52 protein-coding genes and 3 tRNA genes (2 of these 55 cut by a window edge) are annotated in these 57,671 nt (G+C 46.7%); 17 read left to right on the top strand and 38 right to left on the bottom strand.

From position 1 onward, the window contains the following. From J3A84_RS08410 to J3A84_RS08385, 6 genes are all read left to right on the top strand, one after another. Positions 1-288 carry the 3' portion of an ABC transporter ATP-binding protein gene (locus J3A84_RS08410; RefSeq protein ID WP_207599564.1) on the top strand. It extends 396 nt beyond the left edge of the window, so 288 of the gene's 684 nt are visible here — the last part of the coding sequence; the start codon falls outside the window, past its left edge; its stop codon occupies positions 286-288. An 18-nt stretch (positions 289-306) separates the two neighbouring features. Further along, positions 307-1,689: a deoxyribodipyrimidine photo-lyase gene (locus tag J3A84_RS08405; RefSeq protein WP_207599563.1), complete on the top strand. Its 1,383-nt coding sequence runs from the start codon at positions 307-309 to the stop codon at positions 1,687-1,689. Beyond that, positions 1,682-2,374 carry a hypothetical protein gene (locus tag J3A84_RS08400; protein ID WP_207599562.1) on the top strand — a complete coding sequence of 231 codons (693 nt, stop codon included), beginning with the start codon at positions 1,682-1,684 and terminating at the stop codon, positions 2,372-2,374. The genes J3A84_RS08405 and J3A84_RS08400 overlap by 8 nt, the downstream gene beginning before the upstream one ends. A 90-nt stretch (positions 2,375-2,464) precedes the next feature. After that, positions 2,465-2,869, top strand: a complete 405-nt coding sequence (locus J3A84_RS08395; RefSeq protein ID WP_207599561.1) for a DUF2177 family protein — start codon at positions 2,465-2,467, stop codon at positions 2,867-2,869. Between the two features lie 21 nt (positions 2,870-2,890). Beyond that, positions 2,891-4,687 (top strand): DAK2 domain-containing protein, encoded by a 1,797-nt coding sequence (locus tag J3A84_RS08390; protein ID WP_207599560.1) that lies wholly within the window; start codon positions 2,891-2,893, stop codon positions 4,685-4,687. A 209-nt stretch (positions 4,688-4,896) separates the two neighbouring features. Next, positions 4,897-5,547 (top strand): TraX family protein, encoded by a 651-nt coding sequence (locus tag J3A84_RS08385; RefSeq protein WP_207599559.1) that lies wholly within the window; start codon positions 4,897-4,899, stop codon positions 5,545-5,547. Between the two features lie 113 nt (positions 5,548-5,660). Here J3A84_RS08385 and J3A84_RS08380 read toward each other — a convergent pair whose 3' ends face one another. From J3A84_RS08380 to J3A84_RS08335, 10 genes are all read right to left on the bottom strand, one after another. Continuing rightward, positions 5,661-6,257: a TetR/AcrR family transcriptional regulator gene (locus J3A84_RS08380; protein WP_342590949.1), complete on the bottom strand. Its 597-nt coding sequence runs from the start codon at positions 6,255-6,257 to the stop codon at positions 5,661-5,663. A 129-nt stretch (positions 6,258-6,386) separates the two neighbouring features. Beyond that, complete coding sequence (locus J3A84_RS08375) at positions 6,387-7,205, bottom strand: alpha/beta fold hydrolase (protein ID WP_207599558.1); 819 nt, start codon at positions 7,203-7,205, stop codon at positions 6,387-6,389. A 10-nt stretch (positions 7,206-7,215) separates the two neighbouring features. Further along, positions 7,216-8,529 (bottom strand): acetyl-CoA hydrolase/transferase family protein, encoded by a 1,314-nt coding sequence (locus tag J3A84_RS08370; RefSeq protein WP_207599557.1) that lies wholly within the window; start codon positions 8,527-8,529, stop codon positions 7,216-7,218. 191 nt (positions 8,530-8,720) lie between these two features. Then, complete coding sequence (locus J3A84_RS08365; protein WP_207599556.1) at positions 8,721-9,989, bottom strand: ABC transporter substrate-binding protein; 1,269 nt, start codon at positions 9,987-9,989, stop codon at positions 8,721-8,723. Positions 9,990-10,103: 114 nt separating this feature from the next. Further along, the gene (locus tag J3A84_RS08360) at positions 10,104-10,829 is read right to left on the bottom strand and encodes an ABC transporter ATP-binding protein (protein WP_207599555.1); all 726 of its coding nucleotides are present in this window, start codon (positions 10,827-10,829) and stop codon (positions 10,104-10,106) included. Between the two features lies 1 nt (position 10,830). Beyond that, positions 10,831-11,622, bottom strand: coding sequence for an ABC transporter ATP-binding protein (locus J3A84_RS08355; RefSeq protein WP_207599554.1), 792 nt, complete (start codon positions 11,620-11,622; stop codon positions 10,831-10,833). After that, positions 11,615-12,631, bottom strand: a complete 1,017-nt coding sequence (locus J3A84_RS08350; protein WP_207599553.1) for a branched-chain amino acid ABC transporter permease — start codon at positions 12,629-12,631, stop codon at positions 11,615-11,617. The genes J3A84_RS08355 and J3A84_RS08350 overlap by 8 nt, the downstream gene beginning before the upstream one ends. 1 nt (position 12,632) lies before the next feature. Beyond that, a complete protein-coding gene (locus J3A84_RS08345) occupies positions 12,633-13,508 on the bottom strand; it encodes a branched-chain amino acid ABC transporter permease (protein ID WP_207599552.1) in 876 nt (291 codons plus the stop codon). Further along, a complete protein-coding gene (locus J3A84_RS08340) occupies positions 13,509-14,528 on the bottom strand; it encodes a 3-oxoacyl-ACP synthase (protein ID WP_207599551.1) in 1,020 nt (339 codons plus the stop codon). A gap of 11 nt (positions 14,529-14,539) precedes the next feature. Beyond that, positions 14,540-15,259: a beta-ketoacyl-ACP reductase gene (locus tag J3A84_RS08335; protein WP_207599550.1), complete on the bottom strand. Its 720-nt coding sequence runs from the start codon at positions 15,257-15,259 to the stop codon at positions 14,540-14,542. 817 nt (positions 15,260-16,076) lie between these two features. On the opposite strand from J3A84_RS08335, the gene J3A84_RS08330 reads away from it, so the two are divergent. From J3A84_RS08330 to J3A84_RS08305, 6 genes are all read left to right on the top strand, one after another. Next, positions 16,077-16,493: a MaoC family dehydratase gene (locus J3A84_RS08330; RefSeq protein ID WP_207599549.1), complete on the top strand. Its 417-nt coding sequence runs from the start codon at positions 16,077-16,079 to the stop codon at positions 16,491-16,493. 9 nt (positions 16,494-16,502) lie between these two features. Beyond that, entirely contained in the window at positions 16,503-17,642 is a 1,140-nt protein-coding gene (locus tag J3A84_RS08325) for an acyl-CoA dehydrogenase (protein ID WP_207599548.1), read from the top strand. A gap of 13 nt (positions 17,643-17,655) precedes the next feature. Then, positions 17,656-18,462, top strand: coding sequence for an electron transfer flavoprotein subunit beta/FixA family protein (locus tag J3A84_RS08320; protein ID WP_207599547.1), 807 nt, complete (start codon positions 17,656-17,658; stop codon positions 18,460-18,462). Then, positions 18,455-19,480, top strand: a complete 1,026-nt coding sequence (locus J3A84_RS08315) for an electron transfer flavoprotein subunit alpha/FixB family protein (protein ID WP_207599546.1) — start codon at positions 18,455-18,457, stop codon at positions 19,478-19,480. The genes J3A84_RS08320 and J3A84_RS08315 overlap by 8 nt, the downstream gene beginning before the upstream one ends. Positions 19,481-19,599: 119 nt before the next feature. Continuing rightward, complete coding sequence (locus tag J3A84_RS08310; protein ID WP_207599545.1) at positions 19,600-20,646, top strand: alpha/beta hydrolase; 1,047 nt, start codon at positions 19,600-19,602, stop codon at positions 20,644-20,646. A 97-nt stretch (positions 20,647-20,743) separates the two neighbouring features. After that, positions 20,744-20,962 (top strand): hypothetical protein, encoded by a 219-nt coding sequence (locus J3A84_RS08305; RefSeq protein ID WP_207599544.1) that lies wholly within the window; start codon positions 20,744-20,746, stop codon positions 20,960-20,962. A 202-nt stretch (positions 20,963-21,164) separates the two neighbouring features. Here J3A84_RS08305 and J3A84_RS08300 read toward each other — a convergent pair whose 3' ends face one another. From J3A84_RS08300 to yabN, 18 genes are all read right to left on the bottom strand, one after another. Further along, positions 21,165-22,118, bottom strand: coding sequence for a Spy0128 family protein (locus J3A84_RS08300; RefSeq protein WP_207599543.1), 954 nt, complete (start codon positions 22,116-22,118; stop codon positions 21,165-21,167). Between the two features lie 10 nt (positions 22,119-22,128). Continuing rightward, a complete protein-coding gene (gene srtB / locus J3A84_RS08295; protein ID WP_207599542.1) occupies positions 22,129-22,902 on the bottom strand; it encodes a class B sortase in 774 nt (257 codons plus the stop codon). Between the two features lie 100 nt (positions 22,903-23,002). Beyond that, positions 23,003-24,019 (bottom strand): DUF7601 domain-containing protein, encoded by a 1,017-nt coding sequence (locus tag J3A84_RS08290; protein ID WP_207599541.1) that lies wholly within the window; start codon positions 24,017-24,019, stop codon positions 23,003-23,005. Beyond that, a complete protein-coding gene (lepB, locus tag J3A84_RS08285) occupies positions 24,020-24,568 on the bottom strand; it encodes a signal peptidase I (RefSeq protein ID WP_207599540.1) in 549 nt (182 codons plus the stop codon). Further along, positions 24,561-24,893 (bottom strand): hypothetical protein, encoded by a 333-nt coding sequence (locus tag J3A84_RS08280; RefSeq protein WP_207599539.1) that lies wholly within the window; start codon positions 24,891-24,893, stop codon positions 24,561-24,563. Before J3A84_RS08280 ends, lepB begins: the two co-directional genes overlap by 8 nt. A gap of 14 nt (positions 24,894-24,907) precedes the next feature. Further along, positions 24,908-26,977 carry a Cna B-type domain-containing protein gene (locus tag J3A84_RS08275; protein WP_207599538.1) on the bottom strand — a complete coding sequence of 690 codons (2,070 nt, stop codon included), beginning with the start codon at positions 26,975-26,977 and terminating at the stop codon, positions 24,908-24,910. 559 nt (positions 26,978-27,536) lie between these two features. After that, positions 27,537-28,031: a GNAT family N-acetyltransferase gene (locus J3A84_RS08270; RefSeq protein WP_207599537.1), complete on the bottom strand. Its 495-nt coding sequence runs from the start codon at positions 28,029-28,031 to the stop codon at positions 27,537-27,539. Between the two features lie 99 nt (positions 28,032-28,130). Next, positions 28,131-29,576: a potassium transporter TrkG gene (locus J3A84_RS08265; protein ID WP_207599536.1), complete on the bottom strand. Its 1,446-nt coding sequence runs from the start codon at positions 29,574-29,576 to the stop codon at positions 28,131-28,133. Next, positions 29,527-30,933 (bottom strand): Trk system potassium transporter TrkA, encoded by a 1,407-nt coding sequence (trkA, locus tag J3A84_RS08260; protein ID WP_207599535.1) that lies wholly within the window; start codon positions 30,931-30,933, stop codon positions 29,527-29,529. Before trkA ends, J3A84_RS08265 begins: the two co-directional genes overlap by 50 nt. Before the next feature lie 113 nt (positions 30,934-31,046). Next, complete coding sequence (locus J3A84_RS08255; RefSeq protein ID WP_207599534.1) at positions 31,047-31,517, bottom strand: GyrI-like domain-containing protein; 471 nt, start codon at positions 31,515-31,517, stop codon at positions 31,047-31,049. A gap of 150 nt (positions 31,518-31,667) precedes the next feature. Further along, positions 31,668-31,743, bottom strand: a tRNA-Met gene (locus tag J3A84_RS08250). Between the two features lie 16 nt (positions 31,744-31,759). Next, positions 31,760-31,846: transfer RNA gene (locus J3A84_RS08245), tRNA-Leu, on the bottom strand. A 14-nt stretch (positions 31,847-31,860) separates the two neighbouring features. After that, positions 31,861-31,937 (bottom strand) — tRNA-Met (locus J3A84_RS08240). 141 nt (positions 31,938-32,078) lie between these two features. Then, positions 32,079-32,486 carry a S1 domain-containing RNA-binding protein gene (locus J3A84_RS08235; RefSeq protein ID WP_207599533.1) on the bottom strand — a complete coding sequence of 136 codons (408 nt, stop codon included), beginning with the start codon at positions 32,484-32,486 and terminating at the stop codon, positions 32,079-32,081. A 55-nt stretch (positions 32,487-32,541) separates the two neighbouring features. Continuing rightward, positions 32,542-32,817: an FtsB family cell division protein gene (locus J3A84_RS08230; protein ID WP_207599532.1), complete on the bottom strand. Its 276-nt coding sequence runs from the start codon at positions 32,815-32,817 to the stop codon at positions 32,542-32,544. A 26-nt stretch (positions 32,818-32,843) separates the two neighbouring features. Next, entirely contained in the window at positions 32,844-33,116 is a 273-nt protein-coding gene (locus tag J3A84_RS08225) for an RNA-binding S4 domain-containing protein (protein ID WP_207599531.1), read from the bottom strand. 201 nt (positions 33,117-33,317) lie between these two features. Beyond that, positions 33,318-33,632 (bottom strand): HU family DNA-binding protein, encoded by a 315-nt coding sequence (locus J3A84_RS08220; RefSeq protein ID WP_207599530.1) that lies wholly within the window; start codon positions 33,630-33,632, stop codon positions 33,318-33,320. 91 nt (positions 33,633-33,723) lie between these two features. Beyond that, complete coding sequence (yabN, locus tag J3A84_RS08215; protein ID WP_207599529.1) at positions 33,724-35,169, bottom strand: bifunctional methyltransferase/pyrophosphohydrolase YabN; 1,446 nt, start codon at positions 35,167-35,169, stop codon at positions 33,724-33,726. Positions 35,170-35,993: 824 nt separating this feature from the next. Between yabN and J3A84_RS08210 the strand changes: the two genes are divergently transcribed. Then, positions 35,994-40,571, top strand: a complete 4,578-nt coding sequence (locus tag J3A84_RS08210; protein WP_207599528.1) for a Cna B-type domain-containing protein — start codon at positions 35,994-35,996, stop codon at positions 40,569-40,571. Positions 40,572-40,718: 147 nt separating this feature from the next. Here the strand turns inward: J3A84_RS08210 and J3A84_RS08205 are convergent, their stop codons facing one another. The 6 genes from J3A84_RS08205 to J3A84_RS08180 all read right to left on the bottom strand — a co-directional run bounded on the left by J3A84_RS08205 (position 40,719) and on the right by J3A84_RS08180 (position 49,486). Beyond that, positions 40,719-41,738, bottom strand: coding sequence for a peptidyl-prolyl cis-trans isomerase (locus J3A84_RS08205; protein WP_207599527.1), 1,020 nt, complete (start codon positions 41,736-41,738; stop codon positions 40,719-40,721). A gap of 97 nt (positions 41,739-41,835) precedes the next feature. After that, positions 41,836-45,372, bottom strand: coding sequence for a transcription-repair coupling factor (mfd, locus tag J3A84_RS08200; RefSeq protein WP_207599526.1), 3,537 nt, complete (start codon positions 45,370-45,372; stop codon positions 41,836-41,838). Positions 45,373-45,381: 9 nt separating this feature from the next. Then, entirely contained in the window at positions 45,382-45,948 is a 567-nt protein-coding gene (gene pth / locus J3A84_RS08195; protein WP_207599525.1) for an aminoacyl-tRNA hydrolase, read from the bottom strand. 205 nt (positions 45,949-46,153) lie between these two features. After that, positions 46,154-47,365: a S1C family serine protease gene (locus J3A84_RS08190; protein ID WP_207599524.1), complete on the bottom strand. Its 1,212-nt coding sequence runs from the start codon at positions 47,363-47,365 to the stop codon at positions 46,154-46,156. A 9-nt stretch (positions 47,366-47,374) separates the two neighbouring features. After that, the gene (locus tag J3A84_RS08185) at positions 47,375-48,784 is read right to left on the bottom strand and encodes a sensor histidine kinase (RefSeq protein ID WP_207599523.1); all 1,410 of its coding nucleotides are present in this window, start codon (positions 48,782-48,784) and stop codon (positions 47,375-47,377) included. A gap of 15 nt (positions 48,785-48,799) precedes the next feature. Continuing rightward, entirely contained in the window at positions 48,800-49,486 is a 687-nt protein-coding gene (locus J3A84_RS08180; RefSeq protein ID WP_207599522.1) for a response regulator transcription factor, read from the bottom strand. A gap of 339 nt (positions 49,487-49,825) precedes the next feature. On the opposite strand from J3A84_RS08180, the gene J3A84_RS08175 reads away from it, so the two are divergent. Genes J3A84_RS08175 through J3A84_RS08165 form a run of 3 tightly spaced genes read left to right on the top strand, consistent with a single transcriptional unit; the run spans position 49,826 to position 53,056 of the window. Next, positions 49,826-50,758, top strand: coding sequence for an ABC transporter ATP-binding protein (locus tag J3A84_RS08175; RefSeq protein WP_207599521.1), 933 nt, complete (start codon positions 49,826-49,828; stop codon positions 50,756-50,758). 11 nt (positions 50,759-50,769) lie between these two features. Then, positions 50,770-51,906, top strand: a complete 1,137-nt coding sequence (locus J3A84_RS08170) for an ABC transporter permease (RefSeq protein WP_207599520.1) — start codon at positions 50,770-50,772, stop codon at positions 51,904-51,906. Continuing rightward, positions 51,893-53,056 (top strand): ABC transporter permease, encoded by a 1,164-nt coding sequence (locus J3A84_RS08165; RefSeq protein WP_207599519.1) that lies wholly within the window; start codon positions 51,893-51,895, stop codon positions 53,054-53,056. The genes J3A84_RS08170 and J3A84_RS08165 overlap by 14 nt, the downstream gene beginning before the upstream one ends. 115 nt (positions 53,057-53,171) lie before the next feature. Here J3A84_RS08165 and J3A84_RS08160 read toward each other — a convergent pair whose 3' ends face one another. The 3 genes from J3A84_RS08160 to spoVG form a co-directional block, all read right to left on the bottom strand. Then, a complete protein-coding gene (locus tag J3A84_RS08160; protein ID WP_207599518.1) occupies positions 53,172-54,128 on the bottom strand; it encodes a ribose-phosphate diphosphokinase in 957 nt (318 codons plus the stop codon). A 12-nt stretch (positions 54,129-54,140) separates the two neighbouring features. Further along, entirely contained in the window at positions 54,141-55,514 is a 1,374-nt protein-coding gene (glmU, locus tag J3A84_RS08155; protein WP_207599517.1) for a bifunctional UDP-N-acetylglucosamine diphosphorylase/glucosamine-1-phosphate N-acetyltransferase GlmU, read from the bottom strand. 269 nt (positions 55,515-55,783) lie between these two features. Then, complete coding sequence (spoVG, locus tag J3A84_RS08150) at positions 55,784-56,083, bottom strand: septation regulator SpoVG (RefSeq protein WP_207599516.1); 300 nt, start codon at positions 56,081-56,083, stop codon at positions 55,784-55,786. 296 nt (positions 56,084-56,379) lie between these two features. Between spoVG and J3A84_RS08145 the strand changes: the two genes are divergently transcribed. After that, positions 56,380-57,204 (top strand): Cof-type HAD-IIB family hydrolase, encoded by an 825-nt coding sequence (locus tag J3A84_RS08145; protein WP_207599515.1) that lies wholly within the window; start codon positions 56,380-56,382, stop codon positions 57,202-57,204. A 260-nt stretch (positions 57,205-57,464) separates the two neighbouring features. Here J3A84_RS08145 and J3A84_RS08140 read toward each other — a convergent pair whose 3' ends face one another. Further along, positions 57,465-57,671: the 3' end of a glycoside hydrolase family 2 protein gene (locus J3A84_RS08140; RefSeq protein WP_207599514.1), read on the bottom strand. Its footprint extends 2,205 nt past the window's final position; 207 of the gene's 2,412 nt are visible here — the last part of the coding sequence; its start codon lies beyond the right edge, outside the window — the gene reads right to left on this strand; the stop codon is at positions 57,465-57,467.

Genomic DNA, 57,671 nt, shown 5'->3' with positions numbered 1-57,671 from the left:
GTCGGCCTAGAAAAGGTGAAGAACAACCTGGCCACCAACATGTCCGGTGGACAGCAGCAGAGAACCGCCATCGCCAGAGCCCTCATGAACAATCCCAAGATCATCCTGGCGGATGAACCCACAGGTAATCTGGACTCCGACACCACAGAGACCATCTACAATCTACTGCGTGACATCAATGAGAAATTCGGCACCACCTTCGTCATCATCACCCATGATCGAAGAATCGCGGAGAAAGCCGACAGAATCGTGGAAATCTCCGATGGCAAGGTCGGAATGGATATCTAGAAAGAAGGGGGCGCGAAGATGATTCCACAAGGACGAATACAGAAACTCAATAACATGGACCCTCGAGAGGGAGACTACGTCCTTTACTGGATGCAGGCCTCCCAGAGAGTAACCTGCAATCATGCACTAGCCTATGCCATAGATGAAGCAAACAGACTTCATCTTCCCCTTCTGGTCTATTTCGGACTCACGGACGACTATCCCGAAGCCTATGAAAGGCACTACCGTTTCATGGTGGAGGGACTTCTGGAAGTGAAGAAGGAGCTTTGGGCCATGGGCATCCAGTTCATCGTTCTGAAGGACACTCCCTCCACGGGAGCCGTGAAGCTGTCGGAGAAAGCAGCGCTACTGGTCACCGATCGAGGGTACCTGAGCCTCCAGCGAAAGTGGCGGAGCGAAGCGGCAGAAGCAGCATCCTGCCCCATGTTCCAGGTGGAATCCGACGTTCTGGTTCCTGCAGATGAAACTTCCATGAAGGAGGAGTATTCGGCAGCGACCATACGGAGGAAAATCGAGCGACTGATCCCAGAATACGCGCTGCCCCTGGAAAGAAGAAAGATGGAAAACTTTTCCCTTGCCATTTCGCCAGCCTTTCCTTCCATCCCCTTTGAAGATGCAGAATCTGTCATGGAAGAGCTCAGTGTGAACAGGGAGGTATCCACCGTGTCTCACCTCTATAAAGGCGGATACAGTGAGGCCCGAAGAAGACTGGATGAATTCATCAAACACAGACTGGACTTCTATGCGGACAAGAGAAATGACCCTTCCGAGAATCTGGGCTCCGACCTCTCCCCTTATTTCCATTTCGGCCAGATTTCGCCGCTGGAAATCTATCTATCCCTGAAGGACCATCACTCGGAAAACAAAAGAGTGTTTCTGGATGAGCTCATCGTCCGAAGAGAGCTGGCGGTGAACTTTGTCCTTCATAATCCCAATTATGACTCCTTCGCCTCCATCACGTCCTTTGCAAGAGAAACGCTTCTGGCACACCAGGAGGATGAAAGGCCCTACCTTTACACTCTGACAGAACTGGAAGAAGGAAAGACCCATGATCCCTACTGGAATGCGGCGCAGCTTGAAATGGTCCACACGGGCAAGATGCAGGGATATATGAGAATGTACTGGGGCAAGAAGATCATCGAATGGACGGAAAGTCCCGAAACCGCCTATGAAACTGCACTGCATCTCAACAACAAGTACAATCTGGACGGCAGAGACCCCAATGGGTTCGCAGGAGTTGCCTGGTGCTTCGGAAAGCATGACAGAGGCTGGAAAGAGCGTCCCATCTTCGGAAAGGTGCGCTACATGAATGCCAATGGTCTGGAGAGAAAATTCGATATGAAAACCTATGTGGAGAAGGTCCAGGAAGACATAGGAAGGAGCATAAATCATCATGCGTAAGGAAAACATCATCACAAAAGAGAAAATCGAAATCGGCATACTGAAGGATCTCCTGCCGCATTATGAACTGGAAAAGCTTGAAGCGGCCTATCCGGAACTGCGCTTTATACAATGCAGAAAGGCACCAGAGACAGACGACATACACTTTTTCATCGGGCCGGATCCTTCAGGTCATGATCCCTTCGGCGCATCTGTGGATCTTCTGAAGGATCCCATCGCCTTCTGGGACTATAAAAGAAGAGTCATGGCCTATACCTGGCTGAAGGATCTTCCCCTCACAGATCTCACAGATCTCTATGAAGCCTGGTATATTCTCAAATTTCTCTGTCAGGAGATCCATAACACCAGAGCAAGAAAGCTGGGCAGAGACATGGCCGCATTAGAGGTTCAGAGTCCACCGGAAGTCCTCGAACTGTTTCGCAGCGAGATTCTTCTGATTCTCACTAAACCTTCCAGTTCCGCCCGAATCAGAGGCAGCCTCTGGAAAAACTACAGCAATCAGCTGAAGAAGACGAAAACGCCTCTGGCCGGCATCAAGACGCCGGAAGACCCGAGAAGCGAGGACACGCTTCTGGAAGAGCTCCGAATTCTGGAGAAAGAAGCTCTTGCCACCAGACTTTTCTTCGGAACCTCACCGATTCTATACAAAGAGACCGAAGAGAAAGATGCAGAAAAGTCGAAATAATAACATTTTGTACAACACTCAGAAATAAATCTGATTTATAATAAGTATATATACCTGAAGCTGACAATAAATGCCAAGGAGGAAACCGTTATGCAATTTTTAAAACTTTATCTCATGACCCTGGTCATCTTCTTTCTCGTTGACATCGTATGGCTCGGCGTCATCTCGAAAAAACTCTACAAGGAATATCTGGGTCATCTCATGGGACCTGTGAACTGGCCCGCAGCTCTGATCTTCTATGCCATGTTCATTGCAGGACTTGTATTTTTCGTCATAAGTCCAGCCATCGAAAAACAGAGCCTCTTCTATGCAGTCTCTGTCGGTGCATTCTTCGGACTCATCACCTATGGCACCTATGATCTGACGAATCTGGCTACACTGAAAGACTGGCCCGTGACCATCACCATCATTGATCTGATGTGGGGAACCTTTTTAAACGCAGCCACCGCCGGCATCACCTATTATGTGGCAACGAACCTGTTCAATATTAGATAAGTCAGAAGGAGACCAAAGAGTATGAGTATAACTTATTTAGACAGTGAAAAAATCTATTATTCCTTTCTATCGGGGGCACAGGAAGTCATCCGGAACAAGAGGGTGCTGAATGAAATCAATGTATTTCCCGTATCCGATGGAGACACTGGAAGCAATCTTGCCCATACGATGTATACCATCATGCAGGAAGCGAAGATTGCGAAGACCGTCAAGGAAACCATGAATTCCATCGCCGATGCGGCGCTGACAGGAGCCAGAGGAAATTCCGGCATCATCATCGCCCAGTACATCAACGGAATCTTCATGAGTATCCGAACCGACGACAATCTTACCATGGCCTCCTTCGCGGATATGGTTAAAAACGCCGTTCCTCATGCCTATCACGCCATCTCAAACCCCGTGGAAGGCACCATCATCACCGTCATCAAGGACTGGGCGGAAGCCATTGACAGATACAAAGACCATGCCAAGGATTTTCATGAGCTTCTATCAAGCTCAGCCCAGGTGGCCATCGCCTCATTGAAGGAGACTCCCCATCAGCTGAAGATTCTGGAAGAGTCCAATGTGGTGGATTCCGGCGCCAAAGGATTCGTCTATTTCGTGGAAGGATTCACGCAGTTTCTGAAGACCGGACATTTCGTTTCCGACCATGACATAGACCAGGAGGACATTGCCTTCACCGAATATCCTTCCCATGATCACGACGTCATCCATGAACGGTACTGCACCGAAGCGCTGCTCTCCGGAACGAATCTGGACCTTGATGCAATCAGAAATGAGCTGACCCCTTACGGAGATTCCCTTATCGTGGCAGGAAATACAGGCAAGGCCAAGGTTCACATTCATACCAATGAGCCTACTCAGATCTTCCAGATTCTGAAGACCAAGGGTATCATCCTGCAGCAGAAAGCGGATGATATGATCCGCCAGAATGAAGACGCCTACCACAGAAAATATCCCATCGCCCTGGTGACGGATTCCATTGCGGATCTCCCTCTGGAGTATATGGATCAGCACCAGATTCATATGATGCCGCTGAATCTGCTCTTCGACAGCTCCACTTATCTGGATAAGGTGACCATGACGCCGGAAGTGTTCTATCCCCTCCTGGACCAGGTGGAGGAATACCCCAAATCCGCTCAGCCCAATCCGAAAGTGGCGGAGAATTACCTCGGAACCATCGCCTCCCATTACGACAAGATCCTCGTCATCACCGTGGCGAAAGCCCAGAGTGGTACCCATGGAGTCCTTGATAAAGCAGCAGAGCGTTTCAGAAAGGATGGGAAGGAAATCATCGTCGTCGATTCGAAGCAGAATTCCGGTGCAGAAGGACTTCTCGTCATGAAGGCATCCGAGCTGATCCAGCAGGGGAAAGATCTCCCAGAAATCGTATCGGAAATTGAAGCCTTGAGAAAGGACACGAAAATCCTTGTCAGTGTCAATACCTTGAAATACATGGTCCGATCCGGAAGACTGAACAAGGCCGCAGGCCTTGCCGGTTCCATCATGAATCTCAAACCAGTGGTTTCACTGGATGATGAAGGAAAAGGCAGCATTGCCGCAAAAGCATTCAGTGAAAAGTCCAATACCGATAAGATTCTGCAGATTATGAAAAATGATCATGACCACAAGAAAATCACCCGTTTCTCCATCCTGCATGCCAACGCCGAGAAGCGGGCCAATGACCTGAAAGAAAGAGCTGTAGCCCTCTTGGGCTACGAACCTGAATATACAATGAACATTTCCACCATTGTAGGAATGAGCGCAGGTGTGGGAACCGTTGCCGTATCCTACATGTGCGAGAATGTAGATTCATGAGTCTGCACATCGGACTGAGAGGATTTCAAAGCCTATGCCAGATGAACCAGTAAGTTCTTCCCCTGGTTTCTGAAGAAAAGCACATGAATAAGAGAAGTAACCACACATGCTCAGGATGAGATTTCATTCTTTCGTCCTGAGCATGTTCAGATGAAAAGACCATTATTCAATGAGAAGTCATGACGATACAGAGAGTAGGAGTTAATTGTATGAACAACACGTATTTGAAACTGATCGCACTGACCACCATGATTATTGACCATGTAGGCGCAATTTTCTTTTCCTTTGAACCCAATTTCAGAATCATAGGCAGAATCGCCTTCCCCATCTACTGTTTTCTTCTGGTGGAAGGATACTTCCATACAAGAGATGTGAAGAAATACAGCATACGTCTGCTCCTGTTCGCACTGGTGTCTGAACTGCCCTTTGATTACGCATTCTTCGGTGGTATGAACAACACCCATCAGAACATCTTCTTCACCCTTTTTCTTGGCCTCTTAGCGGTTCATGCCATAGAAGAGTATTTCATGAAAAAGCCTGTGATTTCCGTGGCCGTACTCTTTCTCGCGTTTTTTCTGTCGGAATACTTTCATACGGATTACGGAATGCTGGGCATTCTCTATATCCTCACATTCTATGGACTGAGAAAGGTGGATGGACTGAGAAAGGTGCTTCTCATGGTTGTCTTCATCGGAATTCTCAACATCCTTCTTTCCAGAGGTGTTCAGTACTATTCCGTTCTTGCGGTTCCCTTTATTGCAGCCTACAACGGAAAACCCGGCCCCAGAAACATCCTTCTGAAATACGGATTCTACACCGCCTATCCCCTGCATCTTCTGATTCTGTATCTGCTTCAGTAGCAGGGGAGCAAGGATACCCTACATGATTTCCTGCTGCAACAGCAGAACCCGGAAAACCATCCAGATGGATGATTTTCCGGGTTCTGTTTTTTTCTGAAGAATATTCTGAGATTCTATTTCGTGTGAAGGAACATACCTGCTCTTAGAATCTCCATGACTTTATCCACCACCGTATCAAACTCTTCCTCATTATCCTCGTCAAACATGACATACTTCAGACCGATGAAGTTCGATACCCCCATCAGGAGATAACTGAGGATCACAGGGTCCACGTTGACCACTTCTCCCTCGCCCTGGGCTTTCTTCAGCGCCTGGGCATATCTGTCGGCGAAGCTCTCATAATAATCCACAAACAGCGTCTTATCTATATACAGCGACTCCCAGATGATGTTGTAAACATGTTTGTTTTTCCGAATGAAATGGAGAAATGCTTTGAGACCGATCTTTTCCGCTTCAAATCTGGTGTGAGACGGCTTGATGTCCACTGCGATGGCTTTTCTGATTTCGTGGCTGTAGCTTAGCAGAAGATACTTATATAAGCTGTACTTGTCCTTGAAATAGATATAGAAAGTCCCCAGCGCGATATCCGCTTCATTGGTGATATCAATGATGGAGGTGGCATGATAGCCCTTCTCATAAAACAGGTCTTCCGCAGCACGTACGATATTGTCTAAAGTTTTCTGTCCTCTTTTGGTTTTCGGTAAATTCACAAACTCTTCCAAGTGTTTCTCCTAACTGCCAGTCCTTCTCTATGCTCATGCAGACTGGGCTTTTGTTTTACATCAGTTAAAATTCTACCACATAAAACAGAAATATGAAACAGTGCCAATGCCTATGCGCTAAAGTACGCTCATGGAGAGGTCTTTAGCATTGACATACCCCAGCGTCAGTGCAGTGAACAGTGCGGGCTGCTCGTACATGGACCCGTGTCCTGTATCGGGAAGCAGCACATAATCTGAATTCTCAAGGAGCCTGTGCAGTTCCTGCTGTTCCTCCTTCGGTGTCACGAAGTCATGCTCGCTGCTGACAATCAGGGTCTTCGTTCTGATGCCTTTCAGCTCTTCCCTCACATCATGATTTTCCGCACTGACGGTGAGCCTCACCATGGAGTCCATGAAGTCCTTGTCGCTGAAAACCGTATCCGTAAGCAGCTTCTTCCTTGCCTCCATCCAGGCTCTGTTCCGGTTGTAGAAGGAGGGAGAATAGATGACGGGAATGGTGGTCAGGTAGTAATCCATGGCATCGCCTCTGGAAAGGTTCCAGGCATCACCGATGTCCTTCAGCCAGGGACTGGTGCGATAGGTGGTGTTAAACAGCACCAGCCTGTCCACCAGATGCTCATACTTCACAATGAACTGCAGGGCCACTTCTCCTCCGTAGGAAATGCCCAGAAGATTCACCTTCTCATAGCCGAGCTCTTCAATGAGCCCTTTCACCACCTCCACCTGGAGTTCCTGAGTATAGGGCTCAAACACCTTGTCCGACTGCCCCTGGTCCAGAAAATCCACGAGAATCAGTCTGTTCTGATGACTGAACGTCTCCTTGAAGATGGTCCAGCTTTTTGTGGACATCATGATGCCGTTTAGTAGAATCAGCGGCTTTCCTTCTCCATGGGTCTCATAGTAGACCTTTTTTCCGTTTACACTGAAATACGCCATAATGTCCTCCCTACCTGTCGAAAATCAGACCGATTTCATGGGCTTCCTTCATGATTTCCTCTCTGAAATCCGGATGCGCGATGGCAACGAGTCTTTCGATTCTCTCTCTCACATTGGTTCCTCTTAGATGGGCCACGCCATACTCGGTGACCACCATATCCACATCATTTCTGGAAAGCGTCACGATGGCGCCTCTCTTCAGAAGGGGCACGATCTTGGACTTCTCTTCCTTTTCACCGGTCTCAGGGTTTCTCACCATGGCTGTGGAATACAGGGCGATGAAGCTTCTGCCGTTTTTGGCATTCTGTGCACCGACGGCGGTATCCGCCTGTCCTCCGGTTCCGGAGAACTGGATGTGACCGATGGACTCGGAACACACCTGACCGGAAAGATCCACTTCCATAGCCGTGTTGATGGACACCATGTTGTCGTTCAGTCCGATGACCGCAGGATCATTGACATACTTACCGTTGAGGATCATCACGGAAGGATTGTTGTCGATGAAGTCATAGAGCTTCTTGTTTCCCAGGGCAAAGGTCGCCACATGCTTGCCCTTATGAAGGGTCTTCTTCTTTCCTGTGACTGCGCCGGCTTCAATGAGCTCCACCATGCCGGAGGTCATCATTTCCGTATGGATGCCCAGATCCTTCTTGTCTTTCAGCGCGTAGGCAACGGCATTGGGGATGCCGCCGATGCCAAGCTGCAGGGTATCTCCATCGTTTATGAGATCCGCAATGAGGGCTCCGATCTTCTTGTCCTTCTCATTGGGCTCCACATCCGGAAGGGTAGGAACAGGATAGTCCGCCTCGATGAAATAGTCGATTTCGGAATAATGGATCTCCACATCTCCGAAGGTTCTCGGATAATTGGGATTGATCTCAAGAATAACAATATCCGCAGTTTCAATCATCTGGGATTCATAGGTATTCGATGTGGAAAGGGAGATGAATCCATGTTTATCGGGCATGGAAGCGGTACCCACGAATATATCCGGCTTCACATGGTCAAGTCTCTTCCATCCGGCCAGGTGCAGATGATTGGGAATAAAGGAGATATTGCCATTCTTGAAAGCTTTTCTGAGTGGGGGTGAAAAAAACCAGCCATCGATATTGAAGCTGTCTACATACTCCTCACTGAGAAAATCACCATGGGCCATGGAGAGACAGTTGGTTATGGTCACATTCTTCACTCGATCTGCAATGGTATGGATGTTGTTCATGATCAGCTGGGCTTCTCCTGCACCAAGTCCTGTTACAACATTCATGTCAGGCCTTATCATATCCAGTGCCTGTTCCAGCGTTATGACTTTATCTTTATACGACATAAAACATTTCCTCCTATCAGGGTTCTTTTTTAAAAATAAGGGCAGGTACTTCGCCTGCCCCTATCCAAGACCAGTAAATGGTGTACTGACACACCCCACCGATTCACGGTGGGTCGCCTCCTCTGAAACAAATCAGATTCTTCCGTGTGTCCCACGGCATTGATCGGTCTTTCTATTCATTTATGATTATACTAGTTTCCTAGAAGTGAATCCATGGACTGCAGTCCGTCCACTGGCTCCCAGCCAGGAGCACCTTCAACCATGGCAACCTTGGCCAGGTTCATTTCCTGAGTACCTGCTCTTAGGCCATCTGCATAGTTGATGGTTCCACCGAATGGGTTCTTGATGGGTTCGCTTTCCATAGCATCCATGAACTTATCCCATGTGACGGTTCCTTCCACTCTCTTGAGACCTTCTGTGAAGAAGTGTCCAGCGATCCAGCCAGTCATGGCATAGACGTTTGTCGCATAGTCTGGAGCCCACTCAGCAAATGCAGCCAGTGCGTCCGCATTCTCCACCAGGTCTACCCAGCCAAGTCCGTATACGTCGAATTTGCCGTCGATTTCGTTCACAACCGCCTCAGAGATAACAGGAGAAACGTTCACGTAGGTTGTGATGACATCCTTGTTCACGTTCTGTGCAGCAAGTTCCTTCACGATGGTAGGAATCGTCGCCTGAATGGCAGCTCCTATGATGAAGTCCACTTCAGCATTCTTGATGGATGTGACAGCGGAGGACACGTCTGTTGCACCAGCAGCAACCTGCTCAGCCACAACTTCAATGCCAAGCTCTTTTGCCTTGGCTTCCACACCTGAGTAGAGGTCCTTACCGGCATCGTCGTTCGTGTAGATGACGCCGATCTTCTGTGCATCAAAGTCACCTACTGCACGGGCAACCATGATCTGACCTTCGGTCTTGTAGATTGGCTGTACAGGGAAGATGCCTTTGTCTTTTCCTTCAGCTTTGTCGTTGTAAAGCTGACCGATTCCTGTTGCGAAATAAACTGCTGGAATTCCGTATTCCTTCACGTCTTCGATGGTGGCACCGACAACGGGTGTACCAAAGTGACCAACCAGAGCAAAGATTTCCTCATCTTCCACCAGTGTGGATAGTGCAGCCTTACCCTTTACTGGATCGAACTCATCATCGATATGGGTGAATTCAATCATTCTTCCATCTACACCGCCAGCATCATTGATCATGGCAAAGTAAGCTTCGATTCCTGCGTTGAAAGGTACACCTACTGGTGCATAGGCACCGGATGTGGCAGCAGAGTTTCCAACAAGGATAGATGTGTCTGTAACACCCTGTGCTGGTTCCTCTTCTTCTTCTGGGGTTTCTTCCGGAGTCTCTGCAGGAGTCTCTCCTGGAGTCTCTTCTGGGGTTTCTGTCTTTTCACCGCAAGCGGCAAGAGAAGCAACTAATGCCAGTGATGCTAACATAGAAACGATCTTTTTCATTGATATTTCCTCCTTAAAATTAACAATGGTATCCATTGTCATCTTGAAAATAATGGATTGGTATGTTGTGTGTTGAATATTATTTAAGCACGCTAGGTGCATTAAATAGGAATGCTAGTGCTTGCCGAGGTAAGCCTCCACAAGCTTGGGATCATCTGCCAGAACGGATGCCTTACCATGGGTACTTACTTTACCCAGTTCGATGACGTATCCGTAGTCTGCGATTTTCAGGGTCTGCGCGGCGTTCTGCTCCACGATGACCACCGTTGTGCCCTCTTCCTTGATTTCCTTCACGATCTTCATGATGTCCTGGACGATCAGAGGAGCAAGTCCCAAGGAAGGTTCATCCAGAAGCAGCACCCTGGGGCTGCTCATGAGGGCTCTTCCGATGGCCAGCATCTGCTGCTCTCCACCGGAAAGGGTTGAGGAGACCTGATTCTTTCTTTCCTCAAGGACCGGGAAGTACCGGTAGACTCTTTCGAAGTTCTTTCGGATCTTCTCCCTGTCCTTCAATGTGAAGGCTCCTGCTTTGAGGTTCTCCTCCACAGTCAGGTCCTTGAATACGGCTCTTCCTTCCGGCGACATGGAGATGCCAAGTCGCGCGATCTTTTCCGGTTCCATCTTCGTGATGTCCTGCCCGTACAGTTTGATGAATCCATCTTCTCCGTCGATGATGCCGCTGATCTTCTTCAGGGTTGTGGTCTTCCCGGCTCCATTGGCGCCAAGGATCGCCACCACATCGCCTTCATAGACCGTAAGGTCGATGCCCTTAAGCGCCTGGATGGCGCCGTAGCTAACTTTGAGATTCTTTATTTCCAGTGCTATTTTCTTCTCGCTCATATTACTCCACTCCTAGATATGCCGACTGAACAGCCTTATTTCCCTGGATTTCCTTTGGTGTGCCAATGGCCAGGAGTTTTCCGAAGTTGATGGCGCAGATTCGGTCACAGACATCCATGACCAGTCTCATGTCATGTTCCACCAATAGAATCGAGCAGTCATACTGGTCTCTGATCCTCTTGATGAGTCTGGCCAGATCGATGGTCTCACTGTCGTTGAGCCCTGCAGCAGGTTCATCCAGAATGATGAGCTTCGGTCTTGCCATGAGTGTTCGGGCAAATTCCACCTTCTTCAGGATTCCGTAGGGCTGTCCGCCTACAAGCATGTCTTTTCGGTCCAGAATACCCAGATCCTCCAGAATCTTCTCGGCTTCTTCCCGGTACTTCTTTTCTTCTTTTCTCGACTTAGGCAGCTTCAGTGCCTGAGACAGGGTATTGGCTTCAAAATCTATATGGCCTCCGATGAGCACGTTATCGATGATACTCAGCTCTCTGATGAGCTCCACGTTCTGAAAGGTTCTTACAAGTCCCTGGCGGATGATGTCATGTACAGGCTTTGTCGTCAGATCCACGATCTGATCGCCATGCCCTTTGAATCTGAGGTCTCCCTTATCGGGCTTATAGAACTGGGTGATGCAGTTGAACACCGTGGTTTTCCCTGCTCCGTTGGGACCGATGAGTCCGTATATTTCCTTGTCCTTGATATCAAAGGAGAGATCATCTACCGCCTTGAGGCCGCCGAATGCGATGGACAATCCATCCACTGTCAGTACATGATTTTCCATTTTACTCATTCTTTGTCCCTCCTTTCGTCAGCTTTCTGAAGAGTTTTCTGATGTCATAGCCGATACTGATGAGTCCATTGGGATAGAAGATGATGACCAGAATGATCAGCACTCCGTTCAGTACGTAAGACAGATCTTCGAAAAACGGGATCTGCTTCAGGAACATGTCCGGTACGGCATATACAATGAATGCGCCCAGGACCGTTCCATAGATGGATCTCAGTCCACCGATGATGATGATGGCCAGGAAGTTCAGCGACATGGCCAGGCTCCAGGTGGATGGATAGGAGAACTTCACGAAGTGCACATAGAGTACTCCCGCCACGCTGGCAAAAATGGTGGCCAGCGCGAAGGCGATGAGCCTGTGGGTCAACAGGTTGACACCCATGGCCTGGGCTGCAGCTTCGCTGCCTCTCATGGCGTTCAGCGCTCTGCCCAGTCTTCCGTTCATCATATTGGAGGTGAGGATCATGATGATCACCAGCACGAAAATGATGAAGTAGAACGTGGTGGTTCTATCCAGTTCAAAGAGTCCCAATAATGTCGGATAGTCCGCGGACTTTCCGCTGAATCCTCCGGTGTATTTTCCCAGTTCCTCAAAGGTTTTTCGGAGCACCTCCGCCACCGCAAGGGTTGCTATGGCCAGGTAGAGTCCTTCAATCTTCAGAGAGACCAGCCCCACCAGAATGCCGATGAGGGTGGGAATCAGAACCGCCAGGAAAAAGGAGACTTCAAAGGGCAGGTTCAGATCCACTGTGAGATAAGCGGACATGTACGCCGCCAGTCCCATGAATCCTGCAGTACCCAGAGAAATCAGTCCGGACCATCCAAGAAGGATGTTGAGGCCCAGTGCGGCGATGGCATAGATGAGGGTTCCACCGATGGTGGTCACATACCCGTTTTTCAGGATGCCCATTTCAGCCAGCGTTGGAATGAGGGCAAGGAGTAATCCGAAAAGGATAAATCCGATTGCAGGATGTTTCTGAAATATATTCTTCTTTGCTTTCATACTCTTCATCTTACACCTTCTTCACAATCTTCTTACCGATCAGTCCATAGGGCCTGAACACTATGAAAATCAGGATAAGAATGTATAGAATCTGTCCACCCCAGACGGAGGAGACATAAAACAGCAGGAGATTTCTCACGATACCCATGATGTAGGCCCCGATGACGGGTCCATGGAAGGTCTGGAATCCGCCCAGTACACAGGCAACCAGTGCCGTGATCTGCACTTCATCCATGAGGTTCAGGGTCACGGAGGTCATAGGCGCCGTCATGACACCTGCGATGACACCCAGTACACCCGCAACGCCCCATGCTGCCATGGTCACGTTCTTTGTGGGTACACCCATGAGTCTTGCCACATACTCATTGGAAGCAGTGGTTCTGATGGCCAGCCCCCATTTGGTTCTCTGGAGAATATAGAACATTCCCGTCATGATGGCCAGGCCTAAAGCGATGTTGAACAGTCCGTTATAGGAGATGGATGCGCCTAGAACGCCCAGATCTCCGCTTTCAATGAGCCTTGGCAGTCTTAATGGATCCACCCCGAAGAAGATCGGAGCAAGGCCCAGGACGATCATGATGAGTCCCAGGGTGATGATCTGCTTCGCCACCGGCGAAACATTCTTCGTGTGCCTCAGGATCAGAACGTCAATCAGGAAACCCGTGAGGATCGCACTTAAGATTCCTCCAATCACCGCCAGCCATAGAGGCAGGCCGAATTTATTGAAGAGGAAGGTGACCACGAAGGTATTGAACATGGCCACAACACCCTGCGCAAAGTTTGTGGTATAGGATGTTCTGTAGATGATGATGATACCAAGAGCGGCCAAAGCATAGATGCTTCCCGTCTCAAGACTTCTTAATATAATCTGTATAAAGGTACTCAATTAGCTCTCACCCCATTTGATCACATTCGCTGCCCAGACATATCCGATGCCGGCAGCCACCATGGAAATAACGCTTCCATCTTTGACCTTGCCCTCTTCCAGTGCCAGATGCAGAGAGAGGATCTGGTCGATCTGACCGATATGTCCATAGTCCTCCAGATAGATGGACTGGTCTTCCTTCATGCCCAGTTCACTCAGCATGGCCAGATGACCGGAACGCTTCATATGAAGAATGGCCAGGTAGTCAATGTCTTTTCTTTCAAGGTCTGATTTTCTAAGAGACTCGTCAATGCATTTGTACCAGTTGGGCATGGATACTTCATTGAGTCTGTCTTTCATTTTCTTCGCATCCATGAGTCTTAAGCTCTTGTATGCTTCCTCTGTATTCTCCGGTGTGATGGGATTACAGGTTCCACCGATTTCCACACCTGCGGTTCTTGCAAGAGAACCATCCGCGATGATGTGTGAACCCAGCAGAAGATTTCTGCCATGGTTCTTCTTCAGGATGATGGCTCCTCCTCCCGCACCCAGGTTGTACATCATGGACATGTTCTTGTCTGAATAATCCACGAAATCACCGTTCCGGTATCCGCCTGCGATGAGGATTGTGTCGATGGTGTCATCTGCCATGAGCATATCCTTCGCGATCTTCATGGTGGATACGGTGGTGCAGCATCTGTTTGCCAGATCGATGCCCCAGGCATTCACCGCTCCGATGCGGTCCTGGATATAGAGCGCGGAAGTGGTCAAGGGATATTCCTTCCACTCTTCTCCGACACAGAGAATCACATCGATGTCCAGAGGATCCACTCCAGTATTTTTTAATGCAGCCAGTGCAGCCAGTGCACCCATTTCCTGGGTGCCGTCCTTTTCACCTGGTACAGGCTTCTTCCTGATCCCAAGCTTCTGGACCACTGCTTCCTTTGCCCAGACGCCACCGGTCCTTTCCGCAATTTCTTCCCCGGTGATATAGGTGTCAGGGATATAGATGCCGGTGCCGACAATTCCAACGTTTGCCATGATAATCCTCCTTACAGTCTCATTCCTCCGTTAACGGATAAGTTGTGTCCAGTGATATAGGATGCTTCATCGGATGCCAGGAAAAGCGCAGCGTTTGCGATTTCTTCAGGCTGTGCCAGTCTGCCGAGCATGGTCTGGGCCGCAAACTTGTCCAGAAGATCCTGTGGTACGGTCTTCAGGATGTCGGTCATGGTATATCCGGGAGAAATCGCATTGACTCTTACCTGGGCACCCTTCATGGCGAATTCCTTGGCCCAGGTCTTGGTCATGCCGATGACGCCTGCTTTGGTTGCTGCGTAGTTCGCCTGTCCGATGTTTCCGAACTCTCCCACTACGGAGGAGATATTGATGATGGAGCCTTTTCCGTCTGCCTGCATCTTAGGTCCCACGAATCTTGTGAGATTAAAGACACCCTTCAGGTTCACATCAATGACGAGATCCCACATTTCGTCTGTCATCTTTCTGGTCAGTGCATCTCTTGTGATACCTGCATTGTTCACCAGGATATCGATTCTGCCATACTTCTCTGTGACATATTCTGTGAACGCTCTGCATGCCTCCACGTCGGTGACGTTCAGCTTGTAACCTTCCACATTGGGGTTTTCATAGGACAGGTCTCCCATGTCCACTGCCACAACCTTGGCCCCTTCACTGGCGAAAAGCTCCGCCATGGCCTGTCCAAGTCCTCGTGCACCACCTGTAACCACTGCAACCTTATCTTGTAATCTCATCTTGATATTCCCTCCATTTTCTATTATTGCTCCATAACATATCGTTGAATCTGATGATCATTTCTTCTCGGAAAGTCCCTTCAGAAACTTCAATATGAAATATGAATCACTCTTCATGTTTAGAGTAAATGATAGCGTTTCCAAAGTCAACTATTTTAACAAAGAGTGCATATTTTTACTCATTTTTGATTAATGCCACCTTCTAATTGAACTTTTATCATCATAACCTTTGCATAATCATCATTTTCATTGTTTTTATGTAAATTCATGTAAAGGTTCACATACGTAGCACTGGTGCCTTCGTTATATCTGTAACAACATGTTGTTCTTTAATCTGACATGACTCTCAGGTCTATTTCCTTGCATTTCATCGTGTTCTTTCACTCTGATTCGATCTATGAACTGCAGTTCTGGCTGAATTACCACTGGTTATAGTATATTTATTGTGAACAATGAATCAATCTATGGATAATATATATTCTTCCACGTCTTATGCATCATGGGTAGTTACCTCCAGACTTTGTTTCTTTATTAACACAATAAACACCTTAGTACATTAGGGATCTTCCTCCCTTTTGCTAGGCAATTTTCAGGTTCCTGTTTTATAATGGAGAAGGCAGTAAAAAAATAGGAGGGTTGAAAACAGGTGCTTTTTGCTCAAATCAGATTCATGTTAAAAAAATAACATTTTTTTCTCTTCCAGCTATTGAATTTAAAATATAAAAGTTTATAATGAGATTGAAACATGAAAGGTTCGTCATGTTAAACATTTTCAAACCATCATTTTGTGAATCAATTATCAGATTGGAGGTAACTTATGAAAGGAAAGACCATCAGAGAAATCCGAATCGGAGACTCTGAAACCTATGAAAGAACCGTTACTGAAACGGACGTCGTCCTGTTCGGAGGAATATCCGGCGATCTCAATCCGGCACACTTCAACGAAGTATATGCCAAAGACACCATGTTCAAAGGCAGAATTGTACACGGTATGCTCACTGCATCCTATTTCTCCACCATTCTCGGAACACTCCTTCCAGGACCTGGAACCATCTACCTGGGGCAGGAGCTGAAGTTCACGAAACCCGTACACATTCAGGATACCATCAAAGCTGTGGCCACCGTCACAGAAATCATAGAAGAGAAGAACATCATAAAGCTGGAAACCATCGCATATAATCAAGCAGGTGATGTGGTAGTAAAAGGAACCGCTACCGTCATGCCACCTAAGTAGGAGGACAATATGGATTTTGATTTGAGTAAAAAGCAGGCACTCTCTCTTAAATTGTTCAAGGAATTCGCTCAGAATGAAGTGAAGCCTCTGGCAGCGGAAGTGGATGAAATGGAAAGATTCCCCCTGGAAACCGTGGAAAAAATGGCGTCCATCGGCATGATGGGGATTCCCGTCCCCTCCACCTACGGTGGTTCAGATGGCGACAACCTCATGTACACCATGGCTGTGGAAGAACTGTCAAAGTTCTGCGGAACCACAGGGGTCATCCTCTCCGCCCACACTTCCCTGGCATGTGGTCCTCTCCAGAGCTTCGGAACCGAATCCCAGAAGAAGAAGTACCTGGTCCCTCTGGCAAAAGGCGAGAAAATCGGCGCCTTCGGGCTGACAGAGCCCAACGCCGGCAGTGATGCCGCCATGCAGCAGACCGTGGCCGTAAAGGAAGACGGGCACTATCGAATAAACGGCTCCAAGATCTTCATCACAAATGGAGGCTATGCGGATGTCTTCATCGTCTTTGCCATGACCGATAAATCAAAAGGCACCCGAGGCATTTCCGCCTTCATCCTGGAAAAGGGCATGGAAGGGTTCACCATCGGAAAGACAGAACATAAACTGGGCATCAAGGGCAGTTCCACCACGGAACTGATCTTCAAGGATGTTCTGGTGCCCGAGGAGAATCTTCTGGGGCAGGAAGGCAAGGGATTCAAGATTGCCATGAATACGCTGGATGGCGGTCGAATCGGTATCGCGGCCCAGGCGCTGGGCATCGCCCAGGGGGCTCTGGATGAAGCCATCAAATATGTCAAAGAAAGAAAACAGTTCGGAAAACCTCTTTCCGCCTTCCAGAACTCCCAGTTCCAGATTGCGGAGCTTCAGACGAAAATCGATGCGGCAAGACTGCTCACCTACCGGGCAGCCTCCTTCAAGGACAAAGGACTTCCCTATTCCAAGGAGGCGGCCATGGCGAAATACTACGCTTCAGACATCGCCATGGAAAGCACCAGGGTTTCCATACAGCTTCTGGGTGGCTACGGCTATACCAGAGAGTATCCCGTGGAAAGAATGTATCGTGATGCGAAGATCACTGAGATCTATGAAGGCACCACCGAAGTGCAGAAGATGGTCATCGCCGCATCTGTACTGAAGTAAAGGAGAGGATAGCATGAATATAGTAGTATTACTGAAACAGGTACCCGATACCACGGAAATGAAGATCGACAAGGAGAAGGGCACCCTCATACGAACCGGAGTCCCCACCATCACAAACCCCGACGATCTGGCGGGCCTGGAGGCTGCGCTGAAGATCAAAGACCAGCAGGGCGCCAGCATCACCTGCGTCACCATGGGACCCCCTCAGGCGGAGTCCATGCTAAGGGAGCTCTACGCCATGGGTGCTGATGAGTGCGTGCTCATCAGCGACGGTAAATTCGGTGGTGCAGACACCTGGGCCACTTCCAACACCATCGGTGCGGCTTTATCGTCCATGGACTATGATCTCATCATCGCAGGAAGACAGGCCATTGACGGAGATACCGCGCAGGTAGGCCCTCAGACCGCTGAAAAACTGGGTCTCCCACAGATCACCTACGTGGATGAGATCCTTGAGATCAGCAAGGAGAAGATTCGGGTGAAGAAGGCGCTGGAGAACCGATACGAGATCATCGAATCGGACATGCCCTGCCTCATCACCACCTTAAGCACCATTGCAAAACCAAGGTACATGCATGTGAAGAAAATCATGGAAGCCTTCGATAAGGACATCAGAATCATCCGATACGACGACCTGAATCTGGATCCCATGACCATAGGCCTGAAGGGCTCTCCCACGAAGGTGAAGAAGACCTTCACCAAAGAAGTCCATAAGAATTCAGATATTCTTACACTGGAGCCGAAAGAATCCGCAAGAACAATCTTCGACATGCTCCTTACCCATAACTTCATCGGAAAGAAGGAGGTCAGCTATGAATAAGAATGAATATCGCGACATCTATGTTTTCATCGAGTATCATGAACATACCATCCATGATGCGAGCCTGGAGCTTCTGGGTGAAGCGGTGAGGCTGACGGAGAACAGAAAAAATCTCGGATACAGCGTCATCGCAGTGATTCTGGGGGAACCCTCAGAGGAGACCCTTCATGAACTGGGCTATAGAGGCGCAGACAGGATCATCAACCTGTCTCATGCATCTCTTCACACCTACAGTACAGAGGTCTACACCACGCTCCTTAATGAACTGATCCGTACAGACAAGCCGGACATCTTTCTTGTTCCTGCCACCGTCCTTGGAAGAGATCTTGCACCAAGACTTGCAGCGCGCTGCGACACCGGCCTCACGGCAGACGCCACCAGACTGGAGTTTGATCCGGAAGATGAATCCTCCGCCCTTCTTTATGTTACAAGACCTGCCTTCGGCGGAAATCTCTTCGGCACCATCATCAATGAAACGAAGCGACCTCAGATGACCACCATAAGACCCGGTGTTATGGATGCACTGCCTAGAGACACATCGAGACCGTTCACCATCGACAAGCGGGAAGTCCATCCGGAAGGCATCCAAGACTCCGTCCGAATCCTCGATGTTCTTCATAAGGACCACATGGCCATGGACATCGCCAAAGCGGACATCATCATCTCCGGTGGCCGTGGGGTCGGAAACAATTTCCATGTGCTGAGAGAATGCGCAGACATGATCGGTGCAGAAGTGGCAGGCTCGAGAGCCGCTGTGGATGAAGGACGCATCGACAAGGAATTCCAGGTGGGTCAGACCGGAAAAACCGTGAAACCGAAAGTGTATATCGCCTGCGGCATCTCCGGTGCTGTGCAGCATATGGCCGGAATGGAGAAATCAGACTTCATCATCGCCATCAACAAAGATCCGGATGCACCCATCTTCTCCGCCTCCAATATCGGTCTTGTGGGGGATGCGCTGGAGATTCTCCCTCTTCTCACCCAGGAAATCAGAAGCTACAGGGAAAGACCTTATTAGGCCTTTCCTTTTCCTCTATAGAAGGAGCTTTTTCTGGAATCCTTTTTCAGAAACTGTTTACATAGAAGAAAAGTTGGTCTACAATAACCTTTACTATGATCTTGAAAGGAAGGATGTATATGCTGCCTCAATTTGAGAAGAAAGAAATCAGAACCGAAAGACTGTCTGTCTCCTATCTGGAAGCCGGTGACAAGGAGAAGGAACCTCTTGTTCTGATCCATGGAAACACCTCATCCAATCTGTTTTTCACGCCGACCATAGAGGCGCTGAAAGACAGATTCCATATCTATGCACCGGATCTCAGAGGATATGGCCATACGGAAAAACTCCCTATTGATGCCACACAAGGAATGAAGAACTGGTCGGAGGATATCCGAAGCTTCATGGAAGCTCTGTCCATCGAGAAACCTCACATCATCGGCTGGTCCATGGGTGGCGGCGTCGCCATGCAGTACACCATGGACTACCCACAGGACGTGAAAAGCCTTGGGCTCATCAATCCTCTTTCTCCTTACGGCTTCTCAGGAACCAAAGGTGTTGACGGAGAAGTGAACCACGCATCCCATGCCGGTACCGGCGGAGGCCTCGTGAACAAAGCCTTTGTGGAAAGCCTGAGAAATAAGGATGTCAGTGCGGATAATCCGGCCTCAGCCCCTAATGTGCTGAAAGGACTTTTCGCCAGTGACTATGAGCTCTCAGAAGAAATGAAGGACCTCTTCGTGCAGTCCATGTTCCTCATGGAGATCGGAGATGAATTCTATCCAGGAGATGCTACCCCTGCACCAGAATGGCCTTTCCTGGGGCCTGGTACAAAAGGTGTAGGCAATACCATGAGTCCCAAGTATGTAAACCTTACGGGTATTACACAGATCAGCCCGAAGCCTCCTGTCATCTGGTTCAGAGGAACCCAGGACAAGATCGTCTCAGACACTTCCTTCAGTGATGTGGGCTTTCTTGGACAGCTGGGCGTCATCCCCGGATGGCCCGGTGCGGAAATCTATCCGCCACAGCCCATGGTGACTCAGACAAGAAGCGTCTTCGAGAAGTACGCGGAAAAAGGCGGCATCTTCAAGGAAGCGGTCTTTGAAAAGTCCGGTCACAGTCCTCAGATCGAGGAACCGGAAAAGTTCGTGAAAGAGTACGAAGACTTTCTCAGTAGCATCTGATGTGAAGAAAATAACATTTTGTACTTCTCCGGGTAAGTTATGCTATACTATCTAATGTAAAATAATCTTGTCCCAACGGGAAATGGAGAGGTACATTATGGAATTAAGAGAAATACTGCGTGCATTTCTGTTCATCATCGCTGCATGCTCATTTGGCATATCCGTCCTTAGTTTCTTCACTCTGGCAAAGATGAAATCTGTGCCGAAGAAAAACAGAAACCTGATGGAATACCAGAAACCAAAGCAGTATAAGACTTTAGGAATCAGCACACTAGCCATATCAGCAGTGGCCCTTGTTCTTGCACTCTGGGTGTAGGAATCGTTTTGGCCAGCATAAAAGGACCGGGGAAAATCAGCGATGATTTTCCCCGGTCCTTTTATTATTATATCAAGCAGCACAGTCTCATTCCGGATTTACAAATACCCTCTCTGCATAATCAGGAAATCGAATTTACTCGGATACATATGCTTCCTATCAGAAAACAGGGCTCCGTAGAGCCCTGTAATCCTTAAAAGAATCAGCGAGTTTTTTTAGGTTTCAGACTCAGGTAAGTGCCACTTAGAATCAGTATCACTCCAGCGAGTGGAAACATGGTCTTGGCTTCGCCTGTACTAGGGAGTGGCAGATCTTCGATATCTTCAAATTCTAGCGTTTCGTTGTTGAAGATTGGAATGCCTGAATAGCTTTGCCCTTTTCGTTCTATGGTTGTCGTTGCAACATAATCACCCGCTTGATTCTTCGATACATCGACGGTGATTTTGTAAACGGACGGATCGTACTGAATAAAGGGATCTGACCCTTTCTGCTCTCTTAAATAATACACATTGGTCCCTGTTTCTCTGATAGCAATCTCATCAAAGATGACATCCTCACTGAGATTGCGTTTGGTCTGGAGAACAGCTCCTTCTGCATCCGTCAGCATAAAGGTAAAATCATCATCGTCTGGAATGTTTCCATCCAGCAGCTTCTCTGCGGTGAACCGCACAACTGCGGGATTGGCGTAGTGGTTATCAAAAATCACATCGGGACTCTTATCGGTTTCCTCATTTTTGTAAAGAAGTGATGTGATTTCAAGTCCACCGTCTTCAGCATTTGTGATCAACACATTTAAATGATAGATGGTGCTGTCATAGTAACCATTTGGGTCAGATCCAGGCTGCTGCCAGATCCGGTACTTGTAGATCCCCACCTTTGAGAATGTCATCTCCGGAAAGGTTATTGCCCCGGCTCCCGTAACGGTCATGGTATAAACACCATTCAAAGCTCCCTCTGGCATCGGATTGCCAATCTCGTCCGCTGCGAGCTTGATCAGAAAATCTTCTGGCGTCGTCGGCAGGGTGCCTGACAGTTTTACTGTCACACCCAGCTCCAGGCTTGGATTTTCTGCAGCCAGCACAGCGGGAGATCCAATCGCAAGACAGAGAATCATAAAAATGAGTAATGTAGTGAATCGTTTCAAACTCTTTCTCATACTCATCCTCCTATTCCGCTGGCATGGAAGGCTCCATAACTGCCAGAATAATAGTTCTTGCATCGGTAAATTCTCCTGAACAGGTCGTCAATGATAATATCTGTAATCCGTTGTCTGCTGCCTCTTTCAAATCTTCTGTCATTTCCGGACGAATGTACAGCGCATTTTTTTCTGCATATTCGATGAACTGTGACAATCCGTCATCGTGAAGATCCGGATTGAAAATCATCTCATCGGACGCCTGGACAATCAATGCGGCATAGATTTTCAGCTGATAGGATCGGTCGGGTAATATCAGGATACCTGTAGAATTTTCATTGAAAAATTCTTCACCCTTATAAAGCACCAGGTCTCCGAACATTTTACCCTCAACCATATCGTGGCCGTAAATCAGTGAATAGGGATCACGGAAATTCCCATCTGAACGGGTATCCATAAAAATGCTGCCGGCCAGAGCAAAGTTTCCGTAAACATCTGTATTGATATAACTGAGGTTCGTTGTGCCTTGCAGTATGGGATGATCGATGATGGTATTATCCAGCGTGACCCAGGCTTTGACATCAGTATTGACAGCTAAGAGCTCATCAAAAGATGCACCACCCTCAGTCGACTCGACAGGTTTTATTTTGATCATCTCCAGCTGAACATTTTCGGCAGCAGCATAAATTGCATTATTGTCCCATAGTGCAAATACCGCATATGTTCCTGCAATCAGAAAGGCAAGAGCAACCACTACAGTTACACATGCATTGGCGATTTTAAGAAACAAGCCGGCAAAATCCATACTGCAAACCTCCTTTCAGCACTTTACGATAGGTCTGGGAGGGCAACAGCCCTCCACCCTTAAAATGATTGTCTATTTATCTAATCTGATATCAAGGTGATTAGAATGCATGTCTTCTTCTAAAGAACAGTAGACCCATTCCAGAAGCTGCAAATCCAAGAATCAGGATATATGGTAAGCTGTCCAGGCTGATTCCTGTATTAACAGTTGTGTCTCTGTTATTGATGATGGTTGTTGAAATGGATGCCATATCCATGTCTCCTGTAGCTTCAGCATCATATTGTGGCATATCATAATCAGGGTCTTGTGTTTCAACAACAGTATAGGATACGTCATATGGAAGGTTCTCAATTGTAAATGACTCTCCACCTTTCAGTACGTATACAGCTGTATATACTCCACCCACTTCTGTAACATCGTTTGTATTCCACTCGATTGGTCCATCTTTGATTACTTTGCCAGGAACAGGAGTAACAGTAACAGTGATGGTAAATTCATCATCAGGATCTGCAAAGTTACCGGTGATTTCTTTATCAACCGTTAAATCACCTGCATCAAAGTCATTATCAAATTTATCTCTTTTAACATTGTTGGCATCTGTCAGTGTCAGAACACGCAGGAATTCAGGTTCACCCTCATCTGGATAAGCTGGGTTGTTGATGACTGTAACTACGATATAGTATGTGGCCGGATCGTAGTCCATACCAGCTGTGTTTCCAGCTGTCTCCATGACAGGATATGTATAAACGCCCACTTGAGTAAATAGCGGTAAGTTTACGCTTGCTTTTCCACCTAACATACCTTCTAACACATCAATGGAGAATGTATTTGGAGTAAAAGCAGGAGCTGCAATAGGCAGTCCATCTCTAACTCCTGTTCCTGTTCCAATAACGAAATTAAAGGTTTCTGCAGGATTAACGGTTCCAGGATTGTTGATTTCCAGCATCTTGTTGATTTCAATTGGGCTCCAATCATAATAACCTTCTGTAGATGCAAAAGCATTAACACTTAATCCAAAAATGAAAGTGAAAGCAGCCAAGAACGTTAAGATTTTTTTCATTTTATATTTCCTCCCATTATTTTGATTAGATTTCAAATTTCTGAACTTACTTTCCATTTATAGCCCTCTCCTGCGAAGAATCGTAATGACCTTCCCTTTCAGGTCTTCAAAAGAAACTGGTCCATGATCTCTGCTGTCCTTTGTCTGATTCCGATGGTCTCCAAGCAGGAACAATCTTCCCTCAGGTACTTGCAGAGGATAATCATAACCATCCTTCGGAAAAGTCTGGAACACTATTTCTCCGCTTTGGGGAGTTCCGTTAAGCCGAAACACGCCTGAATCATCCAATAGCACTTCATCATTTTCCAGCGCGACAATTCTTCCTAGACGTGTGACATCACCGACTTCATAAACTACAATGTCATCTTTAACAAGTTCTTTCTGCAATCGAAATGCGATAATGAGATCGCCGTCCTTGATTGCCGGGAACATGTCATTCCCTCTGGCTTGAGTGATCAGAAACACCTGTGTAAATAGTATGTATCCTACTGCTGCAATAAGAGCAATCCGGATCAGTAGACTGATGTAGCCCTTTCTGATATACAGCGCTTTTCTTCTTTCTGTTATCGCCTCCGTAATACTGTTTGAACTCTGTTTCTTAATCATCAGCTGCTCCATCCTTTTCTAAAATGTCACTCTGAATGATCATTTTGCTGCCTCTTCGCTGCTGTTCAAGTAGTACGTCGTAGCGAACTCTCTCAGCTTTAAGCGCAGCGTCATACATTTCGCTTAGTTTCTCGATTTTTTTCCAGACGTCCTGTTCATTTACTCCACCGAAAAGCTGTTTGCGAAATCGTACTTCTTTGATCCAGTTTATAATCTGGAGCTTTTCCCGGTTTAAGGCATCAGCTTCCAAGGCAGTCTGATCATTAAAATCTGCGGAGGTTTCAGATGTCAAATGCTGCATAGGGTTGTAATCAGTTTCTACCATCTTGTACCACTCCTTTAATCAAAATTCAGGTGTCTTCGTTTCGAAAAGAAACCGCTGAATCCGACCACGCCGACCATCATCAGAATCAGAACGTACGGCATAGCGTCCATATGAACCCCTGTAGGGATGATTACATCTCTGCTGTTTATGACATCAATGGTAACATCTGCATTGTCAAGTGTTATGGTATATTTACCATTTTCATCTGGTTCTTGTACTACACCACCGATCTTCACTGTCACTTCATAACCCATCGACACTTCCGAAAGTGTCACTACTCCATCTTTCGGCAAGTCAAACATAGTATAGATGCCATCATCGCCGAGGCTAAAATTAGCCGTTTCTCCTGGATAGTGAACGGAGGTGACGCCTTTTTCAATCGTTACCGTGAACGCAAATGTATCTGCTGGATTACTCATGTTTCCGGTTACATTTTTTGTAACCGTAACATCGACTGCTCGTACTGTAACCGTAGCAAAATCTTCCTGACTTACAACACTTCCAGCAGTGTAAGCTCTATTGGTTAATACGTCACCGTCTTTCGCATTCGTATTAATATAAGCTTTCACTTTATAGACAAGAGGAGTGGCAACAGTCAAAGTTTTATTTGTGTCTAAAACCAGCACGCCACTATCGTATTCCGGATCTAACCAGGTGGTTCCGCCATCTTTAGATACTTTAAGAATCGTTAATCCAATAGGTACCGTATCCAGCACATCCATATCAGAGAGTTGATACTGTCCAGTGTTTGTCACCGTAATGGTATAGATGACTTCTTCACCGATGGTTGCAGTGGATTTATCTACAACTTTAACAATTGTATGCTTCAGATCCAGCGTAAAGGTCATACCGTCTATACTAAAACCATCAGCCTGGTTCTGCATACTTAATGTATTGGTTGCCATCAGCTTGTCCGTCATCGGTCCAAGGTTAAAGATAAACATTCTTGTTCCAGGGATCGTCTGTGTACTGCTGTCAGGATAGTTCAAATAGACATTCGTCGTGTATGGAGAGGATGTTGCTCCATCCCAATAAGTTTCATAATCTTGCCATGACAAATTGTATCCCGCAGCCTCATAGCCGTTTAGCATAGGTTCATAAAATCTGTATTGCTGAGCCGTTGCCTTATTGTTATCCAGAATCAAATAGACGTTGTTATCTGTACCAATAAAGACTCCGACTACAGAATAATGGTCATTGGTACTTGTTCCAGATGCAGGAAAATAGTTTATGATATTGTAGGTATACGAAGCAGCCATGATCCCGATATCTCCAGCAGCCAATAATTCATCTTCTATCACTGCTGTGTCCTCTGTTAGTTTGACTGGTTCAGGTATCGTTTCTTCTGTCATCACCGATACTTTGGATAGTTCAGGTTCTGAGATCGGATCGATTTTCTCTATTGGCTCCTCAATTGGTGATTCAATCGGATCTTCGATCGGATCTGCGATTGGCTCTTCGATTGGTTCTTCAATCGGATCTACGATTGATTCATCGATCGGATCTACGATTGTTTCTTCAATCGGCTCCTCAATTGGTTCTTCGATCGGATCCTCAATTGGTTCTTCGATCGGATCCTCAATTGGTTCTTCGATCGGATCCTCAATTGGCTCTTCGATCGGTTCTTCGATCGGCTCCTCAATTGGTTCTACAATAGGATCCTGATTCAGCAGGTCCTCTTCAGGTTCTACATATGTATTCTCTACAACAAAACCCATCACATCAGTTGAAAAATTCTCCAGAGGATCCTGAGAGACGCAATAGAGAATTTCTGTACCAGAGTCATCAAACTTATCAACGGGACTAAACCTGACTTTGACAGAACCATCCGTGATCTCTTTACTTTCGACAACTGTTCCATCTGTCATCAAATGTAAAGTAATATTCGGCATAGCCTCATCTTCAGGTAACCCCGTCCAGATCACTTCAGCAACAAACTCCACAGTTTCACCAGACTCTTCCCCTGCCAGTTCTTCAGCTCTAATATTTCTCATTCCACCTGAAAGAATGGTCAAAATAAAACTGAACAAAACCAGCAAAGCGAAAAAGCCTCTCTTCTTTCTCAACTCGCTTCCAATATGCACTTTCTCAACTCCTTTCTCTAGTTATTGAATTCACAATAAGCCATCTAGTTGAGTTTCCTTTAACAACCTGTATCAAAAAAAAGAACCGCGATAGTTCATATCAGTCACCATATTCATCCGCACTTACTAATAACTGTTACCAGCAATTTGATCGCCTTTATTGTAACACTTATTCGACAATATATCATTGTTTATATAGTTTAATTAACATTAACTTTATAATTATCATAAATATTAATTATAATTTCGATATATTAAAACATTTCGCTTGAAATCATGCTAAATTGAAAATTATTTATGTACTAAGTTAATTATTGACTCAAATAACTCTCTTTTCACTCAAAATAATTTCGAATTCAATCTGCTCTATCATAAAGAACAACAACTCACCTATACCAGGGCCGATAGAGTTTTATTGATTTTTTCTCTTTTAATCAATTTAAACCCGAATCCCTTATAGAGACCACTCCTATAGTTGTGATCAGATTCCAGCAAAAAAGCACCCAGACCCTATCAATCCGAATGCTGACGCTTTCCCTTTTGCTCCTTTTCCCAAGTTTCAGGTCTTCACTATACCGAATTTATCTTCATGCGAAAACCCCTTCTCCATGGGCACAAACGGTATCCCATGAATCATTTTTTGTTCCCCTGTAATGCAGAACCCCATTTTTTCATAGAAAGACACGGCACCCAGCGAAGAATTTGTTGAGATCTTACTGCAAGTCACCTCACCAGAAAGAATTCTATCTTCATAGAACCTGTACAGTCTTTTTCCGTAACCTCTCCCCATATGGTCCACACGCACAAAGAGTAGCGCAAGAAACCCACCTCTGGCACCTAGGACACCCGCAAGGCGGTCCTCTTCATCAAAAGTTCCTGCCAGAATATACTGCTCCTCCCTGATCATGGCTATGAAATCAGACCCCTTCAGCGAATCAAGAAAGACACCTACTCCTCCAGGAGTGCACTCCTTCGCTTCCGTATCAAGAAACACTTCCTTTATAAGAAGAAGCGCATCCTCTACTTCACTGATACTAAGCTCTCTGATTTCCATGGCTCCTTACCTCCCTAAAACTCAAAAGGACAGAACCCTCAGGCTCTGTCCTTTCACCAAATGCCTCAGGCACTTCGTCTCATATATGTTTTTTTCTCATCAGCTTTCCCTTGTCCATGTTTTCGGCACCAGGAGGGCGATGATTGTGAAATGCTCCAGTCTACCCAGCAGCATCACCAGCGACAAGAAGAGCTTGGTGAAGATGGAATAGTCCGCAAAGGTCATGGTAGGACCCACCGACCCGAAGCCAGGACCGATGTTGTTGATGGTGGCAGCCACTGATGAAATGGAACTGATCATGTCCACTCCTTCCAGGGAAACCACCAGCACCCCGATGACAAAAATCACCAGATGTAGCGCAAGGAAGCTGTTGATTCGGGCTATGACTTCATTGGAAACAATCTTCCCACCCACCTTGATGGGGATCAGCGCTCTCGGATGAAAAATCTTGGATACTTCTCTTTTGATGAGCTTCAGGATGATCATGATTCGGATCACCTTCATACCACCGGCTGTGGATCCCGCTGATCCTCCGATGAACATGAGGAAAAACAGAATGAGTTTACTGAAACTCGGCCACTGTTCATAATCCACTGTACTGAATCCCGTGGTGGTCATGATGGAAGCCACCTGGAAGAAAGAATCCCTGATACTTATGAAAACATCTCCCTTGAAGGTCATGAGCAGGTTCACCGCAATCATCACCACCGCAGAGAAGATGAAGAACAGATAAAGCCTCAGCTCCCGGTCTTCCAGGAAATCCTTGTATTTCTTTCTGAAAACCAGAAAATACAGGGAAAAATTGACCCCGGACAAGACCATGAAGATTCCCGTGACGATATGCACATAAGAACTGTAACTGGCGAGAGAGTCATTTCTTGGACCAAATCCACCGGTACCCACTGTTCCGAAGGTGATCACGAAGGAATCGATGAGGTTCACTCCACCAAAGAGTAGAAAAACCAGTTCAATCAAGGTGATTGCGATATAAGTGATGTAAAGCACTCTGGCCGTATCTTTCATTCTAGGCACAATCTTTCCTGCCACAGGTCCTGGAGACTCCGCTTTGAAGATCTGAAGGCTTCCCACCCCCAGAGCCGGCAGCAGCGCCAGTGTAAACACCAGAATCCCCATTCCTCCGATCCAATGGGTCATGGAACGCCAGAAGAGAATCCCCTTATCCAGAGACTCCACATCCGCTATGACGGAGGAACCCGTCGTGGTGAATCCGGATATGATTTCAAAAAGCGCATCCACGTAATGCGGAACGCTTTCCGTCAGATATAAAGGAAGCGCTCCGAATATCGAGATCATCAGCCAGCCCAATGCTACAATGACAATCCCGTCTTTTGCTCTGATCTGATCTTTTCTGCTTTTCACATTCATCATAATAAGACCGATGACCAGCATCACTGCAATGGTCAAAAGAAAAGCGCGTACCGCTTCTCCGCCATGCTGCTGCGATATGAATATCGCAGGGGACATGAGCAGCGACTCAATCAGCAGGATTATCCCTAGTACCTTTATTACGATTCCATAGTTCACTAAACAGTCCTCTCTTTCCAGGTGTAAATAACTTCTTGAGATTTTCAGTGTCTTCCGCAAGAGAGAACACTACAATACGGTCATTGGCTCTGATGACAGAATTTCCGTTCGGGATAATCACCTCACCATTATGCACGATGGCCCCGATGATGATCCCCTTCGGTAAATTGACCTCTTTCAGCGGCTTATCCAGGTATAGCAGGTCTTTTGTCGCAATGATTTCCGTCACTTCACCATCCCCTCCAAGAAGAAGGGATACCGATACAACCTTACCACCTCTGACATATTTGAGAATATTAGACGCAGTAATGTTCACCGGATTCAGCGCCGCATCAATATCCAGCTTATCGATGATTTTCGTATAATTCTTTCTGCTCACTTTGGCGATGGTCTTGCCGACCCCATACTGCTTCGCCATGAGCGCCATCAGAAGATTCTGCTCGTCATAACCGGTGGACCCTATGAAAGCATCCATCTGATCGATGTTCTCTTCTTCGAGAAGATTGACATCCGTTCCATCTCCATGGATGATCAAGACATGCTCGAGAGTCTCCGCAAGCTTCACCGCTCTGTTACGATCCTGTTCCACCAGTGTTGTGGCCACCTTCGCTTTGGACAGTTCCTTAGCAAGATAATACCCTACATTTCCTCCACCGATGATCATGACTCGCTCCATATGCTTGTCATTGCCGATGAGATTGTGGTTCTTGCTTAACTTCAGAAGCTCATCTTCCTTTCCGATGATATGAATCACATCATCCGCCTCGATTTCAGTACTTCCATAAGGAATGATCAGTTTGCCCTGTCTTGAAATCGCCGTGATGATGAGATTTTCGAAATTCTCCAGTTCGTAGAGCTTCTTCCCCACAAAACTGCTCTTATAGGAACATTTGAAATCAATCATCTTCACTTTCCCATCAGCAAAATCTCCTGTATAGAACATGATGTTCTTCAGGAGATACTTTGAAATGGAACTTGCTGTGGCAAAATCAGGGTTGATGATGAGATCGATCCCCAGCTCATGCCTAACGAAATTGATCTGCTCCGTATATTCCGGATTCCTGATTCTAGCGATGGTCTGTCCGCAGCCCAGCTTCTTCGCAAAGGTGCAGATGACCACATTGGTTTCATCATTCTCTGTGGACGCCACCAGAATGTCATACTCCTCGATATTCATTTCCTTCAGCATGGTCACATTGATTCCATTTGCAACTACCGTAAGCACATCCAGATGCTCATTGATCTTCTCGACAACCTTTGCACTGCTGTCTACTAAAGTTACATCCATATTTTCAGTGGTCATGGCTTCAGCGAGCTTTACACCCAGCTTACCCGCCCCGACAATCATTACCTTCATATCTCCTCCATAATGCATGTGTTTTTTTACATTATTGCCATTGTATCATATTATGAAGATATGTCACCCCCCGAAAACAGAAAACCGGCAGCACCAGTGCTGTCGGTCATTTTTCAGTATACAGGCAGGTCAATCCGTGTCATGAGCTCCTCGGGTGAAGCCACCTCATCCGGAGCGTTCAGGTAGGTTTCATAGGCAGGTCCTTTTGTCTTAAGACCCTTTTCTTCAATATATCTGTGCATCTCGCCGTAGGCTTCGACCATCCCTTCATAAGGGCCGATGTACATGCAGGTGACCATCTTGCCTTCTTCGATTTCTCCTGGACACATGTCCCCGTCTCCAGGAATCACATCCTCCACCGGAAACCCGATCTCCACATCCAGATCATTCATATCCTGATTATAGTACGCAACAAATGGAGCCCCTTCTGGTTCAACATCAAGTTCACCAAGGTACTGCCCGATTCGTCTGTAGGATTCACCGATGAGACCCGGCAGATGCGCAATGTCCGTATGCGTTCGTATGCTTAAAACCGGCTGATGGTGCTGCTCTCTGACTTCAATATCCAGTGTTGCCTGTTCCATCTCATTCGCACTCCTTCTCTGTTTTTTCGTCAATATTATATCACGCACCTCTATTTCTGCCATGAACTTTCAGTGAAGAACAGTTTACAAAGCACTTTAAGAATGAAGTAACACGAAAAAACAGCCTGAACAAATCAGACTGTTTCTTAATGGTAGCGGGGGTAGGACTTGAACCTACGACCTTCGGGTTATGAGCCCGACGAGCTGCCAACTGCTCCACCCCGCGATATTATATTGTAAGTTGGTGCTGAAGACCGGAATCGAACCGGTACGGTATCGCTACCGCAGGATTTTAAGTCCTGTGCGTCTGCCAGTTTCGCCACTCCAGCATATGTAAAAGAAATGGTAGCGGAAATAGGACTTGAACCTACGACCCTTCGGGTATGAACCGAATGCTCTAGCCAGCTGAGCTATTCCGCCACATATGCTGTCGCCTCATCTCAGCGACAAAATTAATTATATATCATGCCCCATACCTTGTCAACATTAAAAGCAAAAATAATACCCGGTTCACCCAGGTATTATTTCCCACTTTCATGATTCACTTTGGCAGACTAGGAATTACCCTTTTCTGTTTTTTGTTCTGACTTCCTGTTTCTTCTTGTAGTCAGACATGATTTCTTCACTTTCTTTCATGAATTTAGACATAATATCTTCAAAATCACTGGATGCAGGCTTTTTCTTTTCTGGAGCAGTCCACTCAACCTCTGCAGGTCTGGATGATCTTTTCTGCTCAATTGCGACGCCTTGCTTTATGGATAGACTGATTTTTCCATTATCATCAATTCCTAAAATTTTGACCTGTACCTTGTCGCCTTCTTTGATAAATTCTTTGATGTCTTTAACATAGGTATCAGCTACCTCTGAAATGTGGACTAAGCCCGTCTTTCCGCTTAGGTCTATGAAAGCTCCAAAGTTAGTAATATTTACTACAGTTCCTTCTACAATGTTTCCTACCTCTAAGGTCATGTTAATAAGAATCCTCCTTAAATTTTAAATGAATAAAGTATATAATGAAACCCAATCAGTCACCTGACGAGTCAATTACCGGAATTTCACCTGGTCTCAATAAGCCCAGCCTACTTCTGGCACTTCTTATAGTATAGTCTTCCGTAAGGGTGCTGTCCACCAAATTAGTCAGTTTTTCGTTCTCTTCCATTACTTTTACCAGTTCTTCCTGCTGCAGCGCGATATTCTCTTCAATATTATTCATCATAATCTGCTGTCTATACACAGTGAAAACAATGACGCCTGCAAACAGCAGCAGAGCCAATCTCACGAATACTTTCCCTATTTTCATGGTACTCCTCCAAACATCAGGAGAATCTACTCCTCTTCTTCATCTGTATCTTCTTCACCTTCGAGAATCTCATACATTTCAGATGCCTCGTCTTTTCTCACATGTTCCTGTATTTTCAGCACCTTCGCTTTGATTCCTTTTTCTTTGAATGTGATTTCTATGATATCCCCTTCATTGATTTCAGAACCCGCCTTTGCGATCTTCCCATTGATGGAAACTCTCTTTCCGTCACAGGCTTCCTTCGCTACGGTTCTTCTTTTGATGATACGGGATACTTTCAGGAATTTATCTAGTCTCAACTTCTTCACCTCATTCACAATGAATAAACATAATTTCATTCATTGTGTATATTATATATTTTGATTGCGCCAATGTGAAGTAAAACTTCCCGTTTCAGGGAATATAGCCCTGTTACGAAACACCCTTCCCATCCTCAGATGAAAAAAAGATGCAGAAGAATTCAATCCCCTACATCTTTCCTACTGAGTTTCTGATTTAAGTTATTTTTTCTTCTTAGGTGCAGCCTTCTTCTTCTTAGGAACAACGTTCACCTTTTCTTTGAATTCTTTACCAGGCTTGAAAACAGGTACCTTTGATGCTGGTATCTTGATTTCTTCCTTCGTTCTAGGATTTCTTCCTACTCTTTCTTTTCTGTCTCTTACTTCGAAGGTACCGAATCCAACTAATTGAACCTTTTCACCCTTCTCAAGTGTGCCAACCACGTTATCAAGAAATGCTTTCAGGAAAACCTCAGAATCTTTCTTGGTGAAACTGGTTGATTCAGCTAATGCAGCGATTAATTCAGCTTTGTTCACAATAAATTCCTCCTTGTTTTTGTTTTATAATGGAATCTACTGTTATTATTCCATAAAAAACCCTGAAACCCTTTATTTATAAGCGTTTTTTTTAATTATTTTCTTCTTTTTTGGCCATTTCCCAGTATTTGTCCAGTTTTTCCAGTGGAAGGTCCTTGAAAGTGAGTCCCTCCGCCGATAAAAACGCTTCCATCCTTCGAATTCTATCGATGAATTTATCCGAAGTTCTGTTTAATGAAAGCTCCGGATCCGCTTCCAGAAATCTTGAAAGATTCACCACCGAGAACAGAAGATCACCCAGTTCTTTCCCGACCTTCTCAGAATCCTCCTCCGCCATGGCCTCCTTGATCTCTTCAATCTCTTCTTCCACTTTTTTGAACACATAGGAAATCTCGTCCCAGTCAAATCCGTATTTTCTGGCCTTCTTCTGAATCTTTTCCGCCCTGGAGAGACTCGGATAGTATTTTGAGATACCGTTTAGCGAATCACTGAGCGACTCCTCTTTCTTTTCCTTCTTCTTCAGCTCTTCCCACTGAACCAGCACCTCATCCGCTGTCAGGTCCTTCTCTTTATTGAAGACATGCGGATGCCTGTACACCATTTTCTCCGACACGATCCGAATGACATCATGCACCGTGAATTCTCCTCCCTCTTTCCCGATGGTGGAATGAAGAAGAATCTGGAGAAGCACATCTCCAAGCTCCTCCGCCAGAGCGTCATAATCCTTCAGATCCACCGCCTCCAGAGCCTCGTAGCTTTCCTCAATGAGATACCTCCTGAGCGATTCATGGGTCTGCTCCCTATCCCACGGACATCCATTCTCACGATCCCTGAGACTTTCAACAATCCTCATGAAACTGTAGAAATCATACCTCCCCTTCAATGGAGGTACATATACACTGGTCAGATCATCCACATCTTTCTGTCTGTCCAGCTCATAAAGAGGGATTCTTCTAAGCACCTCTTCGTCCGTTCCGGCAGCTCTCACATAGATGATCTCATTCTCATCATCCATATACTGCCCCAGAGCGATCTTCACCCTACCAGCGATATAGGGAGAGAACACCTGGGTTATGATGGTACCCTTGGAAAAATCAGGTGTTTCCTCCTCTATCGTCAAGGCATCCACAATGCGCATCCCTTCAATGGGATCAATCTCCAGCGCTTCCAGCATGGTATCCACAAAACTTACAGATGGATGGATCTTATAGGATATCCCCGCCTCCCTGCAGGCCTCCAGGATCAGAACGACAGACTTCTCCGCCACCAGAGGATGCCCCGGCACCGCATAGATCAGCTCTTCTTTTTCCGCAAGGTTTAAAATCCTCTCCTTGATCCCTTCATAGACATCCTCAAACCTCTCCGCCTTCTCATACAGGAAATCGAATGTCTCAAAAGCGATTCCTTTCTCCTTCAGATAAGCCACCGTAGGGTGTTTTTCCGTTCTCAGATAAAGCGGATATTCCCCCAGAAGCTTCACCGCCCCCAATGTCAACGCATCGATATTCCCTGGGCCTAAACCAACGATATGTATCATCTTTTCACCTCTATTTACTTTTGCGCCCATGGCACAAATATACTAGGACAATTATATCACAGCCTCCAATTTTATGAAGAAAAGAAAGAACTCCGATCTCGCATCCGTCATAATATCCGATTCCATGAAGGCAGAATGTAAAATCAAAAATCACCTTTAACCAAAACACAAACCAACCCCAGAATAAAACACATGCTGTTTTCAAAAAATCACTGACTTTGATCAGAAAGTATCTTGTTTTTGCTTGATAATCATAATATTATCCTCTCCCCTGATTTTGCGCTTCTCGCAAAAACCGCCAGATTAAACGATAATTATTATCCTTAAAATATATAGAAATTGACTTCTATTATATAAATAGCAATAAACTTAGAATGACAATTAATTATCATAAACTCGAAAGATTGTTTCAAGTTTTATTTAATGAAACTCGTTTTTAGTTCACAAAATATTTATATCATGCGCCTTTTTTTACTCCGATATTAAAAATAATACAGAAAACCGCATAAAATTAATAAAATATTAAATAATATCCCAGATTTATTCGGATAATCATTATCTCAATCATGTTATATACAATCCTGCAGTGAATAATCCTATGTTTACAGTGAATTCACCGTAAATTTATCGACTAATTATTAATAATTATCTTTTCAGATTCAAATTATATTGATAAGCTATGTCGAATAACGTAGAATATGGGTATAAGGTGACAGCGTGAACAGCAGGAATCCTCAAAGACTCATGTGAAATACGATAAACAGACATATCACAGTTCATTCCTGTCATAATTCGACACACAAAAACAAAGGACGGTGAAAGAAATGAAAGTCGGCAAAACTCTACGGACGCTATTAAGTTTTTTCATTGCATTCGCTATGGTTTTCCCTGGTGCGATTAAAGTCAATGCTGCGGATCACAGCTATCCATACGATGTACAGAATAATATCATTCTCGATGCAGACATCACAGGCACTTCCACCAACGACCATACTTATGCCAAAGCATTCTGGACCAATGGTTCCACTGTATACCTCATGGTTGAAAGCACCCATGACGCAGAAGCCATCGTTCTGGAAAACGGCGGAAACTCTTACAGATCCACCACTTTTACTGCATATCCACCCGGCGATACCGTGACTGTAGATAAGACCTACTATCCCAACGAAACCCAGGGTAACACCAAGGATGCTCACCTGAGCGTTTTTGAATTCCCGTTAAGCGAAATTCTGAAGCTTGGTGTAACCGGCGGCAGTTACGCGATCACCTACGAATCCGAGCAGGGTCTGGGACACTGGATCTACGGAACACTGAAGATCTATATCCCCCGGGCAAAGGTCGAGGTCACTAAGACCTGGAAAGACGGCCCTATGGATGATGTATCCATTCAGCTTTACAGAAAACTGAAGGATGCAGATGACAGCACCTACAAACCTGTCGGAAGCCCATTCACTCTGACCACCGCAAATCCCTCCAAGACCATTTCCGATCTGGACTTTACAGATAATATAGGAAGAATCTATACCTATAGCGCTAAGGAAGTCGACCTGGGAGAAGGCTATGTATCCGAAGTAAACGTAACCGGTCCAACTCTAGTCAATGGTGTTCAGGTATTTTCAGTAGCAATCAAGAACACTTATACACCACCTAAGACGGACATCAAAGTGACGAAGGTATGGAAAGACGACAACGACACATCATCAAGACCATCAACATTGACCTACTACTTATATGCTGATGATGACACAGAACCAGTAAGAACGGAGACAGTAAACAGTCCGAACTGGAATTACACATTCATGGGTCTTCCAAAGACCCAGCTTGACGGCACACTCATCAAGTACAGCGTGAAGGAAGCTCCTGTCCCTGGATACGAAACCTCCATCGACGGACTCACCGTGACCAACACCAGGTCCGAATTGACCGACGTGGATGTCATGAAGCTCTGGAAAGACGGAGACGATCCATCCGGCAGACCTTCCATGGTCACTTTCAACCTCTTTGCCAACGGAGTGAAAATCGATTCTGTTGAACTCACTTCCACAAAGAGCTGGAAACACACTTTTGAAGATCTGGATAAATATGACGAGAACGGTAAGCTCATCAAGTATACCGTAACCGAAGATGCCGTAACGGGATATACCCCTACCATCGACGGACTGACCATCACTAATCTTCGAGTCGGTAAAGTCGACATTCCAGTAGAGAAATTCTGGAAAGATGACGGACCTGACGGAAGACCCGAATCCGTCACCATCAACCTTCTGGCCAACGGCGATGAAGTTGCTGAGAAGAGCATCACAGCTGCCATGGACTGGAAGTACACCTTCTCTCAGATGGAGAAGTATGACGAGAACGGAAAGCTCATCACCTATACCATCAAAGAAGATGCTGTAGAAGGCTATAAGAGCGTAGTGGAAGGATACAAGGTCACAAACACCAAGGTTGGAACCACCGATGTCAGGGTTTCCAAAACGTGGCTCGATGACAACGCTCAAGACGCCAGACCATCAACCATCACCATCTACCTGCATGCAGATGGAAAACAGGTGGATTCAGCAGAACTCGACGCTGAAGGAAGCTGGACATATACCTTCAAGGATAAACCGGCATACACAGCAGACGGAAAAGCCATCACCTACACCATCACAGAAAAAGCCGTGGAAGGCTACAGCAGTACCGTCAAAGGCTTTGAAGTGATCAATGTGAGAAAAGGCAAGACCGAAGTATCCGTGGAAAAGATCTGGAAAGACGATGATGTAACCAGTGAAAGACCTCAAAGCATTCTGGTCAACCTTCTCGCCAATGGTGAAGAAGTGGATGAAATGGCCATCACAGCAGCGATGAACTGGACATACACCTTCAAGGATCTTGAGAAGTATGATGAAATGGGTAAAATGATTGCCTATACCATTACAGAAGATGACGTCGCCGGATACACCTCAAGCGTAAATGGCTTCACCATCACCAACGTAAGATCGGCCCTTACTGATATTCCGGTTGAAAAACTCTGGAAGGATGAAGGTCCTGAAGAAAGACCTGAATTCATCACCATCAACCTGCTGGCCAACGGCATGAAGGTTGACAGCATGGAGGTCACCGCAGCCATGGAATGGATGTACACCTTCATGGACGTACCGGAATTCGATGAGAACGGAAAGAAAATCACCTACAGCGTAACAGAAGACAGCATCAGCGGATACAGCGGAAAAGTGAATGGATTCACCATCACCAACACAAGAACCGGCGACAGAGACATCCCGGTTCAGAAGGTATGGCTGGATGGAAATGATCCTTCCGCAAGACCAGAGAGCATCACAGTAAGTCTTCTCGCCAACAAAACAGTCGTCGACACCGCACAAATCACCAAGGAAACCGGATGGACCTACCTATTTGAAGACAAACCGATCTATGATGAGAACGGAAAGATGATCAGCTACACCATCAAGGAAAAAGCGGTTGATTTCTACACAAGCAGCGTAGACGGATTCACCATCATCAACACAAGAACCGGCGAAATCGACATACCTGTAGAAAAAATCTGGCTGGATAACGGCACAAGAACCATAGATAAAATTACTGTTAATCTATACAAACAGGTTATGAGTCAGCCCCCAATGGACAGGACTGTAGAAATCGTCACCCCATCCGCCATTGCACTGGTACTGGTGGATACCCTGGAACTCAGTGCTGACAATGAGTGGAAAGACACTTTCATGGATCTGCCTGAATTTGATGAAAACGGCTACCTGATCGAGTACTCCCTGGAAGAAATCCCAGTGGAAGGATACAGCACCTCCATCATGGAGAACGAAGATGGAAGCTTTACCATCACAAACCTTCGAACAGGCATCACAAGCGTAAGCGGAACCAAGTTCTGGATGGATGAGGAAGGCACCAACCTGAGACCTGAATCCATCACAGTAGAGCTTCTCCAGAACGGTGAGTTCTACAAGAGCATGGACGTCTCAGATGTGGAAGGTCTATGGGCATACAGCTTCAAGGAACTTCCAGAGTTTGATGACAAGGGTATGGCTTATGTATACAGCATCAACGAAGTATCCGTACCTGGATATGAAACAACCTATGACGGATTCGACATCTATAACCTGAGAACCGGCGAAATCGACATCCCAGTGGAGAAGATCTGGCTGGACAACGGCGAAAGAGATATAGAAGAAGTCACCATCAACCTGTACAGACAGTTTGCAAACCCACCACTGACGGATATGAACACCGAGCTTGTCACACCATCAGCAGTATATCTGGAACTGGTAGAGACCCTGGTGCTAAGCGAAGACAACATGTGGAAAAGCACCTTCGAAGACCTTCCTGAATTTGACGAGATGGGATACCCCATCGAATACATCCTGGAAGAAGAAGCAGTGGAAGGCTACACAGGGTCCATGACCATGAACGAAGACGGCAGCTACACCTTCACGAACCTGAGAACAGGCATCGTCGACATCGAAGGCGTAAAGACCTGGTATGATGCAGATGAAGCAGACAGACCGGAATTCATCACCGTGATCCTTATGAGAAACGGAGAAGAATTAGACAGAATGGACGTCTCGGAAATGGAAGGAACATGGACATACAGCTTCACAGACCTTCCAGAATTCGACGAAGAAGGCATCGCTTATCTCTATGAGATCGACGAACTTCCAGTGGAAGGCTATAACACCATCATCGTAGGATACGACATTCAGAACACAAGAACCGGCATCACCAACGTGAACGGTGAGAAGACCTGGGATGACCTTCTGAACAGACCGGAAGCCATCACCATCAACCTGCTTCAGAACGGAGTGGAAATTGATGATATGGTTGTTGAAGAGAACGAAGAAGGCAGATGGCTCTATAGCTTCACAGATCTTCCAGAATTCGACGAAGACGGCATCCCATATACCTACACTGTAGAAGAGGATCCTCTTGCAGGATACGAACCTACCGTAGAAGGCTACAACATCATGAACAGACAGCTAAGAGGTACCCTGCGTATCGTGAAGACCGATGATTTCGACGAAGCCGTTGAAGGTGTCATCTTCGAAATCGAAGATGCAGAAGGCCTGCTCATCGACACAGTTTCCACTGATGAAGATGGTATCGCAGAAGTCGTATTACCACTTGGAACCTATACGATCACAGAGATCTTCGCTCCAGAAGACTACATCATGGACGATGAAGAAAAGATCGTCATCATCGATGAAGACGGAGAAACCGTAGAACTCACTGTTGTGAACATACTGGAAATCGAAGAAGTGGAACCACTTCCACTACCTAAACCAAAACCAACACTACCAAAGACCGGTGCACAGGGAAGCTTCCTCTGGTACGGAATGGGCGCCATCCTTGCACTGGCAGGATTCACACTACTCAGGAAGAAAAAGACTTCCATCTAGTGTAAATCAAACTGAATAGGCTCAAAGGGACTGCCCAGGCAGTCCCTTTCCTTTTCCTGTCGATCCAATGCCTCACGAAATATCCGTCATACGAAAAACAGCCTGTCAGGGGAAATCCCCTGACAGGCTGTCTGTTTAGTTCTCTAGTTATCTGATTCTGTCTTCGTAGATCTTCACATTGTATTCTTCTTTCCACTCTTCCATGGAGGAAGCATACTTCTCGTTCTTCATTTCTGTCTGAAGATTGGAGTTGATGGATACTTCCACTTCTTCAAGAGACTGCTGCACAGCTTCCTTCTGAACGCCATCCACCTTGATGATATGGTATCCTGCTGAGGACTTCACCACATCGGAAATCTCGTTCTCTTCAAGCGCCTTCACATGTTCCATGAAATCAGCATACAGCTCCTGATTGTCGTAAGCATAGTATCCGAGAAGTCCGCCCGCTTCCGCAGACATGTCGTTTCCGAATTCCTCCGCCGCTTCCGCGAAATCCTTTCCGTCTTCCTTGATCATCTTCAGCACTTCTTCCGCTTCCGCCTTGGCAGCATCATCTGTTCCAAAGTAGATGTGATAGATGTTTGCTCCAGGTGGTGTCATGAAGGCTTCCTTGTTCTCTTCGTAGTAAGCCTTGACGTCATCTTCTGTCACAGTCACATCTTCCATGAGCTTCACATAGTAGTTCTGTCTGATGACATCTTCCTTCACGAACTCATAGTAGGTCTCTTCTGTGAAACCTGCATCTTCCAGAGCCTTCTCATAAGCGCCTTCTTCCGCCTTGTACGCCTGCTTCACCTGCTCGATTCTTTCCTCGATGGCTTTGGTGATTTCTTCGGTATCCGTTTCCATGCCGGATTCCTCCACCTTCTTGTCGATGATCTTCATCTCCACGAGGCTGTTCAGGATATCCACCTTCAGCTGCTTGACGACCTCTTTTCCTTCTTCCTGCTCCAGAATATCTTCACCGTAGGTGACCTTCAGGCTGTCCATATAGGAAACCGCTTCTGTATCGACATCCTTCTGGGTGATCTTTTCATCGCCTACTTCAGCAAGGACAGTTCCTTCGATGGATTCTGGCGTTTCTTCCACCAGTCCGCATCCTGCAAGCGCGATGGCTAATACAGATACAGATAGGGTTGTGAGCACTTTTTTCTTTAAACTAATCAAGTTGATTCCCTCTCTTTTTTCATCTACTTTTTCTGACTTATTCATTATAAACTCTTTATGTTACATTTCGTTGACACATTTTAATATTATATAGGCTTTAGGCCTCTTTTGCAACTGCGTCCGCTTCTATGAGCTCCTTCATGAGCCTGGTCAAAGCATCCATGGTCTGGTATTTTTCCTTTTCTGTGATTTTGAATGCCACAGCAGGTTCCTTTCTCTGGAACTCTGTTCTTGCTGCATACTTCTTCAGGAATACATCCACCTTCTCCGGTGTCAGTTTCTCGGAAGAGGCGAAGGTGATCAGGATATCCCTGCCGCGGTCTCTAATCTCCAGCACGCCGGCACGGTTCGCATAGAACTTCAGTCTTGCGATGTCCATGAGATTGTACAAGGAGTCCGGTATATCACTGAAACGGTCCAGAAGCTCTTCCTTGATGTCCTCATAGTCCTCTTCGCTCTCCATGGAGGCGATTCTCTTGTAGACTTCAATCTTATGGGCTTCTTCCGCAATATAGGAAGACGGAATATACGCATCGATCTTCATGTCGATGGTGGTGTCCACCTTCTCTTCCATGATTTCTCCCGTGATCATCTTGATGGCTGTATCAAGCATCTTCACATAGAGGTCATACCCTACCACAGACATCTGCCCATGCTGCGCTTTACCCATGAGATTTCCCGCGCCTCGGATTTCAAGATCCCGCATGGCGATCTTGAATCCCGAACCAAGCTCTGTGAAGTCTTTCAGTGCACGAAGCCGCTTTTCAGCCACTTCAGTGAGCACCTTGTCCTTCTTGTAGGTCAGATACGCATAGGCGATTCTGTTGGTTCTGCCCACTCTGCCTCTCAACTGGTAGAGCTGTGACAGTCCCAGCTTGTCGGCATTGTCCACGATGATGGTATTGACGTTCTGGATGTCCATGCCTGTTTCGATGATGGTGGTGCAGATGAGAACGTCCGTCATGTTCTCCATGAAGTTCTTCATGGCATTTTCCAGCTCTCTTTCATTCATCTGACCATGGGCCACATCAAACACCACTTCCGGCACCAGTTTGGAAAGGTAGCTGTGCACCACATGGATATCATCCACTCTGTTATGCACAAAGTACACCTGTCCATTTCGCGCCTTCTCCCTGAGGATGGCATCTCTTACCAGCTGCTCGTTGAATTCCACCACATAGGTCTGGATGGGATATCTTTCATCAGGAGGCGTCTCAATAAGGGAAATATCTCGTATACCCGATAAGGACATATGGAGGGTTCGCGGAATCGGCGTCGCCGAGAGCGTAAGCACATCCACGTTCTTCTTGGCGCTTTTCAGTTTCTCCTTATGGGCAACCCCGAATCTCTGCTCCTCATCCACGATGAGCAGACCCAGGTCCTTCCACTGAACACTCTTGGATAGAATCTTATGGGTTCCGATGAGGATGTCCACATTGCCTTCCTTGAGCTTTCGCAGGGTCTCCTTCTGCTCCTTGGGATTTCTGAATCTGGAGATCATATCCACTTTCATGGGGTATCCCTTGAATCTCTTGCGGAAGGAATGATAGTGCTGCTCGGCAAGGATGGTGGTGGGTACAAGAACAGCCACCTGCTTGGAATCCATCACGGCCTTGAATGCCGCTCTCATGGCCACTTCCGTCTTTCCGTATCCCACATCTCCGCAGAGCAGTCTGTCCATGACCTTGGCTTCTTCCATGTCCTTCTTGATCTCTTCAGCGGATTTCAGCTGATCCTCTGTTTCTTCATAGGCAAACTCGTCCTCAAACTGTTTCTGCCACTCTGTATCGTCACTGAACTGATATCCACGGACCTTTTCTCTTTCCGCATAGAGCTTCACCAGATCCTCCGCGATCTCATCCACAGAGCGCTTGACTTTCGCCTTGGCTTTGCTCCACTCCTGACCCCCGAGCTTATTGATCTTGGGGTCTTTGCCTTCTGTCCCGATATAGCGCTGGACCATATCCAGCTGTTCCACCGGTATGAACAGTTTATCGTTTCGGTCATACTGGATTTCAAGATAGTCTCTTATGAGCCCCTGGGCTTCCAGCTGTCTGATGCCAAGAAATACACCGATTCCGTGATTCACATGAACGACGTAATCGCCTTTCTTCAGCTCCGTGAAGCTGTTGATCTTAGCAAGACCTTTGCCCTTGTTGATCTTTTTCTTCTTCTTCCTTTTGGCTTCTCCAAAGACTTCCTTGTCTGAAATAAGCGCAAGCTTCAGGTCCGGAAACTCGAACCCTCTCAGCTGATTTCCAAAGGTTATGACTACATTAGCATAATCCAGCGTGCTTAAAGTATCCTTATAGACGGATTCGATTCCCTTGTCTCTGAGGACATCCACAAGCCGCTCTCCCCTGGGACGGGTTCCTGCAAGAATCACCACCGTGTAGCCTCTTTTCTTCTTTTCCTTGATGTCTGCGATCAGCATATCCAGCTGACCCTGATAGTTGTAGATGGTCATCTGATTGAAGCTTACGAGGGCTCTGGGTGGAAGAAAACGCTCCGTCTTCTGGAACTGATTGAGGGTGATGACCTCTCCGTCTCTCAGGGTGTCGATGAGAAAATCCTTGTCGATGAGGATATCCCCCTGGGTAGGCATAATCTCACCACGTGCAAGGAACGCCTCATAATCCTCCCTGAATTCCATATAGGTGGACTCCAGTTTTCCTAGGGAATTGGCAGTATCATCTATGATGATCTTTCCTTTTCCGATGAAATCGAAGAACGTGGAAGGCTGGTCGAAGAAATAGGGAAGAAAGGCATCCACATTGTCAAAGAACATGCCTTCCTTCAGGTACTCCAGATTCGAAGCCGTATGGCTTTTCAGTTTCTCCAGGGCTTCCTTCTCATAACCTTTACGCTTCGCCTTGTTTCGAATAATGGAATCCAGCTCACTTTGTATGGCTTCCGCCCCTTTTCTCATGCGCTGCTCATCCAGAATAATTTCCTTGGCAGGGAAGATTTCAAAGGAATCCACCTGCTCAATACTTCTCTGGGTTTCCGCATTGAAAGTTCGTATGGAATCGATCTCGTCCCCGAAGAGCTCGATTCTATAGGGAAGCTGGCCATCCGGCGGAAACACGTCGAGAATCCCTCCTCTTAAGGCGAATTCCCCTTTCCCCTCCACCAGTTCCGCTCGGAAGTACCCGGAGCTTGTGAGTTTCTGCGCCAGATCCTTGAGATCGATCTCCATGTCCTTCTCTATGGTGAAGAAATACTCCCTGAAATAGTCAAAAGGCGCATAGGTGGACGCCAGAGCTTCAATGGTGGTCACGATGATCTTCTTCTTTCCATTCATGAGCTCCTTCATGACCTTCAGTCTTTCCCACCTAAGGTCTCCGGAAATGGCATCTATGTTATAGAAAACCGCTTCCTTCGCAGGAAAGTAATAGACCTCGCTCTCATAAAGCAGCAGATCTTCATAAAGGTTTTTGGCATCCATGTCTTTTGAGGCAAACACAAACAGGCTTTCCTTTTCCTTTCCGAAGAGTGCAGAAATGAGGAAAGCCTTCGCCGACTCCGAAACCCCATACACGCCTACGGGATATTTCCTGTCTTTTATTCCATTGCGGAGCTCTTTGAAGGTCTTGTCCTTGTAGAGCTCCTGTCTTAATCCTTCCAGTCTCATCTATTTCACCTACTCCGCTATAAATCCGTTGTATTCACTGATGGCTGAGTCAATTCCGTTCTCCAGAATGGCGATGACGGCATCCCTGGACGCAGAGAGACTCTGGTCCATCCTCTGTACTTCTTCTTCCGTGAACTTTCCAAGCACATGCTTCACCATATCCTGCTTCGGCGCACCCACGCCTACTTTGACCCTCGGGAAGTTTTCCGTCGTCAGATGGAGGATGGTGGACTTGATGCCGTTATGTCCTCCGGCGCTGCCTTTTTTTCTGATCCGGATCTTGCCCACTTCCAGGCTCACATCATCAAAGACCACAAGCACTTCTTCCGGCAGTAGCTTGTAGAAGTCTGCTGCTTCTCTGATGCTTTCTCCCGATAGGTTCATGTATGTCTGGGGTTTCAGAAGTACCACCTTCTCGCTGCCGATCCTTCCTTCCGCCACTTTACCTTTGAATTTATTTCTGTCAAACTGTATGCCAAGCTTGTCCGCAAGCCTGTCCAGGACCATAAATCCTGCGTTGTGTCTTGTATGTTCGTAATCTTTTCCTGGATTGCCAAGTCCTGCTATTAGATACATGTTTAACCTCCTGAACGTGAAAATACGAGGAATCTTCTCTTCGAGCGTGATTCCCTGTTTTTCTTATTATACTATCTTTACGGGTTTTTGCTAAGTGCGGCTTCCATTTTGAATGTTTTACACAGGAGCAGCCTTTTATTTCCCTTTAGCCTCATAGTTTACATCAAAAGAAGGGACTGTTACAAGCCCCTTCCTCATACTTTATTTAGTCTACTGCGGTGCCGTAGAGCGTGGCATCCACTTCAATGATCTCATTCACTCTCTGATAACGGATCTTCACGATGTCGCCCACTTTTTTGTTCTTGATGTACTCATCCAACGTGGTAGCTGTCTCGATGGGATTCCCGTCGATGCTGAGAATGATATCCGTGGGCCGCAGTCCTGCTCGGTCCGCTGTTCCCTCCGGCGCGATTCTCTGCACATAGAAGCCTGTTCCGATCTCCGGAATATCCGTGATCACATCCCCGAAGACACCGATGAACGGCAGCAGCTCTTCTCCTGTGTTGATGAAGGATCGGGTGATGCTTCTTGCCTCATTGGATGTTATGGCAGCGCCAAGGCCGCTCTGAAGCCCTTCCGTCAGTCTCAGGCTATTGATGCCCACCACTTCACCTTCCATGTTCACAAGGACCCCGCCGTTGTTTCCATGATTGAGGATGGCGTCGGTTTCGATTGCATAGACCTTCACTTCCCGCTCATCATAGGTGGTGGTGTGAAAGGCTTTGTTCACCGTGGAGATGACACCGAAGGTCACTGTACCGCGTTCGCTTTCTCCGAAGGGATTGCCCATGGCGATGACGCTCTGGGCAGTACGCACGGTGGTGGAATCAGAGAAGTTCGGAGGTCTGAGACCGATGTTCTCCACACGAATCAGCGCTACACCGATGGTCGCATCCCGCCCGATGAGCTCCGCCTGATAAATTCTGTCGTTGTCTCTGTCCGTTCTGACGTAGATCATTTCTTCCGCATTTTCCACTGCACCATAAGGCACAAGAATATATCCCTGCACGTTCATGACGACCCCAGTATAGACATTGTCATAGGCATCTTCATAAAAAAGCTCCGGGTTGTTTGTGACACCTACAAGAGAAGTGGAGAGATCCGCATAGACCTCTCTGATCTTCGTTCTGTCATAGAAGGAGCTTTCGAAATTATCCAGAGACTTTCTCAGCACCTGGGCGAAATCGCTGTTATCGTCTATGACGAAGGCGTCCGAATGGATTCTTCTCGCCACGAAAGTGGCCGTCAGAAAAGAAATCAGTACCACCAAGACCGATAAGGATATGAACTGGAGGACTCCGCCTCTGATTCTTGATCTCTGGTCCTGCCTGTATTTGATTTCTCCTGTTCTTGTCTGCTCTTTCAGAACATCCTGCTCTACACTATTTTCCTTGTCACGATTCTTATTCTCTTCCATATTACACTCCTAGGTCATGCTCAGCGTGAAGGTGAACAGGACACCCTGGCCTTTGTTTTCCACCCAGATATCTTCACCGAACTGCGTGATGATGTTTCTGACAATAGGCAGTCCCAGACCTGTGGATACTTTGTTGGTTCTCGATTTATCACCCTTGTAGAATCTGTCCCAGATGTACTTCATATCTCCCTCAGGGATCGGTGTACCATCATTATAGACACTGACATGGACTTTCTTGCCTTTGCTCTTGGTCTGAATTCTGATGTTGCCGTTGTCCGGGCAGTGCTTGATGGAATTATCCACCAGATTCGTGATGACCTGAATCAGTCTGTCGCGATCTCCTGCCGCATAAAGATGGTCCCCTTCCAGGGTCACATTCACCTTCAGGCCCTTATCGTCGATCTTCGTCTCGAATCTTCTGATGCAGACTTTCACGATTTCATTGATATCCAGCTCCGTGAGCTTGAAAGAAAACTTTCCCGATTCCATGGCGGAGAGATCCAGAAGATCGTTGACCAGTCTTGTGAGTCTCTGTATTTCATCATAGACGATCTTCAGATAATATTTCTCCTTGTCCATGGGAATGATTCCATCCAGAATGCCCGCAATGAATCCTCTCATGGAGGTGATGGGTGATCGCAGTTCATGGGAGATGTTGGACAAAAAGTCTCGCCTGTTCTTGTCTGTCTGTTCCAGGGACTCCGCCATGCTGTTGAAGGACTCGGAAAGCTGTCCGATCTCATCGGTGGATGTGACCAGCACTCTCTGGGTGACTTCACCTTTGGAGATTTTCCTGGCGATGGTATTCAGCTCCGCCAGGGGCTTGAAGAGCATCCTCTGTGCGATGTAGTAGATGAGAATCACAGAAAGAAGCACCGCCGTGGCCGTGATGGTCCATATTCTCACATAGATGTCATTCAGCGGTTCCCTGATGGTCTCCAGCGGCGTATAGACAACAATGGCGCCCTGATAGCTCATGCCCGATCGCACCGGTTTTATGAATAATGACATCTCCTCATTGGTTATGGGATTTATTTCCCCATTGATTTCAATGGAATTGCCCTCTACCAGCCGGTCTCTGTCCGGAAAGTTGAACCTCGTGAAAACAAGGCTGTCATAAGCCTCGTTGGTCACAAAGAAAATATATCCCGAGGCATCCACCAGAAGAATATCCCCTTTTTCAACCCCTTTGATCAGAGACAGGTTACGAAGCAGCTCCGTATCATCAATTTCCTTATTCAGATACAAAGGAACACTGGGGGAGGCCAGCGCTGTCGTCTCCTCCAGATCCTCTCTGTTTTTTTCCAGAAAATAACTTTGGAACCACATGGAAAGAACAACAGCTATCAATACATAACCAATGGTGACCACCAGTGCGAAGGTGGCTACCAGTTTTGTAACTAGAGAACTGTTTTTCATGTTCCTAACCCCTTCTTATTTGACTTCAAACTTGTATCCTACGCCCCACACAGTTTCCAGCTGCCAGTTGGGACCGCCATGAAGTTTTTCTCTGAGTCTCTTGATGTGCACATCCACGGTTCTGGAGTCTCCAGGATAGTCGTAGCCCCAGACCTCGCAGAGCAGCTGTTCTCTTGTGAACACCCTGTTCTTGTTGGAGGCCAGATGATAAAGAAGTTCGAATTCCTTCGGCGGCATCTTCACATCCTGTCCCTTGTAGACCACATTGTAGGAATTCACATCCACGTTCAGCTCAGGGAAGTTCAGCACTTCCTTGCCGCCGCCGTCGGTATTGAACCTTCTCATGACAGCCTTGACACGGGCCACCACTTCTTTCGGCTCAAAAGGTTTCACCATATAGTCATCTGCGCCCAGTTCCAGTCCCAGCACCTTGTCAAAGGTGTCACCTTTGGCTGTGAGCATGATGACCGGTGTTTCATAGTCTTTTCTGATCCACTTCAGCACATCCACTCCATCGATATAAGGCAGCATGATATCCAGAAGCACAAGGTCCGGCTTATAGTCCACAAATACTTCCTGAGCAACCTTGCCATCACCTGCCACCTTGATGTCATAGCCTGAGCTCTGCAGATACATCTTCAGCACTTCACTTATGTTCTCATCGTCATCGACAATCAGAATTTTTCCTATTTTACCTTCCATTTTTTAATCCCCTCTCTTTTTTGGATATTCCTGTTCATGACGATTCATGAACATTACTTACTTTCATGATATATGATTTTCAGACTAAAATCATATACTTCACAATTAATTCATGCAACGGGGCAATTGTTAATAGATTGTACTTATTATAATCTGTTAAAATTTAAAAAATCAAGTTTCCGCTCATCTCTGTACTGGCGTTTTCAATCAGTATGCATATTATAATCATGTATCCACTTCTGGATATCTTCTAATAATTAATCTGATTTTAACCCATATTCAGATTATTTAGTCTATAATATACGTGAAAATCCTAACAGCAGGAAGGGGAAAATCAATATGATCATCGAAGTGGAAAATCTGAAGAAAAGTTATGGGAAGCTGCTTGCCCTGGACAATCTGAATCTCGCCATTGAAGAAGGAGAAGTCTTCGGTCTTCTGGGACCCAACGGTTCCGGGAAGACCACCGCCATCAACTGCATGCTTTCACTGCTTCATTATGATGCGGGAAGCATCCGCATCTTCGGGCAGGAAATGACGCCCGAATCCTATGATCTGAAAAAGGACATCGGAGTGGTCATGCAGAATGTGGCCGTCTTTCCCGAGCTCACCGTTGAAGAGAACGTCGACTATTTCTGCGGTCTCTATGTACCGGACAGGAAGGAGCGGAAGGACCTTGTAAATGAAGCCATCACCTTCACAGGCCTGGATGAATTCAGGAAGTTCATTCCGAAGAAGCTCTCGGGGGGACTGCTTCGCAGACTGAACATCGCCTGCGGCATCGCCCACAAACCGAAACTGATTTTCTTGGATGAACCCACCGTGGCGGTGGATCCGCAAAGCAGAAACAGGATCCTGGAAGGCATACTGGAGCTCAACAGAAAGGGCTCCACCATTGTCTACACTTCCCACTACATGGAGGAAGTGGAAACTCTCTGCTCCAGAATCATGATCATCGACAAAGGGAAAGCCATCGCCACAGGAACAAGGGAGGAACTGAAGTCCATGATTCACCTGGGAAAGAAAGTCTCCTTTGAAGCGGAAGAGATCACCGCCGTGCAGATCGAACTTCTGAAAAATCTGCCTGGTGTGCACAGCGTCGAGCAGAGCGGGCATACCGTCCATCTGAAATCAGATGAGGAAAACGGCATTCTGGAGAAGACCCTGGCCTTTCTCAAAGATCAGGACATCCGCTACACCAACATCTATTCGGAAATGCCTACCTTGAACGACGTATTTCTGGAAATCACCGGCAAAGAGCTTCGGGACTGAGGTGAAATGAAATGTTTGGACATCTATTCAAATACCGTCTGAAGAAACTCCTGAGAACGAAGGAGATGATATTCTGGACCCTGGCCTTTCCCATCATTCTCTCCATCTTCTTCAATCTGGCTTTCCAGAATCTGGATTCCAGCGAAGGCTTTGATCCCATTCCCGCAGCAGTAGTGACGGATGATTCCTATGCGCATCACCCCTTCCTGAAAGATGTGCTGAAGGAAGTTTCAGAGGGGGAAGACCCCCTTCTCATACTCAGCGAGGTCCCTCTTGACGAGGCGAAGGCGCTTCTGGAGGAAGGGAAGATCAGAGGCTATATCACCGCTGAAAACCCCATCCGTCTCCATGTGAAATCATCGGGCTTTTCCCAGAATATCCTGAGACTTTTTCTGGACAACGTCAACCAGAGGTTTGCCGTCGTTGAAGATGTCACTGCTCAGGACCCGGCCGCTCTTGAGGCAGTCTTTTCCGCCATGGAAGAGGAAAGAGACTTCACACGGGAAAAGGAGAAGACGACAGCACCGCCCAGCCAGGTCCTGAACTACTTCTATTCCCTTATCGCCATGGCCTGCATGTATGGGGCCTTTTTCGGCGCGGACGAAGTGACGGACATCCAGGCCAACATCTCCGACAGAGCCGCCAGAATCAACGTGGCTCCTGTTCATAAGCTGAAGGACTTCCTTGCAAGCTCCACCGCCTCCTATGTGGTCCTCATGGTCAATATGAGTATCCTTCTGCTGTTTCTGAGATTCGTTCTCGGCATCGAGTTCGGAGACCGCGTGCTTCTCCTGGTGCTCACCACCTTTGTAGGCACCATGACGGGCATCTCATTCGGTGCATTTGTAAGTTCTCTGGTGAAAAAGGGAGAGAATCTCAAAGTGGCCATCATCATCACCGTGAGCATGACAGGGTCCTTTCTGGCAGGCATGATGTATGCCCAGATGAAATACATCGTCTATGACAAGGCACCGATTCTTGCCTATATAAACCCCGTCAATCTCATCACGGACTCCTTCTACTCCCTGTATTACTTTGAAGATCTGGGCCGTTACGTCATGAACATCCTCATCCTTCTTGTTATGACTATCGTGTTCAGTCTAGGCACCTACATGGTCTTAAGGAGGCGAAAATATGCAAGTATTTAAGGTGAGCATGAAGGTTCTGAAAAGAAATTATCCCAGCATTCTCATTTATCTCGGCATCTTTCTCGGACTCTCTCTCCTGTTCGCCTCCCAGGGAAGCCGGCAGGAGGAAGAATACACTTCCTTTGAAACCGTGAAGACACCTGTGGCGGTATTCGCCGAGGAAGATACCCCTCTTGTGAACGGATTCATCGAAAACCTCCGTGAAACCGCCGAAATCAAAGAACTGAAAGACGAGGAGGACACCATCAGCGATGCGCTCTATTTCCGAGTCGTCACCTATGTGATCCGTATCCCTGAGGGTTTCACGGAGAAATTCATGGGTCAGGAGGAAGTGATGCTCGAAATTGAGACCATCCCCGGCAGCGCAGGAAACACCTACACGGATCTGGCTGTGAACAGCTTCTTCCAAACAGCAGCGCTGTACCTGGCGGCAGATGAGACCCTCACTGAAGAAGCCCTGGTGGAAGAGAGCGTCTCCGCCCTCAGAGAGAGAACGCCGGTAGAGGTGAAGAGTCAGAACCAGCAGAAAGAAGACGGATATGCGAAATTCTATTTCAACTACATGTCCTATTCTCTGGTCTCTATTCTGGTCCTGGGCACCAGCCTGATCATGCTGGTCTGGAAAGACAAGGATCTCTATGAGCGAACCGAGGTGTCCCCACTGAAGAGAGCGCACATCAGTCAGCAGAAGTATCTGGCCCTTGGTGTGTTCACCCTCCTCACCTGGGTGGTTTTAAACGGAGCCTATTTCGTCGTGAATGCACAAAGCACCCTGGATCTGCGCACCCTTCTGCACATGGGAAATTCTGTGGTGTTCGCTTTCACTGCCATGGGAATGAGCTTTCTCATCGGAACGCTTCTGAAAAGCAGAAATGCCATCTCCGCAGTGAGCAATGTGGTATCTCTTGGACCATCTTTCATCAGTGGTGTTTTCGTTCCACAGGAGCTTCTGGGCAGCGGCGTTCTGTCCATGGCAAGAGTGACACCCACCTACTGGTATGTCACCGCCAACAACAGAATCGCTTCCATCGGAACCCTTCAGGAGGCCAAGACGCAGTCTGTTTTCAATTTCATGCTCATCGTCTTCGGGTTCGGACTGCTCTTTTTCATCCTTTCTTCACTGGCAGGAAGTAGAGCCAGGCGAAACTGATCCCCATCAGAATAGCGAATCTGTGACCTGTTCCTGAACGAAGAGGAACTGAAAAAGAAGGTCTGCCGGGCTTCATTGTGAAATCCGGCAGACCTTCTTCTATTCTACGTGTATTCTAGTCAAAAAGCTTGGATAGAGGAACATCCTCTGTGATTCTTCTGATGGCCTCCGCAAAGAGCGGTGCTACAGACAGACATGTGAATTTATCCATATCTTCTCTCTTAGGCTGTGCGATGGTATCCAGCATGACCAGTTCCTTGATGGCACTGTTATTGATTCTGTCAATGGCTGGTCCTGACAGCACGCCATGGGTACAGGCCGCATAGACTTCCACTGCACCAAGGTCCATCAGCGCATTGGCTGCATTGGAGATGGTTCCCGCGGTGTCAATCATATCGTCGATGAGGATACAGGTCTTGCCCTTGATGTCCCCGATGATGTTCATGATCTCAGAAACGTTGGCCTTGGGTCTTCTCTTGTCGATGATGGCCATGGGGGCATGCAGTCTTTCCGCAAGCTTTCTTGTTCTTGTGACGGAACCAAGGTCAGGAGAAACCACAACCACATCGGAATTCTCCATGAATCCCTTTTTGATGAAGTAGTCTGCAATGATCGGCATCCCCAGAAGGTGGTCCAGCGGAATATTGAAATACCCCTGAATCTGTGCTGCATGAAGATCCATGGTGAGCACTCTGTCAGCGCCCGCTTTGGTCAGAAGATCCGCCACCAGTTTCGCCGTGATGGGATCTCTTGATCTCACTTTACGATCCTGTCTCGCATACCCGTAGTATGGAATGACCGCATTGATTCTACCGGCTGAAGCTCTCTTGAACGCATCAATCATGATGAGCAGCTCCATCAGGTTGTCATTCACAGGATTGTTGGTGGACTGGACGATGAATACGTCGCATCCTCTTACCGTTTCGTTGGTTTCCACGAATATTTCTCCGTCTGAGAATGTGCCCACTTTGTTGTCGCCAAGTTTAACGCCCAGGATGTCGGCAATCTGTTTTGCAAGTTCAGGATGCGAGTTACCCGCAAAAACCTTGAAATTGTTGTACTGCTTAATCATTACATTATCCTCCTAATATTTACCGCTTTCTTTTCTTTTCTTGACCCAGCCTTCTTTGTTGACCTGTTTCGTACGTGCTATGCCCAGACCTTCCTCCGGGACATCATCGGTTATGGTGGAACCTGCTGCCGTGAAAGCGCCCTTATGAACAGTCACTGGGGCCACCAGATTCGTGTTGCATCCGATGAACGCGTTGTCTTCAACGACGGTTTTGAACTTGCTTTTTCCGTCGTAGTTGACCACTACGGTCCCGCAGCCGAAATTGACTCTGGACCCTACTTCAGCATCTCCTATGTAGGTGAGATGCGAGATTTTCGTTCCGTTGCCGATGGAGGATTTCTTGATTTCCACAAAGTCTCCGACCTTCACTTCCTCACCGATGACCGATTCCGGTCTGATGTAGGCAAAAGGACCTACCGTAGTCTTTCTGCCGATCTGCGAGGAGAGGATCACGGAGGATGTTATGCTGACTTCGTCATGAATCACGGAGTCCACGATCCTTGAGTTCTGATATAAGGTGACTCCGCTTCCAATGACCGTGCTGCCTTCAATGACATTGTTCGGATAGATGATGGTGTCGTTTCCGATTTCCACATCCGCTCCGATGTAGGTGGTATTGGGGTCGATGAGCGTGACGCCGTTTTCCATGTGGCGAAGATTGATTCTCTTTCTGAGAATCGCTTCCGCTTCCGCAAGCTGTGCTCTGGAATTGACGCCTCTGGTTTCATCAAATTCTGTTACACTGGCACCGATTTTGAGGTTTTTCTCCCTCATGATTTCAATGACATCTGTCAGGTAATACTCTCCCTGGGCATTGTCGTTCTTCAGAAGGCTAAGTGCCTGAAGGAGCTCCTGCACATCAAACATGTACATTCCGGCATTGATTTCCTGAAGAAGAAGCTCTTCGCTGGTGCAGTCCTTGTGCTCGATGATCTTCTCCACATCATTTCCGTCTCTCTTCACGCGGCCATAGCCTGACGGATCTTCGATGATGGAGGTCAGAAGCGTGGCGCTGTAGGCCCCTTCTTCGTGACTTTTCAGCATCTCCTTCACGGTTTCCTCACGGATCAGCGGTGCATCTCCTGTGAAGATCGCCACGGTCCCTTCTTTTCCGGCCAGGAAATCCTTGGCGCATAATACCGCATGTCCTGTACCCAGCTGTTCCTCCTGCACGGAGAAGCTCACTTCTCTGTCTGCAGTCTTTGCCATCACCTGGTCTTTGCCTTTCCCAACAATGACATTGACATCGTCAAAACCAGCTTTCCTCATGATGTCAATCACGTGATTGACCATCTCCTTGCCGCAGACCTTGTGAAGGACCTTGGACGTGGCGGATTTCATCCGCTTCCCTTCGCCTGCAGCGAGAATTAATGCATATTTACCCATATTTCACCTCAATTATTATTCACCGACATGACAATGAGCTTTCGACACATCTGCATCAAAAGCCTTTGATTTTCCATTTAATTATAGATTAGGTTCCTCTTTATTTCAACCGATTGCAACGGTTATTGCACTATCTCCCGTGTAAAATACATTTAAAAATCAAATCGGCCTCATTCACTGACAAAAGAGCGGTATTTGTACCCGTTCTTTTTGAATCTATCAACGGAACGAAAAAATAACCCGCACAAACGCAGGTTATTTTTCTCACCTTAATCTACCGCTATAGGTTCGTGGACAATGGACTCCTCTTCTTCCAATCTGACCTTTTCATACTCTGATAGAATGGAGTTCTGCAGATTCTCTCTTGTCTGGGTGTTGATCGGATGCGCAATATCCTTAAACTCTCCATCCGGAGTTTTCCTTGACGGCATGGCAATGAATAAGCCATTCTGTCCTTCGATCACTTTGATGTCATGAACGACGAATTCATTATCAAAGGTGACAGAAACAATGGCCTTCATTTTCCCGTCTGTTGCAATTTTTCTGATTCTTACGTCTGTAATGTTCATGTAAACCTCCTTCATTTGTCTAATGCTTGAATGTCCTTCAAATTCATTTTGAAAATTCAGAATTTAAGGATTACAATTAAATTATAAACTGTAACGGATTACATTATCAATCAAAATCAGAAAATTTCTTTAATTATAAGAAACATTCTGTAAAATACGGTCCCATATTATCAATATCGTTATTTCTGTTGCTATTTATTGCGACAGTTATAACAATCTTTAGTATATTCAGTTAGTAGTCTATCTCTAGATGATGATGATGTATACTGGAAGAAAAGGAAACAGGAGCGAGATGCATGAAAAAAACATATAAGCTGATCTGCATCGATGTGGATGGAACCCTCTACAACGATCAGAAAATCATCCCCGAAGAGAACAAAGAAGCCATACAGGAAGCAAGCCGCAAAGGAATCCACGTGGCCATCACCACGGGCAGAATGTATCATTATGGACACCTTTATGGCGGTATGCTGGGCACCGATACCATCACCATCGCTTCCAACGGAGCTTTCGTGAAGTACCAGAATGAAATCCTCAATCATCAGAGACTTTCCTATGAGGATACCCTGTTCATGAAAGAGAAAATCGAGAAGTACAGCTTCTTCGCTCATTACAATACCTGGAATGCCCTTGTATGCAAAGGAGACCTGGGAGACGGAAACGGGTATCTTGCCGCCAACGAAAAGCTGCCGGCGGATATGAAAATCGATATCGTGGTCACGGAAGACCTGGAAAACGAATTTCTGGACAGAAAAGACCAGTTTCTGAAGGCCATCGTCTTCTCCAGAGGACGGCACGAGGATCTCAGAAAGCTCAGAGAAGAATTCAGAGACCATCCCAGACTGGGCGTCGCCTCCTCCTCCGTGGACAACCTGGAGATCTTCCGTAAAGATGTGGGTAAGGAGAAAGGCATTCTCGCCCTCATGAAGAAGCTCTGCATCACCCGGGAAGAGGTCATGGCCATCGGAGATGCGGAAAACGACCTTTCCATGATCCGCTTTGCCGGTCTTGGCGTCGCCATGGGCAACGCATCCGATGAAGTGAAGGAAGCTGCTGATTTCATCTCGGAAACCAACAACGAGGCTGGTGTCGCCAAAGCCATCCGCAGGTTCTGCCTCTAAGAGGAAAGGAGACTCCCTGCACTTTTATCTGCTGTTTCTATAAAACCAGAAAGTTCCTTTTTCTCCACATCTTCTGTATGTAGAGAAAGAATGCTGTTCATCGCATGAATCGGTATCCCAGAAGCCATAGCCCGTCTATGGCTTCTTTTTTCACTTATTCTTTATCTGATCCTGCAATATGAAAAGCTCACAAAAAAGACCCCGCAAATCTTCATTTCCGGGGTCTTTTCTTTGATGTATCTGCTTGGCAACTATTTCCGCTACAGCCTGGTGAGATTTTCCTCTGTCACGGTGAAGGTGATTTCCTTCTCGCCCATGTTGTCCGTTCTGATCTTCACGCTGCCGTTTCCTTTGCCTCTTCCGCTTCTGACATAGAAAGCACCCTGTCCCCCGCGTAGAGGAAACCGCGAAGGTCCGAGAATCTCAACATTCCCTACAGCTTCCAGCTCGATCACTTCACTGGAATA

The organism is Proteiniclasticum aestuarii (genome assembly GCF_017368455.1).
Taxonomy (GTDB): Bacteria; Bacillota; Clostridia; order Clostridiales; family Clostridiaceae; genus Proteiniclasticum; species Proteiniclasticum aestuarii.
This window is presented reverse-complemented; position numbering and strand designations above follow the sequence as displayed.

Coding starts and splice junctions, on each gene's coding strand:
- J3A84_RS08315 (WP_207599546.1), top strand. CDS start 18,455: ATGAATAAGAATGAATATCGCGACATCTATGTTTTCATCGAGTATCAT.
- J3A84_RS08405 (WP_207599563.1), top strand. CDS start 307: ATGATTCCACAAGGACGAATACAGAAACTCAATAACATGGACCCTCGA.
- trkA (WP_207599535.1), bottom strand. CDS start 30,933: ATGAAGGTAATGATTGTCGGGGCGGGTAAGCTGGGTGTAAAGCTCGCT.
- J3A84_RS08280 (WP_207599539.1), bottom strand. CDS start 24,893: ATGGTAGAAACTGATTACAACCCTATGCAGCATTTGACATCTGAAACC.
- lepB (WP_207599540.1), bottom strand. CDS start 24,568: ATGATTAAGAAACAGAGTTCAAACAGTATTACGGAGGCGATAACAGAA.
- J3A84_RS08270 (WP_207599537.1), bottom strand. CDS start 28,031: ATGGAAATCAGAGAGCTTAGTATCAGTGAAGTAGAGGATGCGCTTCTT.
- J3A84_RS08290 (WP_207599541.1), bottom strand. CDS start 24,019: ATGGAAAGTAAGTTCAGAAATTTGAAATCTAATCAAAATAATGGGAGG.
- glmU (WP_207599517.1), bottom strand. CDS start 55,514: ATGGGTAAATATGCATTAATTCTCGCTGCAGGCGAAGGGAAGCGGATG.
- yabN (WP_207599529.1), bottom strand. CDS start 35,169: ATGATACATATCGTTGGTTTAGGCCCAGGGAATATCGATGCGTTGACA.
- J3A84_RS08360 (WP_207599555.1), bottom strand. CDS start 10,829: ATGAGCGAGAAGAAAATAGCACTGGAAATAAAGAATCTCAAAGTTAGC.
- J3A84_RS08160 (WP_207599518.1), bottom strand. CDS start 54,128: ATGATTAAGCAGTACAACAATTTCAAGGTTTTTGCGGGTAACTCGCAT.
- J3A84_RS08180 (WP_207599522.1), bottom strand. CDS start 49,486: ATGGAAGGTAAAATAGGAAAAATTCTGATTGTCGATGACGATGAGAAC.
- mfd (WP_207599526.1), bottom strand. CDS start 45,372: ATGAGACTGGAAGGATTAAGACAGGAGCTCTACAAGGACAAGACCTTC.
- J3A84_RS08335 (WP_207599550.1), bottom strand. CDS start 15,259: ATGAGATTACAAGATAAGGTTGCAGTGGTTACAGGTGGTGCACGAGGA.
- J3A84_RS08350 (WP_207599553.1), bottom strand. CDS start 12,631: ATGAAGAGTATGAAAGCAAAGAAGAATATATTTCAGAAACATCCTGCA.
- J3A84_RS08355 (WP_207599554.1), bottom strand. CDS start 11,622: ATGAGTAAAATGGAAAATCATGTACTGACAGTGGATGGATTGTCCATC.
- J3A84_RS08210 (WP_207599528.1), top strand. CDS start 35,994: ATGAAAGTCGGCAAAACTCTACGGACGCTATTAAGTTTTTTCATTGCA.
- srtB (WP_207599542.1), bottom strand. CDS start 22,902: ATGGATTTTGCCGGCTTGTTTCTTAAAATCGCCAATGCATGTGTAACT.
- J3A84_RS08300 (WP_207599543.1), bottom strand. CDS start 22,118: ATGAGAAAGAGTTTGAAACGATTCACTACATTACTCATTTTTATGATT.
- J3A84_RS08400 (WP_207599562.1), top strand. CDS start 1,682: ATGCGTAAGGAAAACATCATCACAAAAGAGAAAATCGAAATCGGCATA.
- J3A84_RS08365 (WP_207599556.1), bottom strand. CDS start 9,989: ATGAAAAAGATCGTTTCTATGTTAGCATCACTGGCATTAGTTGCTTCT.
- J3A84_RS08175 (WP_207599521.1), top strand. CDS start 49,826: ATGATCATCGAAGTGGAAAATCTGAAGAAAAGTTATGGGAAGCTGCTT.
- J3A84_RS08375 (WP_207599558.1), bottom strand. CDS start 7,205: ATGGCGTATTTCAGTGTAAACGGAAAAAAGGTCTACTATGAGACCCAT.
- pth (WP_207599525.1), bottom strand. CDS start 45,948: ATGTATCTAATAGCAGGACTTGGCAATCCAGGAAAAGATTACGAACAT.
- J3A84_RS08395 (WP_207599561.1), top strand. CDS start 2,465: ATGCAATTTTTAAAACTTTATCTCATGACCCTGGTCATCTTCTTTCTC.
- spoVG (WP_207599516.1), bottom strand. CDS start 56,083: ATGAACATTACAGACGTAAGAATCAGAAAAATTGCAACAGACGGGAAA.
- J3A84_RS08320 (WP_207599547.1), top strand. CDS start 17,656: ATGAATATAGTAGTATTACTGAAACAGGTACCCGATACCACGGAAATG.
- J3A84_RS08145 (WP_207599515.1), top strand. CDS start 56,380: ATGAAAAAAACATATAAGCTGATCTGCATCGATGTGGATGGAACCCTC.
- J3A84_RS08330 (WP_207599549.1), top strand. CDS start 16,077: ATGAAAGGAAAGACCATCAGAGAAATCCGAATCGGAGACTCTGAAACC.
- J3A84_RS08370 (WP_207599557.1), bottom strand. CDS start 8,529: ATGTCGTATAAAGATAAAGTCATAACGCTGGAACAGGCACTGGATATG.
- J3A84_RS08310 (WP_207599545.1), top strand. CDS start 19,600: ATGCTGCCTCAATTTGAGAAGAAAGAAATCAGAACCGAAAGACTGTCT.
- J3A84_RS08165 (WP_207599519.1), top strand. CDS start 51,893: ATGCAAGTATTTAAGGTGAGCATGAAGGTTCTGAAAAGAAATTATCCC.
- J3A84_RS08305 (WP_207599544.1), top strand. CDS start 20,744: ATGGAATTAAGAGAAATACTGCGTGCATTTCTGTTCATCATCGCTGCA.
- J3A84_RS08190 (WP_207599524.1), bottom strand. CDS start 47,365: ATGGAAGAGAATAAGAATCGTGACAAGGAAAATAGTGTAGAGCAGGAT.
- J3A84_RS08385 (WP_207599559.1), top strand. CDS start 4,897: ATGAACAACACGTATTTGAAACTGATCGCACTGACCACCATGATTATT.
- J3A84_RS08325 (WP_207599548.1), top strand. CDS start 16,503: ATGGATTTTGATTTGAGTAAAAAGCAGGCACTCTCTCTTAAATTGTTC.
- J3A84_RS08185 (WP_207599523.1), bottom strand. CDS start 48,784: ATGAAAAACAGTTCTCTAGTTACAAAACTGGTAGCCACCTTCGCACTG.
- J3A84_RS08235 (WP_207599533.1), bottom strand. CDS start 32,486: ATGACCTTAGAGGTAGGAAACATTGTAGAAGGAACTGTAGTAAATATT.
- J3A84_RS08230 (WP_207599532.1), bottom strand. CDS start 32,817: ATGAAAATAGGGAAAGTATTCGTGAGATTGGCTCTGCTGCTGTTTGCA.
- J3A84_RS08340 (WP_207599551.1), bottom strand. CDS start 14,528: ATGGCAAACGTTGGAATTGTCGGCACCGGCATCTATATCCCTGACACC.
- J3A84_RS08390 (WP_207599560.1), top strand. CDS start 2,891: ATGAGTATAACTTATTTAGACAGTGAAAAAATCTATTATTCCTTTCTA.
- J3A84_RS08170 (WP_207599520.1), top strand. CDS start 50,770: ATGTTTGGACATCTATTCAAATACCGTCTGAAGAAACTCCTGAGAACG.
- J3A84_RS08255 (WP_207599534.1), bottom strand. CDS start 31,517: ATGGAACAGGCAACACTGGATATTGAAGTCAGAGAGCAGCACCATCAG.